50 protein-coding genes and 1 riboswitch (2 of these 51 running past the window's edge) are annotated in these 55,859 nt (G+C 69.8%); of the genes, 18 read left to right on the top strand and 32 right to left on the bottom strand.

All coding sequences use genetic code 11. From position 1 onward, the window contains the following. On the top strand, window positions 1-426 hold the 3' portion of the coding sequence (locus tag ACQZ13_RS02055) for a PLP-dependent aminotransferase family protein (RefSeq protein WP_431049634.1). 1,056 nt of this gene lie to the left of the window's left edge; the window shows 426 of its 1,482 coding nt (coding positions 1,057-1,482); its start codon lies off the left edge, out of view; its stop codon occupies window positions 424-426. A gap of 13 nt (window positions 427-439) precedes the next feature. On the opposite strand, the gene ACQZ13_RS02050 is transcribed toward ACQZ13_RS02055, so the two are convergent. Genes ACQZ13_RS02050 through ACQZ13_RS02040 form a run of 3 tightly spaced genes read right to left on the bottom strand, consistent with a single transcriptional unit; the run spans window position 440 to window position 3,314 of the window. Continuing rightward, entirely contained in the window at window positions 440-1,486 is a 1,047-nt protein-coding gene (locus ACQZ13_RS02050) for an alpha/beta hydrolase family protein (RefSeq protein ID WP_431049633.1), read from the bottom strand. After that, window positions 1,483-2,466 (bottom strand): DMT family transporter, encoded by a 984-nt coding sequence (locus ACQZ13_RS02045; protein ID WP_431049632.1) that lies wholly within the window; start codon window positions 2,464-2,466, stop codon window positions 1,483-1,485. The genes ACQZ13_RS02050 and ACQZ13_RS02045 overlap by 4 nt, the downstream gene beginning before the upstream one ends. Window positions 2,467-2,486: 20 nt before the next feature. Continuing rightward, window positions 2,487-3,314: an AraC family ligand binding domain-containing protein gene (locus tag ACQZ13_RS02040; protein ID WP_431049631.1), complete on the bottom strand. Its 828-nt coding sequence runs from the start codon at window positions 3,312-3,314 to the stop codon at window positions 2,487-2,489. A gap of 306 nt (window positions 3,315-3,620) precedes the next feature. Between ACQZ13_RS02040 and ACQZ13_RS02035 the strand changes: the two genes are divergently transcribed. Beyond that, on the top strand, window positions 3,621-4,808 hold the full coding sequence (locus ACQZ13_RS02035; RefSeq protein WP_431049629.1) for a glycosyl hydrolase family 28-related protein: 1,188 nt from the start codon (window positions 3,621-3,623) through the stop codon (window positions 4,806-4,808). 7 nt (window positions 4,809-4,815) lie between these two features. On the opposite strand, the gene ACQZ13_RS02030 is transcribed toward ACQZ13_RS02035, so the two are convergent. Together ACQZ13_RS02030 and ACQZ13_RS02025 are read right to left on the bottom strand one after the other, a co-directional pair. Next, window positions 4,816-5,868 carry an AraC family transcriptional regulator ligand-binding domain-containing protein gene (locus ACQZ13_RS02030; RefSeq protein ID WP_431049628.1) on the bottom strand — a complete coding sequence of 351 codons (1,053 nt, stop codon included), beginning with the start codon at window positions 5,866-5,868 and terminating at the stop codon, window positions 4,816-4,818. Next, window positions 5,865-6,779, bottom strand: coding sequence for a GGDEF domain-containing protein (locus ACQZ13_RS02025; protein WP_431049627.1), 915 nt, complete (start codon window positions 6,777-6,779; stop codon window positions 5,865-5,867). The genes ACQZ13_RS02030 and ACQZ13_RS02025 overlap by 4 nt, the downstream gene beginning before the upstream one ends. Before the next feature lie 83 nt (window positions 6,780-6,862). Here ACQZ13_RS02025 and ACQZ13_RS02020 point away from each other — a divergent pair, with 83 nt between their 5' ends. The 4 genes from ACQZ13_RS02020 (at window position 6,863) to ACQZ13_RS02005 (ending at window position 13,519) form a co-directional block, all read left to right on the top strand. Next, window positions 6,863-8,554 (top strand): hypothetical protein, encoded by a 1,692-nt coding sequence (locus tag ACQZ13_RS02020; RefSeq protein WP_431049626.1) that lies wholly within the window; start codon window positions 6,863-6,865, stop codon window positions 8,552-8,554. A 153-nt stretch (window positions 8,555-8,707) separates the two neighbouring features. Then, on the top strand, window positions 8,708-11,305 hold the full coding sequence (locus tag ACQZ13_RS02015) for a TonB-dependent receptor (RefSeq protein ID WP_431049625.1): 2,598 nt from the start codon (window positions 8,708-8,710) through the stop codon (window positions 11,303-11,305). Between the two features lie 37 nt (window positions 11,306-11,342). Continuing rightward, the gene (locus ACQZ13_RS02010; RefSeq protein ID WP_431049624.1) at window positions 11,343-12,944 is read left to right on the top strand and encodes a phytase; all 1,602 of its coding nucleotides are present in this window, start codon (window positions 11,343-11,345) and stop codon (window positions 12,942-12,944) included. A 113-nt stretch (window positions 12,945-13,057) separates the two neighbouring features. Continuing rightward, window positions 13,058-13,519, top strand: coding sequence for a GNAT family N-acetyltransferase (locus ACQZ13_RS02005; protein ID WP_431049623.1), 462 nt, complete (start codon window positions 13,058-13,060; stop codon window positions 13,517-13,519). A gap of 62 nt (window positions 13,520-13,581) precedes the next feature. Here ACQZ13_RS02005 and ACQZ13_RS02000 read toward each other — a convergent pair whose 3' ends face one another. Next, window positions 13,582-14,175: a diguanylate cyclase domain-containing protein gene (locus tag ACQZ13_RS02000; protein WP_431049622.1), complete on the bottom strand. Its 594-nt coding sequence runs from the start codon at window positions 14,173-14,175 to the stop codon at window positions 13,582-13,584. Between the two features lie 315 nt (window positions 14,176-14,490). Here ACQZ13_RS02000 and ACQZ13_RS01995 point away from each other — a divergent pair, with 315 nt between their 5' ends. From ACQZ13_RS01995 to ACQZ13_RS01985, 3 genes are all read left to right on the top strand, one after another. Then, window positions 14,491-15,045, top strand: coding sequence for an ECF-type sigma factor (locus ACQZ13_RS01995; RefSeq protein WP_431049621.1), 555 nt, complete (start codon window positions 14,491-14,493; stop codon window positions 15,043-15,045). 81 nt (window positions 15,046-15,126) lie between these two features. After that, entirely contained in the window at window positions 15,127-17,844 is a 2,718-nt protein-coding gene (locus ACQZ13_RS01990; protein ID WP_431049620.1) for a protein kinase domain-containing protein, read from the top strand. A 32-nt stretch (window positions 17,845-17,876) separates the two neighbouring features. After that, window positions 17,877-18,269, top strand: coding sequence for a hypothetical protein (locus ACQZ13_RS01985; protein ID WP_431049619.1), 393 nt, complete (start codon window positions 17,877-17,879; stop codon window positions 18,267-18,269). 15 nt (window positions 18,270-18,284) lie between these two features. On the opposite strand, the gene ACQZ13_RS01980 is transcribed toward ACQZ13_RS01985, so the two are convergent. Then, window positions 18,285-18,938, bottom strand: coding sequence for a hypothetical protein (locus ACQZ13_RS01980; protein ID WP_431049618.1), 654 nt, complete (start codon window positions 18,936-18,938; stop codon window positions 18,285-18,287). A gap of 63 nt (window positions 18,939-19,001) precedes the next feature. Between ACQZ13_RS01980 and ACQZ13_RS01975 the strand changes: the two genes are divergently transcribed. Continuing rightward, entirely contained in the window at window positions 19,002-19,526 is a 525-nt protein-coding gene (locus tag ACQZ13_RS01975; protein WP_431049617.1) for a hypothetical protein, read from the top strand. 165 nt (window positions 19,527-19,691) lie between these two features. After that, window positions 19,692-21,668, top strand: coding sequence for an RDD family protein (locus tag ACQZ13_RS01970; RefSeq protein ID WP_431049616.1), 1,977 nt, complete (start codon window positions 19,692-19,694; stop codon window positions 21,666-21,668). Window positions 21,669-21,689: 21 nt separating this feature from the next. Here ACQZ13_RS01970 and ACQZ13_RS01965 read toward each other — a convergent pair whose 3' ends face one another. From ACQZ13_RS01965 to glpD, 8 genes are all read right to left on the bottom strand, one after another. Then, entirely contained in the window at window positions 21,690-22,166 is a 477-nt protein-coding gene (locus ACQZ13_RS01965) for a TerB family tellurite resistance protein (protein ID WP_431049615.1), read from the bottom strand. A gap of 103 nt (window positions 22,167-22,269) precedes the next feature. Beyond that, a complete protein-coding gene (locus tag ACQZ13_RS01960; protein ID WP_431049614.1) occupies window positions 22,270-24,006 on the bottom strand; it encodes an ABC transporter substrate-binding protein in 1,737 nt (578 codons plus the stop codon). 122 nt (window positions 24,007-24,128) lie between these two features. Beyond that, complete coding sequence (locus tag ACQZ13_RS01955) at window positions 24,129-24,437, bottom strand: DUF2160 domain-containing protein (protein WP_088405758.1); 309 nt, start codon at window positions 24,435-24,437, stop codon at window positions 24,129-24,131. Between the two features lie 12 nt (window positions 24,438-24,449). Continuing rightward, window positions 24,450-25,262 (bottom strand): carbohydrate ABC transporter permease, encoded by an 813-nt coding sequence (locus tag ACQZ13_RS01950; protein WP_088405757.1) that lies wholly within the window; start codon window positions 25,260-25,262, stop codon window positions 24,450-24,452. Continuing rightward, a complete protein-coding gene (locus ACQZ13_RS01945) occupies window positions 25,255-26,139 on the bottom strand; it encodes a carbohydrate ABC transporter permease (RefSeq protein ID WP_088405756.1) in 885 nt (294 codons plus the stop codon). Before ACQZ13_RS01945 ends, ACQZ13_RS01950 begins: the two co-directional genes overlap by 8 nt. Continuing rightward, a complete protein-coding gene (locus tag ACQZ13_RS01940) occupies window positions 26,136-27,311 on the bottom strand; it encodes an ABC transporter ATP-binding protein (RefSeq protein WP_431049613.1) in 1,176 nt (391 codons plus the stop codon). The genes ACQZ13_RS01945 and ACQZ13_RS01940 overlap by 4 nt, the downstream gene beginning before the upstream one ends. After that, window positions 27,311-28,381 carry an ABC transporter ATP-binding protein gene (locus ACQZ13_RS01935; protein WP_431049612.1) on the bottom strand — a complete coding sequence of 357 codons (1,071 nt, stop codon included), beginning with the start codon at window positions 28,379-28,381 and terminating at the stop codon, window positions 27,311-27,313. The genes ACQZ13_RS01940 and ACQZ13_RS01935 overlap by 1 nt, the downstream gene beginning before the upstream one ends. Window positions 28,382-28,471: 90 nt before the next feature. Continuing rightward, on the bottom strand, window positions 28,472-30,142 hold the full coding sequence (gene glpD, locus ACQZ13_RS01930; protein ID WP_431049611.1) for a glycerol-3-phosphate dehydrogenase: 1,671 nt from the start codon (window positions 30,140-30,142) through the stop codon (window positions 28,472-28,474). A gap of 168 nt (window positions 30,143-30,310) precedes the next feature. Here glpD and ACQZ13_RS01925 point away from each other — a divergent pair, with 168 nt between their 5' ends. The 3 genes from ACQZ13_RS01925 to ACQZ13_RS01915 all read left to right on the top strand — a co-directional run bounded on the left by ACQZ13_RS01925 (window position 30,311) and on the right by ACQZ13_RS01915 (window position 33,031). After that, window positions 30,311-31,075 carry a DeoR/GlpR family DNA-binding transcription regulator gene (locus tag ACQZ13_RS01925; RefSeq protein ID WP_088405752.1) on the top strand — a complete coding sequence of 255 codons (765 nt, stop codon included), beginning with the start codon at window positions 30,311-30,313 and terminating at the stop codon, window positions 31,073-31,075. Between the two features lie 70 nt (window positions 31,076-31,145). Next, the gene (gene glpK, locus ACQZ13_RS01920) at window positions 31,146-32,639 is read left to right on the top strand and encodes a glycerol kinase GlpK (protein WP_431049610.1); all 1,494 of its coding nucleotides are present in this window, start codon (window positions 31,146-31,148) and stop codon (window positions 32,637-32,639) included. Window positions 32,640-32,770: 131 nt separating this feature from the next. Next, window positions 32,771-33,031: a hypothetical protein gene (locus ACQZ13_RS01915; protein WP_431049609.1), complete on the top strand. Its 261-nt coding sequence runs from the start codon at window positions 32,771-32,773 to the stop codon at window positions 33,029-33,031. Window positions 33,032-33,035: 4 nt separating this feature from the next. On the opposite strand, the gene ACQZ13_RS01910 is transcribed toward ACQZ13_RS01915, so the two are convergent. The 3 genes from ACQZ13_RS01910 to ACQZ13_RS01900 form a co-directional block, all read right to left on the bottom strand. Continuing rightward, window positions 33,036-33,614: a TMEM165/GDT1 family protein gene (locus tag ACQZ13_RS01910; RefSeq protein WP_431049608.1), complete on the bottom strand. Its 579-nt coding sequence runs from the start codon at window positions 33,612-33,614 to the stop codon at window positions 33,036-33,038. 78 nt (window positions 33,615-33,692) lie between these two features. Next, window positions 33,693-33,850, bottom strand: a riboswitch (yybP-ykoY riboswitch). Further along, window positions 33,830-35,242: a M16 family metallopeptidase gene (locus ACQZ13_RS01905; RefSeq protein WP_431049607.1), complete on the bottom strand. Its 1,413-nt coding sequence runs from the start codon at window positions 35,240-35,242 to the stop codon at window positions 33,830-33,832. (Overlaps the previous riboswitch by 21 nt.) After that, complete coding sequence (locus ACQZ13_RS01900) at window positions 35,239-36,627, bottom strand: M16 family metallopeptidase (protein WP_431049606.1); 1,389 nt, start codon at window positions 36,625-36,627, stop codon at window positions 35,239-35,241. Before ACQZ13_RS01900 ends, ACQZ13_RS01905 begins: the two co-directional genes overlap by 4 nt. Before the next feature lie 198 nt (window positions 36,628-36,825). Between ACQZ13_RS01900 and ACQZ13_RS01895 the strand changes: the two genes are divergently transcribed. Beyond that, window positions 36,826-37,209 carry a VOC family protein gene (locus ACQZ13_RS01895; protein ID WP_431053440.1) on the top strand — a complete coding sequence of 128 codons (384 nt, stop codon included), beginning with the start codon at window positions 36,826-36,828 and terminating at the stop codon, window positions 37,207-37,209. A gap of 41 nt (window positions 37,210-37,250) precedes the next feature. On the opposite strand, the gene ACQZ13_RS01890 is transcribed toward ACQZ13_RS01895, so the two are convergent. Then, window positions 37,251-38,558, bottom strand: coding sequence for an NAD(P)/FAD-dependent oxidoreductase (locus ACQZ13_RS01890; protein WP_431049605.1), 1,308 nt, complete (start codon window positions 38,556-38,558; stop codon window positions 37,251-37,253). Window positions 38,559-38,620: 62 nt separating this feature from the next. Here ACQZ13_RS01890 and ACQZ13_RS01885 point away from each other — a divergent pair, with 62 nt between their 5' ends. Continuing rightward, entirely contained in the window at window positions 38,621-39,313 is a 693-nt protein-coding gene (locus tag ACQZ13_RS01885) for a helix-turn-helix transcriptional regulator (RefSeq protein WP_431053438.1), read from the top strand. Window positions 39,314-39,320: 7 nt separating this feature from the next. Here ACQZ13_RS01885 and ACQZ13_RS01880 read toward each other — a convergent pair whose 3' ends face one another. Next, on the bottom strand, window positions 39,321-40,415 hold the full coding sequence (locus ACQZ13_RS01880; RefSeq protein ID WP_431049603.1) for an acyltransferase family protein: 1,095 nt from the start codon (window positions 40,413-40,415) through the stop codon (window positions 39,321-39,323). 168 nt (window positions 40,416-40,583) lie between these two features. Next, window positions 40,584-41,153, bottom strand: coding sequence for a CoxG family protein (locus tag ACQZ13_RS01875; RefSeq protein ID WP_431049602.1), 570 nt, complete (start codon window positions 41,151-41,153; stop codon window positions 40,584-40,586). Between the two features lie 103 nt (window positions 41,154-41,256). On the opposite strand from ACQZ13_RS01875, the gene ACQZ13_RS01870 reads away from it, so the two are divergent. Next, window positions 41,257-42,264 (top strand): XdhC family protein, encoded by a 1,008-nt coding sequence (locus ACQZ13_RS01870; RefSeq protein WP_431049601.1) that lies wholly within the window; start codon window positions 41,257-41,259, stop codon window positions 42,262-42,264. A gap of 33 nt (window positions 42,265-42,297) precedes the next feature. Here the strand turns inward: ACQZ13_RS01870 and ACQZ13_RS01865 are convergent, their stop codons facing one another. From ACQZ13_RS01865 to ACQZ13_RS01820, 10 genes are all read right to left on the bottom strand, one after another. Then, window positions 42,298-42,675 carry a type II toxin-antitoxin system VapC family toxin gene (locus tag ACQZ13_RS01865; protein ID WP_088405741.1) on the bottom strand — a complete coding sequence of 126 codons (378 nt, stop codon included), beginning with the start codon at window positions 42,673-42,675 and terminating at the stop codon, window positions 42,298-42,300. 425 nt (window positions 42,676-43,100) lie between these two features. Beyond that, complete coding sequence (locus tag ACQZ13_RS01860; protein ID WP_431049600.1) at window positions 43,101-43,718, bottom strand: DUF6515 family protein; 618 nt, start codon at window positions 43,716-43,718, stop codon at window positions 43,101-43,103. Window positions 43,719-43,919: 201 nt separating this feature from the next. Further along, the gene (locus ACQZ13_RS01855; protein ID WP_431049599.1) at window positions 43,920-44,771 is read right to left on the bottom strand and encodes a hypothetical protein; all 852 of its coding nucleotides are present in this window, start codon (window positions 44,769-44,771) and stop codon (window positions 43,920-43,922) included. After that, window positions 44,768-47,206 (bottom strand): penicillin acylase family protein, encoded by a 2,439-nt coding sequence (locus ACQZ13_RS01850; protein WP_431049598.1) that lies wholly within the window; start codon window positions 47,204-47,206, stop codon window positions 44,768-44,770. Before ACQZ13_RS01850 ends, ACQZ13_RS01855 begins: the two co-directional genes overlap by 4 nt. Then, the gene (locus ACQZ13_RS01845; RefSeq protein ID WP_431049597.1) at window positions 47,203-47,820 is read right to left on the bottom strand and encodes a response regulator; all 618 of its coding nucleotides are present in this window, start codon (window positions 47,818-47,820) and stop codon (window positions 47,203-47,205) included. The genes ACQZ13_RS01850 and ACQZ13_RS01845 overlap by 4 nt, the downstream gene beginning before the upstream one ends. 221 nt (window positions 47,821-48,041) lie before the next feature. Further along, window positions 48,042-49,565, bottom strand: a complete 1,524-nt coding sequence (locus ACQZ13_RS01840) for an ABC transporter substrate-binding protein (protein WP_431049596.1) — start codon at window positions 49,563-49,565, stop codon at window positions 48,042-48,044. A 9-nt stretch (window positions 49,566-49,574) separates the two neighbouring features. Then, complete coding sequence (locus ACQZ13_RS01835) at window positions 49,575-50,336, bottom strand: ABC transporter ATP-binding protein (protein WP_431049595.1); 762 nt, start codon at window positions 50,334-50,336, stop codon at window positions 49,575-49,577. Beyond that, complete coding sequence (locus tag ACQZ13_RS01830) at window positions 50,333-51,286, bottom strand: ABC transporter ATP-binding protein (protein WP_431049594.1); 954 nt, start codon at window positions 51,284-51,286, stop codon at window positions 50,333-50,335. Before ACQZ13_RS01830 ends, ACQZ13_RS01835 begins: the two co-directional genes overlap by 4 nt. Next, a complete protein-coding gene (locus tag ACQZ13_RS01825; RefSeq protein ID WP_431049593.1) occupies window positions 51,283-52,092 on the bottom strand; it encodes an ABC transporter permease in 810 nt (269 codons plus the stop codon). The genes ACQZ13_RS01830 and ACQZ13_RS01825 overlap by 4 nt, the downstream gene beginning before the upstream one ends. 24 nt (window positions 52,093-52,116) lie before the next feature. Then, window positions 52,117-53,094, bottom strand: coding sequence for an ABC transporter permease (locus ACQZ13_RS01820; protein WP_431049592.1), 978 nt, complete (start codon window positions 53,092-53,094; stop codon window positions 52,117-52,119). A 905-nt stretch (window positions 53,095-53,999) separates the two neighbouring features. Between ACQZ13_RS01820 and ACQZ13_RS01815 the strand changes: the two genes are divergently transcribed. Next, window positions 54,000-54,728, top strand: a complete 729-nt coding sequence (locus ACQZ13_RS01815) for a cistern family PEP-CTERM protein (RefSeq protein ID WP_431049591.1) — start codon at window positions 54,000-54,002, stop codon at window positions 54,726-54,728. Between the two features lie 65 nt (window positions 54,729-54,793). Here the strand turns inward: ACQZ13_RS01815 and ACQZ13_RS01810 are convergent, their stop codons facing one another. Beyond that, window positions 54,794-55,859, bottom strand: the end of a protein-coding gene (locus ACQZ13_RS01810) for a S8 family serine peptidase (protein ID WP_431049590.1). The gene runs 1,109 nt beyond the window's last position; the window shows 1,066 of its 2,175 coding nt (coding positions 1,110-2,175); the start codon falls outside the window, past its right edge; it ends in the stop codon at window positions 54,794-54,796.

Below are 55,859 nucleotides of genomic sequence, written 5' to 3'. Positions count from 1 at the left end.
CTGGAACTGGCGCTGGCGGACCTGCTGACGCAGGCCGGCGGCGGCGCCGCGCTGCGGCACCTGCGGGCGACGATCGCCGCGCGCGTGGACCAGGCCCGGCAGATGATCGCCGAGAGTTTCCCGAAGGGCACGCGCGTCTCGGACCCCGCCGGCGGATTCATCCTGTGGGTGGAACTGCCCGACGGACTGGACACCGCCCTGCTCTACGAGGCCTGCCTCGCGGAGCACATCATCATCGCGCCGGGGATGATGTTCTCGGCGAGCCCGCGTTTCCGGAACTGCGTGCGGTTGGGCGTCGGCGGGCAGTGGGGCGAGGAACACCCGCGCGCGCTGCGCCGCATCGGCGCGTTGGCGAAGGCGCTCCTGCTGGCGCCGTCCAACGCCCCGAACGCCTCCAGCCCCTCCGAAGACGAGCTCGCAGCCTGACGCACGCCACGACTCAACCCTGGAGCCACTCGTCCTTCGGGTCCAGGCCCTTGGGCGACTTCAGGCGTGTGAGCGCCTCCTCGTCCTCGAGCAGACGCCAACGCCACCAGTCCGTGCTGATGGACTTGATGAGCGATGCGTGATGCGCAGCGAGCTTCTCGGGCGCCCGTTCGCGATCGCGTCCGAGCAGCCGCTGGCCGAAACCCGCGCCACGCTCGCCGCCGCCCCCGAAGCTCATGTGATCGGCGCCTTCGAGCCACAGCTGCGCCTTCGCGCCGGCGGGCAACGTGTCATAGACGACGCGCCGGTAGCGGCCGTCGCGTTCCTGGCCGATCGGGTTGCCGTCGAGGCTGCCGGTCAGGCAGAGCATGGGTCGCGTGATGCCCTTGATGCCGCCCGGGAAGTGCCCGGCCGACGGGCTGAACGCGGCGAAGGCCTTGAAATGGGATTCGGACAGGTCGGGCGCGCTGCGCTCCCGGAAATCGCGTCCGGCGACCGCCAGGGTCGTCTGGGCGCCGAACGAGTGGCCTGACATGCCCAGCGCCTCGGGCCGCACGCGCGCCCACGGACCCTGACCTTCTTTCTGCAGCTTCAGCAGCTGGTCGACGGCGAACTGCACGTCGTGACCGCGCTCGATCAGCTGCTCGGCGCTCGCGGCGGCCTTCACCGCCTGGAGCCCGCCGCGCCAGATCGCACGGTCGCTGCCGGCGTGCTGCAGATGCAGCGTGGCGATGCCCGCCTCGGCCCAGGCCTGCGCCCATTCGGTGCCGCCGTCGAGACTGCCGCCCAGGCCGTGCGAGAACACCACCAGCGCGACCGGCCGGTCGCCCTCAGGCAGGCGCAGGCGCCAGGGGATGTCGCGCAGGCGGGACTGGTCGCGCCAGGCGCCCTGTTGGACGCCCTGGGCCGGAGCGGGTACGGCATCGGACGACGGCGCGCTCTGCGCACGCGCGGGCGACGCGGCAACGCCGAGGGCGGCACCGACGGTGCTCGCGGCGGTCAGGGCGGAAGCGCGCTTCAGGAGCGCGCGTCGGACGGGATCGTGAGGCAGAAAATTCATGCCGACGAGGCGGGCAGATGCCGTTCCCGCCCCGGCGGCACCGGTTTGAGGCGCAAGGCCCAGCACACGCCGCCGACCAGGAGCACGACCCCGGCCACGCCCATCAGCGGCGGCCACGCGCCGCGATGCACCTGCGCGTAGGCGAGCGCGGCCAGGGTTTCGAACACGATCAGCTGCCCCACCAGCGCGGTGGGCAGTCGCTGGCTGGCCTCGTTCCAGCACAGCGTGCCGAGCCAGGACGCGAACAGCCCGACCGCTGTCATCAATCCGACGTAGGGCCACAGCCGCGGCCCGGCGGGAAAGTCGAAGCCGGCCGGCAGCAGCGGCAGGCCCGCGCCGTCGGCGATCGCCAGGACGACGAAGGCCAGCACCGCCATCGGCAGCGTCACCAGCCCCTGCGCGGTGGCCCAGGCGCGCGGGCCGCGATCGGCGTGCGCGCGCAGCCAGTCGGCGTTGCGGATCGGGTACCAGGTCCAGCAGGCCAGCGCGATCAACGCCAGACCCGCGCCCTGCAGATAGCGCCCCAGCGCCTGCGGCGCGACGGCCGCCTGCTCGACCTGGTTGACGCAGGCGATGCCCAGCGCGATCAGCAGCAGCGCCGGGGCCAGGTCCCGCCAGCGGTAGTGCCCGTCGCGCGCGGCGTTGCGCCGGTTGGAGCAGACCGCGATGACGACGGGCAGCGTGCCGATGATCATGGTCGGCAGCGGTCCGCCGGCGCGCTGGATCGCGGCGGCGAGCGTCAGGTAGTACAGGAAGTTGCCGATGGCGCTGAGCTTGACGGCGGCGATCCAGTCATCGCGGGTGAGCCGCCTCAGTTCCCGCCAGTCGATCATCGCCAGCGGCAGCGCGAGCAGTCCGAACGCGAGATAACGGCCCGCCATCAGCATGGCGGCGGGATAGTCGGGCAGCAGCAGCGGGGTGACGAAGACCAGGCCCCACATCAGGCCGGCGGCGAGCGCAAAGAGAAGTCCGGACAGCATGCGCGCAGTGTCGCGCGCCGTCAGGGCCGGCGTCTTGTACCCAGTTGCTGCTGGTAGCGCGCCGGGGTGATGCCGTAGCGGCGCGAGAAACCGCGCGTCAGGTGGGCCTGGTCGGTGAGGCCGACCGCCGCCGCGACCTGCGCGGGCGCATGGCCGGCGGCGAGCTGGCGCTTGGCCTCGTTGAGCCGCAAGGCCATCAGGGCCTGCTGCGGCGTCGCATGGTGCTGCGTCTTGAAGCTGCGCAGGAAGTGGAACGGGCTCAGACCGGCGACGGCGGCCAGGCGCGCGGTGTCCAGTGATTCGTCGAGGTGGGCCCGCATGTGCTCGATCACCGGCGCGAAGCGCGGCGCCGCGCCGTCCGGGCGCACCGGCGCGCGATGCGCGTGGCGGCTCAGTCCCTGGACCAGTTCGAGCAACGCGCTGTCGAAGGCCAGCGGCTCCCGCGCGCGCCACAGCGCGGCGATCAGGCCGGCGGCGCGCGTGGCGGCCTCCGCGTCGTGCGCGACGGCGGCGTCGAAGCGCCAGGCCGGCCCGCCGTAGAGCTCCGCCAGCAGCGACTCGTCGAGGTAGACCATCCGATAACCCCAGGCATCGGACGTCGCGGCTTCGCCGGTATGGATGTCCTCGGGGTTCATGAGCATCAGCGTGGCGCGCGGGGCGAGGTGCTCGCCGCCGCGCCAGCGGAAACGTCCGACGCCGTCGGTGATCGCGCCCAGGCCGTAGGCCTCGTGCGTGTGCGGCTCGAAGCTATGGCGCAGGATGTGGGCGTGGTACAGCTCGACGCCCGCGCGGTGCGCGGGGCGGCGGTACTGGGCCTGATCCTCGGGATGTTCGAACGCCGTGGGCATGGGGTCGAGTCTAGAGCGTCGGCGCGCCGCGTCGTCTGAGGCATGAACCGGCGGCCTGCGACTGGGGCCGCCCTCGCCTGGATCAGGCAGGAGACGGCCACGTCGGAGCAGTCGCAGGCCATGTCGTGCGCGCGGCATGGGCGCTTCAATGACAGGCAGCGGCGCATTCTTTCCGCCGCGTTGAAAGGTCCCTTGATGCCCAGTCCCCGTCTTCCTGCGCCACTCGTCGCAGCACTGGCCGCGCTGCCCCTGTGGGCCAGTGCCGCACCGGAAGTTCCGCCACCCGGGCAGTGCAACGGAGAGGCGATGCCCACGCTCGAGACACCGCACAGGCTGCGTTGCGCGCTTGACTTCGGTATTCAGCCCGATCGGCCCCACGACGTCACGCGCGAGATCCAGATGGCGCTGAACCGACTTGATCCCGATCAGGTGCTTCTATTCCTGCCCGCGGGCCGCTACGCGATCAACGATGACCTCGATCTTCCGCCCGGCACCGGCCTGGTGGGAAGCCGAAACGGACAGAGCGTCCTCAAGGGCAGCGGCCCGTACTCCCCCGCCATCGGACAAGCCCCGGGATCAGGTGACGCCAACAGGATCGAAAGCCTGCACCTGCATAACGTGTTGATCCAGGTCGACCACGAACGTCCTTTCGTTATCCGACACAACGTGCTGCGCCACACCGCTTCGAGCAGGCCCCAGATGTACATCCCCAGCGGCGGCGCACACCTCATCGAGAGCAATGTGCTCTGGCGCGAACCCGGCAACAGCGGTGCCGGCATCCAGCTCGGATTGAGCCCTGAGGTCTGGTGGAGGCGCGGCGTTCCAGGGACGATCATCATCCGAGGCAATCTCATCGGCGCCGTCGACACGCGCGACGTCCGCAAATACCAGCATGAGCGCTCCGACGCGGAGGAGCTTGCGGAGAAGGTGCTCGGGGCAGACTGGGACGCGCGCGGGCTGGGGCACTACCGCGGCGCCATCGCGACGGCCGAGCCGATCCCCGCAACGATCGAAGGCAACTGGATGGCGCTCTCCCACGACATGAGGGAACATCCGTCGCTGGCGGACTTCCTCTCGCCCAGGCAGCTTCAACTGCAGCGCAACCTGTTCCTTGGAGAACATGGAACAGTGACGTTCCGGTCTCCTGTCGAGACGCAAGTCCGCGGAAACGTATTCAACGGGATATCCGTGAGCTTCGGTAGCTTTGATTCGGCGCCCACGAAGCTCACGCAAGTCGAGGACAACTGGTTCCGAGGATTTCCTGTGCGTGTCGTGAGCGCCGTCAACGGCGCCGGTGCGGAGCACACGACGCCCGACGATCTGGTATTCACGAAGAACCTGGTGACCGACCCCCCCGAGGATGCCCCCCTGTGCGGCTACGAGTTCCCCACGCCGCAAGTCGGGACCAGGAATTTCAGCGTCGAGCCGGGGAGATCCCTCTCGGCCTACCGAACCGCCACCTGGGGTGAGCCTTTGTCCGTCTGCTCGGAGTAGCGTCCGCTCAGAGCAACCCGGGCGTCATCCCCGTCCAGCGCTTGAAGGAGCGCCGGAAGTTGCTCTTGTCGGTGAAGCCCAGCGAGCGCGCCACGGCCTCGCCGCGCTGGCCGCGCAGCAGCATCAGGTAGAGCGCCGCGTGAGCGCGGACCTGATCCAGCTGCGCCTGGTGGTGCGTGCCCAGTTGGGCCAACTGCCGCTTCAGGGTGGCCGGACTGACGCCGAAGCGTTGCGCGCTGCGCTCCAGCGACGGATCGCCGCCGACCTCCGTCAGCAGGTGGTCGTACAGCGCGGCGAGCTGGCCGCGGGACGCAGCCTCGGGATCTGCGCCCTGCGCCAACGCGCCGGCGGCCATCGCCGGACGACCGGGCGTCGCAGTGGGCCAGGGCACGGTCGCCGCCGACAGCGGCAGCCGCATCGCGTCCACCTGGCAGCCGAAGCGCAGGTCGGCGCCGAGGTAGGTCGCGTGCTGCGAGAGCTCGCGCGGGCGCGTGCGGTTGAAGCTGAAGGACCACGGCAGCGATCGCCCGCCGCCCAGCCATTGCGCCATCGCGACGACGGCGCTCATCTGCATGTCCACGAGCATCGGCTGCAGGCTGGCCGGCGCACCGCAGGACTCCGTCCACACGAGCAGCAGTTCGTCCGACGTCTCGACCAGGCGCGGCGTCAGCAGCGGCGACAGGCGCGCCGGCCAATCGCACAGCACGCGCAGGGCCTGGCGCAGGTCGACGGCCTGCTGCAGCGCCTGGCTGGCCAGGCCGTAGTGGCCCGGCAGGCTCAGTGGCCCGACGACGAAACCGACATCGCGCGCCAGGGGTTGCAGCGCCGCCAGCATCGACAGCAGCTGACGCGGCGAGAGCATCTGCCCCGGCACGACGTCGCATCGGCCGAGCCACTCCTGCGGCTCGAACCCGCGGCTGCGCGCAAACTCGGCCAGCAGCGCGCCCTGGTAGGCCCAAGGGATGAAGGCGCGGTCCGCGCCGTGGTGCGGCGTGGCACCGGCCGGCAAGGCTTGACGCAGGACGAGCAGCGCGTCGTCGGCGGCCGCCGACGTGCTCACCGCAGGCGCTCCAGCAGACGAAGCACCTGCGCCTCGGCGTCCTCGTGCGGGTCCAGCGGGGCGCTCGCCATGCGGGCGGTCAGCCGCGCCCGCGTGCGGCCGTTGGCGCACGGATGCACGTGAGAGGACAGCGCCGCCAGCAGATCGCCCGGCAGCGCGGCATCGGCGTCAGGCAGCACGGCCACGAATCGGTCGGCCGCATAGCGGCACAGCAGATCGCCGCCGCGCAGCTGCAGCAGCAGCAACGGGCCCGTCGCCTGCAGCAGGCGGTCGGCTTCCGCCAGACCGTGCTGGCGCGCCAGCGCCGGCAGGTCCTGCCAGCCGAGCATCACCAGCATCGAGGTCGCGGCCGGCGTTCCCGGCGCCCGTGCCAGGTCTTGCTGCCGGCGGATCTGATCGAGCAGATAGGCGCCGTCACCCAGCTGCGTCAGGCTGTCGATCTGGGTGTGTTCGCGATAGCCGCGTTCGCGGCCGGCGCGCAGCGCGTTCAACGCGAGCTGCTCCTGACGCCAGAGATGCAGCCCGAAGGTCAGGCCGATCATGCCGACGACGTGGAAGCTCGACTCCATGCCCATCAGCAAGGTGAACGCGCGCGGGAACTTCCAGAACTCGTCCATCAGGTCGGCCCAGCCGCCCAGCAGCATGCCCGACAGGCCCAGGCACAGCCAGGTCGTGACGCGGCCGGCGGGCCGGCTCGCGCGCAGCTGCACCAGCCACAGCGCCAGCATCGCGACGATCGAGGTCTCGCTGACGATGTCGATCCAGCGCCAGAGGGTCGTCGGCTTGGCCACGGCCCAGTAGCCGAAGGCCCAGGTGACGCCGGCCATCGCCAGCAGCAGCGCATGGCCGAAATGACGCGAGCCCGCGACCGGCGCGAGCACCAGCGGCGGACGAGGCAGCACGACTTTCATGGCGCGCGATGCTAGGCGGCGACTGTGACAGCCGTTGTCACACAGCGCCGCGGGGTCGAAACGGCTCACGACTATCGCGACTCGTGAACAGCGCGCTTCCCCCGTCAGGGGGCGTCCGGAAATACCCGACCCGCGCCACTCATCGGTTCCCGTGGCTTGCCACATCTGCCGGAGGGCGCTTCATGTCCACCCGTTTCTTCCCGCTGACCCCGATCGCCGTCGCCCTGCTGTTGCCCCTTGGGGCGTCGGCGAATGCCGCGGTGCCGGCACCACCGCAGATGTGCGGCCACGAGGAGATGCCTGAGATCGATCCTCGCTACAGGATGGTGTGCGCGCTCGACCAGGGCATCACCGCCAACCTCGCCGCGGACCAGAGCGACAGGATCACGACCGTACTCGAACAACTGGCGCCGCGCGAGACCGGCCTGTTCTTCCCCAAGGGCACCTATCGGGTCGACAAGGATCTGCCGCTGCGAACGGGCAACGTCCTCGTCGGAAGCCCCGCGGGCGCGACGCGCTTCGTCAATTCGACAGGAACGGCGTCGGAGATCACGGAGGTCCTCCACAGCGCGAAGAACATCCGGGTCGAGCATCTGATCCTGGACAACATCACCGTCCGGACCTTCGACAGCTCCAACGCCGTCATCCGCAACAACAGGTTCGAGAACACGCGAACGCCCCATGCGCAGTTGCGCGTGAGCGGTGCCGCCGTCGTCGACGGCAACGTCTTCCTGCGCGGGCCCGGCAACCGCGGCACCGGCATCGTGTTGACCAACGCCCGCCAGGCGAAAGTGATCGGCAACTGGATCGGAGAAGATCCTTCCCAGACTCACGATCAGCGGCGCGCGACCTCGCCGGAGCGCTCGTCGGGGTATTTCAAGCTCGCGCTCGTGTCGTCCGAATCATCGGTCGACGTCCTGATCCGCAAGAACCGGATGACGGTGGCGCTCGACACGAAGTCTGCCGAGCCTCTCCGCCTCGCGTACCTGTCAGGCGCCGTCGGTCTCATACTGGACGACAACGTCTTCAAGGTCATCAACGGCCGCAACGATCAGCAGCAGCCTGCCGTGGAGCTACGCGCACCGCAGGACACCACGGTAGTCCGCAACACCTTCCTGGCGGTGCCCTTGCGTCTGCTGCCCAGCGACGGCGAGGCGGTGCGACCGCCGATCAAGCGCACGAACGTCATCGCCAACAGCTTCGTGGAAGCCACCGTCGACACCACGCAGATAACGACTGGATGGAGCGCCACCGCGACGACGCCCGACGACCTGGTCTTCACGAGCAACCGCTTTTCCGGCGGTGAGTCGGCCTGCATGCTGAACGCGCCTGAGCCGACGACCAGCGGCATGACCTACGGCGAGGCGGACAACCTCATGCAGGGTACCGGCGACGGGGCGAAGGCCTGCAATCTGCGCAACTTATCGCCTGAAGACGCGCGGGCCCGCGTACCGGAGCCTTTTCACCCTGCCGCAGCGCCGGTCGTCAATGCCGACGACCTGTCGCTCGCGAGGACCAACCGGGCGCACCGTCAGCCCCTCCCCACCCTGACGACCGTGCGACCAGGCCCGCCGCCATCGATCCAAGCGACGTCGCCGGAACCATCGACGCACCGCGTGAAGCCCGGCGGTCATCCGCTGCCGATCCAACCCGATGTCGGCCCCGCCGAAGACGCACCGCCCACCGCGCACCCGGCACAGGGGTGGCTGGCATGGCTGTCGGCCGAACTCCACGCCCTCCTGCACCGCATGACGGCGATGTTCAGCGGCCGCTGACGCCAGGCCGCCACACGGAGGTCGGATCGGCTCATGCGGGCGGCGTCGAGGAGCCGTCCGTGCCGGGGCGGCACGAGAATGCCGCGCTGTCACGGACCCGCCATCCGCGGTTCCTAACGTGCGTCGCCATCCGTGACTCACCGACCTCCGACCATGCGCACGCCGCCCCGCCCCACCCTGCTCGCCCTCTGCCTGTCCAGCCTCTTCGCCGCCGCGCCGGCGATGGCCCAGCAGACGTCCGATCCCAAGACCGACGCCAGGTCCGAAACGAAGGCCGAGCCCAAGAGCGAAGCCAGGGTTGAAGCGAAGAAGGACGGCAAGGCCGCGACGTCCGACGCCCGCCAGCTCGAGACCGTCGTCACCGTCGGTCAGGCTGCGGCGCTGCGTTCGGCGCTCGACAAGCAGGCGACCGCCACGGGCGTCGTCAACGTCGTGCACGCCGACGGCATCGGCCAGTTGCCCGACAACAACGCCGCCGAGGCGCTGGCCCGCATGCCGGGCGTGTCGGTCGAACGCGATCAGGGGGAAGGCCGCTTCATCCGCGTCCGCGGCCTGGGCCCGGACTACAACGCCGTCAACATCAACGGCGCGCTGACGCCGGCCTCCGAATCCGACCGCCGCGCGCCCGGCCTGGACCTGGTGCCGGCCGGCCTGATCCGCTCGCTCGAAGTGCAGAAGACGCTGACGCCGGACCAGGACGCCAATTCCCTGGGCGGCACGGTGACCGTGCGCACGCTCAGCGCCTTCGACCAGCCGGGCCGGCTCTTCACGATGGAGCTGGGCGGCAACTACGACGCCAACGCCTCCAGGACCAAGCCGCGCGGCTCGGTAGCCTTCGCCGACCGCTTCGCCGGCGGCACGCTGGGCGTGGCGGTGGCGCTGTCGGGCGACCAGCGCAGCTTCGCGAGCGACAACGTCGAGACCGGCGGCGACTGGGACGGCGACAAGCTCAACAGCTTCGAGCTGCGCCGCTACACGATCACCCGCGAGCGCGTCGGCGCCGCGCTGAATCTCGACTTCAAGCCGGACGACGCGTCGCTGTTCTACCTGCGCAGCTTCACCAGCAAGTTCACCGACCAGGAGAACCGCCAGTCGATCGCCGTGGAGTTCGAGGAGCCGCAAGCCCCCGGCGAGACCGGCGACGGCACTGTCAGCCGCGGCTTGAAGGCGCGCAGGGAGATCAACAAGTCCAGCGCGGTGGTGCTCGGCACCGAGCTGTCGCGCGGCGACTGGAAGTTCTGGGCCGAGGCCGGCGCCGGCCGCGCCAGCGAGAGCAAGCCCGACACGCTGGCCTCGTCCGCGTTCACGGCGGACTTCTCCGGCCTGGGCTACACCGACACCGTCAAGCCCATGCCGACGGCCGTCACCGGTCTGGACGACGCCTCGCTGTACGCCTTCAACAAGGCCAAGATCGAGAAGAGCCACGCCACCGACCGCGTGCGCCACCTGAAGGCCGATGTGCAGCGCGAGTTCGACCTCGGCGGCTGGGACCTCGACCTCAAGACCGGCCTGAAGGCGACGCGCCGCGACAAGGACAACGAGCAGGAAACCTACGCGCCCAGCGCCAAGGTGCTGAAGAAGGCGCCCTACAACCTGACCGACGCGCAACTCAGGCTGGGCAACTTCGTCGGCGGGGACACGGTCGACTATCCGTGGACCTCGTTCGGCCCCGGCATCGACCTCGGAAAGCTGCATGGCCTGTACGGCGGCGATGACCTGAACGCGTTCCGCGACGAAGTCGATTCGACCGTCAACGACTACGGCATGAAGGAACGCACCGACGCCGGCTACCTGCAGGCGACGCTGGAGAGCGGCGGCACGCAATGGCTGGTCGGCGTGCGCCACGAGCGCGTGCGCTTCACGGCGGACGGCACCGCGTGGAAGGACGGCGTGCTGAGCCCGGTGCATGAGGAGACGCGCTCGCGCCATTGGCTGCCCGCGGTGCTGCTGCGTCAGAAGCTGAACGAGGGCCTGGTGCTGCGCGCGGCGCTGACGCACTCGGTGGTGCGGCCGGCCTTCGGCCAGCTGAGCCCCGGCGTGACCGTCGACGGCGACGAGGCGACCATCGGCAACCCGCTGCTCAAGCCGCTGCGCGCGCGCAACCTGGACCTCGGGCTGGAACAGCGCGTGGGTCGCGACGGCGCGATGTCGGCCTACGTGTTCCACAAGAAGATCCGCGACTTCGCGTTCCAGACCGACCTGGCGGGCACGCCGGGCTGGGAGGACTTCAGCCACGTCGAAGCCTTCGCCAACGGCGGCGACGCGACGGTGCGCGGCGTGGAGCTCTCCTGGAGCCAGGCGCTGAGCACGCTGCCCGCGCCGTGGAACGGCCTGGTGATCGGCGCCAACGGCAGCTTCGTGAAGTCGCGCGCGACCATCGGCGGCTACGACGGCGGCCGGCTCATCAGCCGCCGTATCGCGCTGCCGAGCCAGTCCGATCGCAGCGTCAACCTGAGCCTGGGCTGGGAATCGCCGGCCTTCGGCGCGCGGATCGCGCTGAACCACAAGTCGCCGTATCTGCTCGAGGTCGGCGACGTGCTCGACGCCGCGCAGGACCGCAAGGTCGACACGCAGAACCAGATCGATGCGTCGCTGCGCGTGCAGCTCACGAAGCAGCTGCAGCTCCAGTTCGAGGCGCTGAACATCGGCAACGAGCGCTACTACGTGTACCAGGGCAGCAAGGCCTTCAACACCCAGTACGAGCAGTACGGACGCGCGTACAAGCTCAGCCTGAAGCTGGCGATGTTCTGAGGGTCTGCACGGAATGACGATGATGATGAAGTCAACGATGGCCGCTCTCGCGATGGCTGCGGCGATGGCAGGCGGAACCGCCGTCGCTGCGACGACCAAGCCGACGCTGGAACTCGGCAAGAGCGGACTGCGCCTGCTCGACGACAAGGCGCAGGTGATCGACGAGTTCGGCGTCCGGGCCAAGCGCTGGGACCGCCGCCAACTGGCCGACGGGACGACGGTGGCGCTGCTGCAGGACGCCGACTCCGGCGCCCTGCGCCTCGTCGAAGTCCGCGACCGGAAGCTGCGTGAGCGCGCGCACTGGGCCGGTCCGGCCTTCGACGTGGAAGCCGTCTGCCTGTACCTGGAGCCGCGGCAGCAGACGCTGCAGGCGTTCCTGCTGGGCAGCGACGGATTGGCCGAGCAGTGGTTGCTGTCCACGACAGGCAAGGACTCCGGCCGGGGCCAGGTATTGCGTCAACTCGCGACGGTGCCCGACGCCAAGGGCTGCACGGTGCGCGACGACGAGGCCACGCTGTACGTCGCCGAGGCCGGCGTCGGCCTGTGGGCCTTCGTCGCGGATCCCGAACGCGCCGGCCGCGAGCTGGTCGCGCCCGGACTGGCGCCGCAGGACATGGGACTCTGGCTGGAGGCGCGCGCGGCGCATCCGCGCCCGGCGATCCCGGTCGCGGTGCCCTCGGCGCAGACCGAGCCGGTGCGCGGCGGCGGCGATGCGGCGGACGATCCGGCCATCTGGGTCCACCCGACGCAGCCGACCCGCAGCCGCATCCTGGGCACCGACAAGAAGCGCGGCCTCGCGGTCTACGACCTGCAAGGCCGCGAGACGCAGTTCCTGCCGGTGGGCCGGGTCAACAACGTCGACCTGCGCCAGCGCGTGCGCTACGGCGACCGCGCCTGGGACCTCGCGGTGGCGACGCAGCGCGACCAGCGCAGCGTGCTGCTCTTCGGCATCGACGGCGCGGGCAAGGTGTCGACGCTCGCCGAGCTGCCGACGGGGCTGGACGAGGTCTACGGCATCTGCAGCGCGCGCAATCCGGCGGGCGGGCTGGACGTGTTCGTCAATGACAAGGACGGACGTCTGGTGCAGATGCGCGTGATGCGACGCGGGAACGTCTGGTCGTCGCAGCAGGTCGCGGCCATGAAGCTGGCGACGCAACCGGAAGGCTGCGTCGCGGACGAGCCGGGCCGGCAGCTCTTCGTCGGCGAGGAGAAGCGCGGCCTGTGGCGCGTGGCGCTCGACGCCGACGGTCGGCTCGGCGACGCGGCGGTCATCCTGCCGGTGGGCGAGCTGCTGCATGCGGACGTCGAAGGCATGGCGGTGCACCGCAGTCCGGCCGGCGCCTGGCTCATCGTGTCCTCGCAGGGGAACGACAGCTACGTCGTGCTCGACGCGGATGCGCCGCACGCGGTGAAGGGGCGCTTCCGGATCGGACTGAACCCGGCGCGCGGCATAGACGCGGCGTCGGAGACGGACGGGCTGGACGTGACCTCGGCCTCGCTGGGCGGCGAGTTCGGCCAGGGCCTGCTCGTCGTCCAGGACGGCCACAAGCGCTGGCCGATGGGGCGGCAGAACTTCAAGTTGGTGCCGTGGAGCGAGGTGGTGCGGGTGATCGAGGCGCCCGGCCCGACCACGCGTTAACCAGATCCTTCGCGAGGAACGCCACGCACGCGATCGACGGTTGATCATGCGGGCCCGAGGGCTGATGATCCGGGCCTTTCCAACCCGGGCTCCGGCCCTCAGCCTCGCCGCGCATGTCCTCCGACCTCGTCGTCCGTCCGATCGCCCCGTCCGACCTCGCCGCCTGGCGCCCGCTCTGGGACGGCTACAACGCCTTCTACGGGCGCGCCGGCGAGACCGCCCTGCCCGAGCCCGTCACGGCCGCGCTCTGGTCGCGCTTCTTCGACGAGCGCGAGCCCGTGCATGCCTTCGTCGCGGAACTCGACGGCCGCCTGGTCGGCCTGACGCATTACCTCTTCCATCGCAGCACCTCGCGGATCGAGGACACCTGCTACCTGCAAGACCTGTTCACCGCCGAGGACGTCCGTGGGCGCGGCGTGGGGCGAGCGTTGATCGCGGCGGTCACCGCCGCCGTCCAGGCGCGCGGCGGACATCGTCTCTACTGGCAGACCCACACGACGAATGCCGCCGGCCGCGCGCTGTACGACCGCGTCGCGGAACACAAGGGGTTCATCGTCTACGGCCAGGATCTCTGATCCCGATCGCGAACTGCGGGTTCGACGCGGACCTCGCTCCGGACCCGAGGCCCGGAACCGTCTCAGCGCATCCGGCGGCGCAGATCCAGGCGCGCGCTTTCGGCCAGGTCGGTGCCGCGGGCGCCGCCTTCCGGGAAGGACGCCATGCCCATCTGCAGGCGCACCTGCATCGTCACCGCGTCCACGCCGTAGGGGCCGTTGAGCGCCGTCGACAGGCGGTCCTGCACCAGGTGAGCCTCGGGGATGCCGGCGTCCAGCAGCAGCACCGCGAAGCTCGTCTCTCCCACCTGCAGGACCATGTCGGTCCCGCGCACCCGGCTGCGCAGACGACGGCCCACCGCCGTCATCAGCCCTTCCCGGGCCTCGATCGGGGCGGCGCGTTCTGAGGCGCCCTCGCCGTCATGGTCCGTGTCGGCATCCGCCGCGGTCTGCGCCGGCAGCACCACCGGCTCGGCTTCCAGCCACAGCACCGACAGGTGGCCGCCGTAACGGCGGCACTGCGTCAGCTGACGCGAAATCATGAGGCCGAACTCGGCCAGCGAATCCACCCGCGGCACCCACAGCGCCGGCGTCTGCCGCGCCGGCTTGACGAGCCCGGCCCGGACCTGCTCCACGGCGTCGGCGGGCGCTACGGCGGCGGCGGTGGACGGACTCATGCGCAACTGCTCCAGACGGACGAGGGGTCACGCCCGCGCGCCTGGACCGTGATCGGCCGCCCGCGGGGTGCGAATGATTCGAGGGTGAGGACACGACCCGCTGAAGCAGCCCGATCCATGCCGGCCTCCCTTGCCACATTGACCAAGCCGTGTCCTCATCTATCTAAAACGGATCCCCGACGCGCTTCCCGACATCCGCTAACAAAAATCTGCTCAGTGAAAACCCTAGAATTGACGCCTGGACGGCGCGGTTCGCGTCATCCGTCGCCCCGACTTCTGTAACAAGGTCATACGGGACCGCTAGAGTTCCGCTCCATGAAGGACATCACCGAACTGCTGCACGACGCCGGTCAAGGCGACCGGGCCGCCGCCGACCAGGTGGTGGCGCAGCTGTACGGCGACCTTCAGCGGCTGGCGCGCCAGCGCATCCGCCAGGCAGGAGACCTGACCCTGCTGGACACCACGGCGCTGGTGCACGAGGCCTGGCTGCGACTGGCCGGCTCGCAGGGGCAGAGCTTCCCCGACCGGCGCCACTTCCTGGCCTATGCGGCGCGGACCATGCGCCACGTGGTCATCGACCTGGTGCGCGCGCGCCAGGCCGAGCGCCGCGGCGGCAACCAGCCCGACCTCACGCTGAATACCGCCGTCGTCGAGGGCACGCCCCAGTCCGACGACCACATCCTGCGCGTGCACGAGGCGCTGGACGAGCTGGCGACCATCGATCCGCGCATGGCGCAGGTGGTCGAGATGCGCTACTTCGGCGGGCTGCTTGAGCAGGAAATCGCGGAAGCCCTCGGCGTCACCGAACGGACTGTCCAGCGCGACTGGCAGAAGGCGAGAATCCTGCTGTCGATGAGCCTCAAGGACTGACCCCCGACGGGTCGGATCCGACGGATTCGTCCTTCCCCGCCACCCGACGACCGACGCGCAACGTCTGACCCCGCCCGCCCGATGGACGCACTCGATAAACAGCGCTGGATCGCGCTGAGTCCGCTGCTCGACGAACTCCTGGACCTGGAGGGGCCGGACCGCGCCCGCCGTCTGGCGGAGATCCGGGCCGGCGACGTCGCCATGGCCGAGCATCTCGAAGCGCTGCTCGCGCGCGACGAGGCGCTGAACGGGGAAGCCTTCCTCGAACAGCCCGCGGCGGAAGCGCTGCAGGGACCGGTGCCGTCGGCACTGCCGCCGCTCGATTTCAGCGGCGAATCGCTGGGACCCTACGAGCTGGAGCGCGAACTCGGCCAGGGCGGCATGGGCGCGGTGTGGCTCGCGAGCCGGGCCGACGGCCGCTTCGAGGGCCAGGTCGCGGTCAAGTTCCTCAAGTCCGGGCTGTTCGGCAAGGGCGACAGCGGCCGCTTCGAGCGCGAGGGCCAGATCCTCGCGCGGCTCTCGCATCCCAACATCGCGCGGCTGCTCGACGCGGGCGTGCACAACGGGCACCAGCCCTACCTGGTGCTGGAGTACGTCGACGGCCTGCCGATCGACCGCTACTGCCAGATCAACGCGCTGGACGTCGAGTCGCGCATCCAGCTCTTCCTCGACGTGCTGGCGGCGGTCGCGCATGCGCATTCGCGGCTGATCCTGCACCGCGACCTCAAGCCCAGCAACATCCTGGTCACGCACGAGGGCCAGGTGAAGCTGCTGGACTTCGGCATCGCCAAGCTGCTCGACGACGCGACCCACTCGGGCGCGGCGACCGAGCTCACGCAACGCGCCGGCAGCGCCTTCACGCCGCAGTACGCGGCGCCGGAGCAGGTCCAGCAGGCCGACGTCACGACGGCGACCGACGTCTACGCGCTGGGCGTGCTGCTCTATCAGATGCTGGGCGGCCGCCACCCGACGGCCGACGACACGCAGACCCACCTGGACCGGCTGCGCGCGGTCGTGGAGCTGGTGCCCAAGCGGCTGTCGGACGTGGCGCGCGACCAGCTCGACCCCGTCATCGCGCGCCAGGCCAAGCTGCTGCGCGGCGACCTGGACACGATCGTCGGCAAGGCGCTGAAGAAGAAGCCCTCGGAGCGCTACGCCAACGCGGAGTCGATGGCCGTCGACCTGCGGCACTGGCTGGCGCACGAGCCGATCACGGCAAGACCCGACACCCGGTTCTACGTGCTGGGACGCTTCGTCCGGCGGCATCGCTGGAGCGTCGCGGCCAGCAGCGTCGCCGTGCTGGCGATGGTGTCCCTGACGGGGGTCAGCGTGCTGCAGGCTCGGCGCGCGGAGCGGGCGGAGCATCAGGCGCAGGAGCGGCGGCAACAGGCCGAAGACCTGCTCAGCTACATGCTGGGCGAGTTCGCCGACAAGCTGCGACCGGTCGGCCGGCTGGAGCTGCTCGACAGTGTGGGCAGCAAGGCGCTGAGCTATCTGGCACAGGATCAGGACGCCACGCCGATGGAGCGGCTGCAGCGGGCCAAGGCACTGACCGTGATCGGCGAGGTCCGCGTCTCCAAACGCAACCTGAGGGAAGCCTTGGAGCCGCTCGAAGCAGCCCGCAAGCTGCTGGAAGGCCCGCCGCCCTCGCCTGAGCTCACCGGCGAATGGCTCAAGGCCAAGGGAGCCGCCGCCTTCTGGGTGGGTCATGTCTTCTACTACACGCGCGACCTCGACAAGGCGACCGACGCCTGGCTCGCCTACCGCGACGCGGAGCAGGCCTGGGTCGATGCCCAGCCGGACAGCCTCGAGGCACTTATCGAGCTGTCCTACGCCTACAACAGCCTGGGCTCGGTGCGTCTCCTGAGTGTGGATCTCGAGGGCGCCTCTGCCTTTTTCCAGCGATCGATTGAACTCAAGCGCCGCGGCATCGCCGCTAACCCCAAGCCCGATGCGGCGGCTCGAATGGATCTGGCGGACAGCCTCAGTTGGCTGGGTACCTCCTACCTTCAGCAAGGCCTCAGCCAGGCGGCCGAGCGCTTGTTCGCGGAAGGCGCCTCGATCATCGCGACCGTTCGCGAAGGCGCGCCCCGCGACAATGCATGGGCCTATCGCGAAGCCATCATGCGGCGCTGGCACGCTGCTGCGCTTTCCGACATGGGGCGCCACGAGGCGGCAATGGCGCAATCCGCCACCTCGCTGGCCATTCTTCGCGAACTCCAGGCCAACGATCCGGCGAACTCGCAATGGCGGTTCAACGCCCTGGTGGGCGAGGTCACAGACCTGACCGTCCGTCTGCCTTCGCTCGCCCCGGCCGAGCAAGTGCGTCTCGCCCGCTCCCTGGAGGAACGTCTGGAGCGCTTCCAGCAGGAGGGCGCCGGGAACAAGGTGATGGATCCCTGGACGCGCCTGTCGATCGTGAGCGCGCGGGCGCTCCACAAGGAAGGGCAGGTGGCAGCGGCTCTCCGCGCCATCGATGACGCACGCCGCAAGCAGGCCTCGATCCTGGCCGCCAAGGCCACGGACCTGGCGTTCATCGCGGGATATGTCGATATCCGACGCATCCGCCTGATGCTGGAGCCCCACACGCGCTCCGGCGCTCCGTCGGCGGACACGCTCGCGGTCTGCAAAGAAATCAATGACGCCGTCGTGAAGATAGCCCCAGCGTTGCGGGTTCATCAGCAGATCACCCAGGCCTGGGTTGAGGCCCAATCCTGCGTGGGTCAGGGGGACAGGGACGACGTCAAACGCGCAGCGGTCTGGCTGCTGCGTGACCGTACCGGAAGCCCCGCTCCTTGATCCTCATGAGCTAAACCCCAAGGAGAGGAAAAATGTCCTACACCGTGTACGTCGAGGCGAACATCAGCGAAGACGGCAATTTCGCCGACTGCAAGTATTTCAGCGATCGCGAGGGAACCCATCAGATCCCCGGATCGGAGATCCACATTCCGACGGCGGCAGGTGCGTGCACCTTCGGTCAGGCGGACACCACCAGCCTGCTGCTGATCGGTGCGACCTTCAAGACCATCGGCTCCGCGCCGGGCATGAACGCCAGCAACTTCTCGCCGGCCAACGACGAGAACGAGGTGTCCCTGACGATGCCGACGGACAGCGTCATCACCAAGGGCGTGGTGCTGCTGTTCTCGACACCGGGTTCTGTGCAGAACCTCTACCCGAGCTCCGATCCGCAAGTGATCAACGACGCATCCGGCGTGCCGATGTGATAGTCGGGACGGCCATCACGGTCGTCCGAGCCCGGGAGCGAGGCTCGGGAGAGCCTCCTCCGCCATGACCCGTCCCAGCCGGGACGGGTTCACCCGATCCATCACGCGCGCGTCGAGCGCGTATTCCTGCTGCTGCGTGTAGGCCACCGCGCCGATCCGCGGCTGACTGCCGGCCGCCTGCGGCCCGAGCATCCCCAGCACCGGATAGACGCGTAGCCGCGCGATCACCAGCCCCTGCGCCGTGTCGGCGAAGAGGGCCGTCTCCAGCACACGCGTGCACCCGCGCCGCTGCACTTCCGCCAGCAGGCCCTGCAGGTTGCGCGGCACGTCGGTCGCCGACACCGGCAGCACCACGTTGATCACCGGCAGGCCGGCGGCCACCAGCGGCTCGCGCGCCGCGAGGTTGAAGGCGCTGTTGGCCTCGTCCCAGCGGCGGTTGGCGCCGGGCTGATCGGGATCGAAGTTGCGGCCCTGGCCGAACAGCAGCACGCACGGCGCCCCGCTGGACACGGCCGGAACCGACGCGCTAGGCACGGATGCCGATGCCGGCGCGACGCCGGGCGGCGCGGTCTGCCCTTGCGCCCGTGCGGACGACGCCGCCATGACCACGAGGCCGGCGGCGAGCAGCGCTGATTTCAGAAACGCCTTCCGGGTGTGCGGTCTCGACATGAGTCGGATTGTGCGTCGCCGGGATCGCCGCACAATGGTCGTTCCCCCTTGCTGGAGAGCACGATGCGCGAATGGACGAGCCTGGGCCCGCTGGGCGCGACGACGGTGGCGGTGGTGGCCGCGGTCGCGCTGTCCGGCTGCGCCACGCCGGTGAAGGACGAACGCATGCGCCCCGGCACCACGACCGCCGCCGAGGTGCAGCAGTACTACGGCCCGCCGACGCGCGTCTGGCCGGAAGCCGACGGCGGCCAGACGCTGGAGTACGCGACGCAGCCCTTCGGCCAGACCTGCTACATGGTCCGCGTGGATGCGCAGGGGCGACTGGTGCAGGTGACGGACGGCCTGTCCGCCGCCAACCGCGCGCGCATCGTGCCGGGCCTCACGCCCGAGCAGGTCACGCGGATCCTCGGTCAGGATCGGAAGCGCGTGTTCTTCAAGCTCAGCGGCGAGGACGTCTGGGACTGGAACATCCCGCCGGAGATGAACGGCTACCTGCTGCGCTTCAACGTCCACTTCAAGAACGGCGTGGTGGTGCGCACCTCGCAGAGCGTGGTCTATCCGGACCGGCGCTTCCTGTGGGACGACTGAGCCGGACCGCCGCCGCCGCGTCGGACGCACGCCCTCCTCCCAAAGGGGGATGCCTACCCGCTCCCCTGTGACGAAATCAATACAGCCCCGACGCTGTCTTGAAACCGACGTGTAGCGCCTGACACGCCCTCTTTACACTTCCGACTCAAGAGGGAGTGAAAGAGGATGTCGAACCAATCCGTCGGCCTGGCGCCCCGCGCCCTGGCCCTGTTCATCGACGGCGTCTTGATGGTCGCCGCGAGCACGCTGCTGATGTGGGCCGTGTACGGCGACCCGGTGTCGAAGTGGAATGACCTGCGCCCCGGCACCATCGCCATCAACTGGCTGCTGCCGCTGATCGTCTGCGTCGTGTTCTGGAGCTGGCAGGGCGCCACGCCCGGCAAGCTCGTCGCCGGCATCAAGGTCGTGGACGCCCGCAGCGGCGAACGCCCGTCGCCCGTGCAGGCCCTGATCCGCTGGATCGGCTACCTGCTCTCCGCCATCCCGCTGTTCGCCGGGTTCCTGTGGGCCCGCGTCGACGCCGAAGGCCGCACCTGGCATGACCGCCTGTCCCGCACCGCCGTCGAGCGCAGCCGCCCCGCCCCGGCCGACGGCGAAGGCCTCCTCATCGGCTACATCGCCAGCCACTGGCGCGGCGAGCAGAGCCTGGCCCAGAGCTTCTGGATCAACCACGTCCTCCTGACCTGGCCCCTGGCCGCCGGCGTGCAGGGCCTGGTCGCCTGGCTCGCCACCAAGAGCGACGGCCTGCAGGGCGTCGCGATCGCGCTGCTGATCGTCTGGCCGCTGCTGATCATGGTCGAGATCTGGAGCGCCGTCGGCACCTGGCGCGCGGTGCGCGGCTACGTCGACGCCGGCGGGTCCTACCTGATCTCCGGCCTCGCGCGGCTGTCGCTGCTGGGCTCGTTCCTGCAGATCGCGTTCTCGCTGGCCTTCGGCGTGTTCGGGGAACTGCCCGAGCTGTGGAAGCTCGCCCGCGGCATCGACCCGATCGGCAACGTGCGCCTGGTCGTCAGCGCCGACGGCCGCACGATGCAGCTGAACGGCCCCATCGGCGCCGGCGACGCCGGGCGGCTGAGCAGCCTGTTCGACGCGTCCCCCACCGTGCGCCTGCTGGAGGTCGCCTCCCCCGGCGGCCGCGTCACCGAGGCCGAGCGCATGGTCAAGCTGATCCGCGACCGCGGCGTCGGCACCCGCGCGATCGGCAACTGCGAAAGCGCCTGCACGCTGGTCTTCCTGGCCGGCAACAAGCGCCAGCTGATGCCGGGCGCGCAGCTCGGCTTCCACCGCGCCACCAGCGGCACCTTCAACCCGGCCTTCGACGAGATCGCCAACCAGGAACTCGCCCGGACCTACCGTCGCATGGCGCTGCCGGAGGAGTTCATCGAGAAGACGCTCAGCACGCCGTCGCGCACGATGTGGTACCCGCCGCCGGCCGAGCTGGTGCGTCATTCGCTGATCCAGCCGCCGCCCAAGACGCTGGACGTCGCGCTGCCCGACGGCGACAAGCCCGGCCAGTACGCGCCGCTGAGCGACTACGTCAACGCGCTGCGCGCCAGCGAGGCGTGGTTCAGCCTCGACCAGCGCTTCCCCGGCCTGATCGACGACGCGGCCGGACGCATGCGCGCGGCGCATGTGGCGCTGGCCGGCTCCGAGCACGCCGACGCCGGCGCGCAGATCGCCGCCCAGGGCGCGCTGGCGCCCAACGTGCGCGAGATGCTGCTCAGCGGGTCGCGCGACCTGCGCCGACGCTACCTGCAGGTCGTGCGTGCGCAGCTGACCGCCGCCCAGGCGCTGGGCGCCGAGACCTGCCAGTCCTGGCTGTCCGGCTCGCCGGTGCCGCGTCGGCTGCTGCCGGAAGAAGCGATGGCGCTGGAAGCCCGTTGGCTGACGGACGCCGCCAGCGAAGGCACGCCGACGCGTGTCCGGGCGCCGCAGCCGACCGCGCTGGAACTGGAAGTCGTGTCCCGCACCGTCGGCGCTACCGCCTCGGGCGCGTTCTCCAAGCTGTGGACCGACGGCAACGCCGGCCCGGCGCCCATCACCTGCGAACGCGCCAGCCAGGTGCTCAACCACATCCAGCGCAGCGCTTCGACCGCGCCGCGCGAACTGGCGGAGCGGGTGGTCTTCCAGAACGTGCGCTGAGCCCGGGACCGACGCCGCCGGTCAGTCTTCGTCGCCGAGACCGGCGGCCGCCTTCGCACGAATCCGCGCGTGATAGCAGGCGCCCTGCGGGATATGCAGCAGATCGGCGATGCGCAGCATCATGTGGCGCTCGATGTCGCCGAGCGACCCGTCGGCATAGGCCACGCCCCACATCAGTTCGATCAGGCGCAGCTTGGCGGCCATGTCCCAGCGCTCGTCGACCGGCGAGGTGAAGGCGAACAGATCGGATGCCGTGCGGGCCGTGCGTTCGGCTTGCGCGGTCAACGCGTCGGCCTCGTCGTCGGCCATCGCGAACAGCTCGGTCAGCGCCTTGCGCACTGCGGCGCGCTCGACGCTGGAGTACTCCGCGTCCGCACGCATCACCTCGACCAGCAGCACCGCTGCCGCCAGCGGCAGCGAAGGCGCGCCGCCCCGCGAGCCGCGGAACGCATCGTCCGGCGCCAGCGTGTCGAAGAGATCGATCAGCGACTTGAACATGCCTGAATGGTGGCATGTGGCGGGGCCCAGGGCTTATGCCGTGCTTAAGCCGCTGGCCCTCACCCCTGCCCTCTCCCGCAAGCGGGAGAGGGAGAAGGCGCGCTCACCGCACCTTGCCGTCCTTCCACGCATTCAGCAGCTTCTCGTAGGCGATGGTTTCGCCCTTGGGCTTCTCGTTGGCCAGCTTGGCCCACGGCGCGCCCTTGTCGGACAGCCACTTCTTCGGGTCTTCCTTCTTGTTGAGCTTGGGCGCGCACTTGGCCATGCCCGCGCGCTCCAGCCGCGCCATGACCGCGTCCATCTCGTCGGCCAGCGTGTCCATCGCGGCCTGCGGCGTCTTCTCGCCGGTCACCGCCTGCGCCACGTTCTTCCACCACAGCTGCGCCAGCTTCGGATAGTCCGGCACGTTCGTGCCCGTCGGCGTCCACGCCACCCGCGCCGGCGAGCGGTAGAACTCGATCAGGCCGCCGTACTTGTTGGCGTTCTTGGTGAAGTAGTCGCTGCGGATGTCGCTGTCGCGGATGAAGGTCAGGCCCTGGATGCTCTTCTTCAGGCTCACCGACTTCGCCGTCACGAACTGCGCATACAGCCACGCCGCCGCGGTCCGGTTGGCGTCATGCCCGCTGAAGAAGGTCCAGCTGCCCACGTCCTGGTAGCCGTTCTGCATCCCGTCCTTCCAGTACGGACCGTTCGGCCCCGGCGCCATGCGCCACTTCGGCGTGCCGTCCGCGTTCACCACCGGCAGGCCCGGCTTGACCATGTCCGCCGTGAAGGCCGTGTACCAGAAGATCTGCTGCGCGATCTGACCCTGCGCCGGCACCGGGCCCGATTCCCCGAAGGTCATCCCGGTCGCTTCCTTGGGCGCGTACTTCTTCATCCAGTCGACGTACTTGGTCAGCGCATAGACCGCGGCCGGCGAGTTGGTCGCGCCGCCGCGCGCCACCGAGGCGCCCACCGGCGTGCACTTGTCGTCGGCGACGCGGATGCCCCACTCGTCGACCGGCATGCCGTTCGGGATGCCCTTGTCGGCGGCGCCGGCCATCGACAGCCACGCGTCGGTGAAGCGCCAGCCCAGCGACGGGTCCTTCTTGCCGTAGTCCATGTGGCCGTAGATCGGCTTGCCGTCCAGCGTCTTCACGTCGTTGGAGAAGAACGCGGCGATGTCCTCGTACGCGCTCCAGTTCAGCGGCACGCCCAGGTCGTAGCCGTACTTGGCCTTGAACTTGTCCTGCAGGTCCTTGCGCGCGAACAGGTCGGCGCGGAACCAGTACAGGTTGGCGAACTGCTGGTCGGGCAGCTGGTAGAGCTTGCCGTCCGGCGCCGTCGTGAAACTGGTGCCGATGAAGTCCTTCAGGTCCAGCCCGGGATTGGTCCACTCCTTGCCCGCGCCGCTCATGTAGTCGGAAAGATTCATGATCTTCCCGTACCGGTAGTGCGTGCCGATCAGGTCGGAGTCGGAGATCCAGCCGTCGTAGATGCTCTTGCCCGACTGCATCGAGGTCTGCAGCTTCTCGACGACGTCGCCTTCCTGGATCAGGTCGTGCTTGACGGTGATGCCGGTGATCTCGGCGAAGGCCTTGGCCAGCACCTTGCTCTCGTACTCGTGCGTGGTCAGGGTCTCCGACACCACCGAGATCTCCTTCACGCCCTTGGCCTGGAGCTTCTTGGCCGCCTCGATGAACCACTTCATCTCGGCCGTCTGCTTGTCCTTGGACAGCGTCGACGGCTGGAATTCGCTGTCGATCCACTTCTTCGCCTCGGCCTCGCCGGCCCATGCGGCGTTCGCTCCCAACGCCAGCAATGCGGCCACGGCCAGCGCGGAATACTTGCTCTTGTTCACGCTTGTCTCCTGTGTCTGTCGAATCTCCCCCTGCTTGAGGACGAATCGCGGCTCCGGGGGAACGGGAAAGCCGAATTCCTTGAAGCTTCAACTACTTGGTCAACTGCTCGATCACGGCCGGTTCAACCCTTTCGCAGGATCAGTCCCAGCACCAGCATCGACGCGACGAAGCTGATCCACACGCTGGGCTCGGCCTCGAGCTGGAACCACTCGGCCATCTTCGCGCCCAGGCCGACAAAGGCCAGATTGATGTACGCAGCCGTCAGCAGGCCGATGAACAGCCGGTCGCCGCGCGTCGTGCGCATCGGCAGCCAACCCTTGCGCAGCGTCGTCGGCGACTTGATCTCCCACACCGTCATGCCGACCAGCATCAGCACCACGCAGCTGAAGAAGACGGCCACCGGCGTGGTCCACACCATCCAATCGAACATCGTGGACCTCCCTTAGACGCGGCCCATCGCGAAACCCTTCGCGATGTAGTGACGGACAAACCAGATGACGATCGCACCCGGCACGATGGTCAGCGTGCCGGCGGCGGCGAGCGTCGCCCAATCCATGCCGGAAGCGCTGACGGTACGCGTCATCGTCGCGACGATGGGCTTGGCGTTGACGCTGGTCAGCGTGCGCGCCAGCAGCAGCTCCACCCAGCTGAACATGAAGCAGAAGAACGCCGCCACGCCCACGCCCGCCTTGATCAGCGGCAGGAACACGGTGAGGAAGAAGCGCGGGAAGCTGTAGCCGTCGATGTAGGCGGTCTCGTCGATCTCGCGCGGGATGCCGCTCATGAAGCCTTCCAGGATCCACACCGCCAGCGGCACGTTGAACAGCAGATGCGCCAGCGCGACGGCGATGTGCGTGTCCATCAGCCCCAGCGTCGTGTAGAGCTGGAAGAAGGGCAGCAGGAACACCGCCGGCGGCGTCATGCGGTTGGTCAGCAGCCAGAAGAAGACGTGCTTGTCGCCCAGGAACGAATAGCGGCTGAACGCATACGCCGCCGGCAGCGCCACGGTGATCGAGATCACCGAGTTGATGCCGACGTAGATCAGGCTGTTGATGTAGCCGCTGTACCAGGACGGGTCGGTGAAGATGGTCTTGTAGCTGGCCAGCGAGAAGTGCTGCGGCCAGAGGCTGAAGCTGGAGAGGATTTCCTCGTTGGTTTTGAAGCTCATGTTGACCATCCAGTAGATGGGCAGCAGCGCGAAGAGCAGGTACGCGATCAGGAAGATCGTGCGCTTGCGGAATCGGCGTTCATCCATGGGCCACCTCGTTCTTGTCTTGGGTGCCGAGCGACTGCATCCAGTTGTAGAGGATGAAGCACAGCAGCAGGATGATGAGGAAGTAGATCAGCGAGAACGCCGCCGCCGGTCCGAGGTCGAACTGGCCGACCGCCTTCTGCGTCAGGTACTGGCTGAGGAAGGTGGTCGCGTTGCCGGGACCGCCGCCGGTGAGGACGAAGGGCTCGGTGTAGATCATGAAGCTGTCCATGAAGCGCAGCAGCACCGCGATCATCAGCACGCCCCGCATCTTCGGAAGCTGGATGTAGCGGAACACGGCGAACTTGCTGGCGCCGTCGATCCGCGCGGCCTGGTAGTAGGCATCGGGGATGGAGCGCAACCCGGCGAAGCACAGCAGCGCCACCAGCGGCGTCCAGTGCCAGACGTCCATGATCAGCACGGTGATCCATGCATCGGTCGCGTCGCCGGTGTAGTTGTAGTCGACGCCCAGCGCCTGCAGCGAGGCGCCCAGCAACCCGATGTCGGCGCGGCCGTAGATCTGCCAGATCGTGCCGACGACGTTCCAGGGAATCAGCAGCGACAGTGCGACGATGACCAGCACCAGCGACGCGCGCCAGCCCTGCGCCGGCATCGACAGCGCCAGGCAGATGCCCAGCGGGATCTCGACCAGCAGCACCGCGAGCGAGAACCCCAGCTGCCGCAGCAGCGCGCCGTGCAGCTCCTCGTCGCGCATCACCGCGGCGAACCACTCGGTGCCGACGAAGACGCGCCGCTCGGGCGAGATGATGTCCTGCACCGAGTAGTTCACCACCGTCATCAACGGCAGGATGGCCGAGAAGGCCACGCACAGGAACACGGGCAGGACGAGGAACCAGGCCTTCTGGTTGATCGGTTTCATGCGAGGCCCTCCGGAGCACCCGAGGTGATGGCCGCGAAACTCGCGCCCGTGGGCGCCGCGCCGGCGATCAGCCGTTCGTCCGCGCCGTAGAAGCAGGTGTGGGCATTGAGCACGCGCAGCGCCACCGTGGCGCCGGCCTCGGGCGGCTGCGCGTGGGCGGACAGGCGCGCCTTCAGCGTGTGCGGGCCCACCTTCGCGGTGAGCAGCCAGTAGGTGCCGATGTCCTGGACCTGGCCGACCACGCCGGTGATCGTGCCGGGCAGCGCCGGTACGCCGTCGCCGACGTCGTCGACCTCCACGTACTCGGGCCGGATGCCGACCATGAAAGGCTCGGCGCGCGAGAGCGAGGCACCCGTGATCGGATCGACAGAGCCGGCCACCGGCTGGCCTGCGACGCTCAGTCCGCCGCCGTCCTCCAGCGCCGCCGGAAGGAAGTTCATGCCCGGCGAACCGATGAAGTGGCCGACGAAGCGGTGGCTCGGGCGCTCGAACAACTCGCCCGCCGAGCCGACCTGCACCGCGCGGCCGCGCGTCATGACGACGATCTGGTCCGCAAAGGTCAGCGCCTCGACCTGGTCGTGGGTGACGTAGATCAGCGTGAGCTTGAGCTCGTTGTGGATCTGCTTGAGCTTGCGGCGCAGCTGCCACTTCAGATGCGGATCGATGACGGTCAGCGGCTCATCGAAGAGCACCGCCGACACGTCCTCGCGCACCAGCCCGCGGCCGAGCGAGATCTTCTGCTTCGCGTCGGCGGACAGGCCCGAGGCACGCTGGTTCAACTGGCCGTTGAGTTCGAGCATCTCGGCGATCCTGCCGACGCGTGCCTTGATCTTGTCGGCGGCCACGCCGCGGTTGCGCAGCGGGAAGGCGAGGTTCTCGGCCACCGTCATCGTGTCGTAGATGACGGGGAACTGGAACACCTGCGCGATGTTGCGCTGCTGCGGCGTCAGCGCGGTGACGTCGCGGCCGTCGAAGCGCACGCTGCCCTGCGAGGGCCGCAGCAGTCCCGAGACGATGTTCAGCAGCGTCGTCTTGCCGCAGCCCGAGGGGCCGAGCAGCGCATAGGCGCCGCCGTCCTCGAAGCTCATCTTGAGCGGCAGCAGCGCGTAGTCGCTGTCCTCCTTCGGATCGGGCCGGTACGCGTGGGCGAGGTCCAGGTCGATGCGGGCCATCAGCGGGCTCCCCGGCGCTCGGGGGCGCGTGTCAGCAGGCCGGCCGCGTCGAAGACGTGGACGTGGGCGGCGTTGAGGTACAGCGTCAGCGGAGCGCCGAGCTCGAAGTCGTGCACGCCGGTCAGTTGCGCGACGAGCTCGCCGATCTGGGTGCGCGCGTGGACGAAGGTGTCGGAGCCGGAGATCTCGGCCAGCTCGACCTCGCCCTGGATCGCGATGTCGCCGGGGCGCTGCGTGACGTGCAGCGCGCTGGCGCGCACGCCCACGGTCACGCCGCCCTGCCCCGGCAGCGCCAGGTCGAGCCCGGGCCGCAGCTGCAGCCGGTCGCCCATGCCCTGCGCGATGAGCAGGTTCATCGGCGGATCGCTGAAGGCGCGTGCGACGCGCAGCGACGCCGGGCGGTGGAAGACCTCCGCGGTCGGTCCGTACTGCAGCAGCTCGCCGGCGTCCATCACCGCGGTGTAGCCGCCGAGCTGGAGCGCCTCGGCCGGCTCGGTGGTGGCGTAGACCACCGTCGACTCCCCGGCGGCGAAGAGCTGGCCGAGTTCCTCGCGCAGTTCCTCGCGCAGCTTGTAGTCGAGGTTCACCAGCGGCTCGTCGAGCAGCATCAGCGGCGCCTGCTTGGCCAGCGCCCGCGCCAGCGCGACACGCTGCTGCTGGCCGCCGGACAGCTGCGCGGGCAGCTTGTCGAGGTGCATCTCGATGTGCAGCTTGTCGGCGAGCTCATCCACGCGCTTGCGGATGGCGTCGCGGTCGAGCTTGCCGCGCAGCTTCAGCGGCGAGGCGATGTTGTCGCGCACCGTCATCGACGGGTAGTTGATGAACTGCTGGTAGACCATCGCGACGTCGCGCTTGCGCACCGGCCAGCCGGTCACGTCCGTCCCGTCGACGGTCACGGTGCCGTCGCTGGGCTTGTCCAGGCCCGCCATCAGACGCATCAGCGTCGTCTTGCCGGCCTGCGTCGCGCCCAGCAGCACGGTGACCGCGTTCGGCACCAGCCGCAGGTCCAGCGGATACAGATGCTGCTGCGCGCCGACCTTGTGGCTCACGCCGCGAAGGCTCAGCTCCATGAAGTCGGCTCCATCGTTGTCTCTCTCTGCAAGTTCTGCATGTCGTTCTTGTCGGTCAGAGGTTCACCCGGCGCCCGTGCCGGGGCCAGGTCATGCCGCGGCGGCCGGCGGTTTCGCCCAGAGGTGCTCGCGGTCGGCGAACCACTGGACCACCGCCATCCGCTGCACCTCGGTGTAATGCAATCCCAGCTTGGAGCGGCGCCACAGCACGTCGTCCGCCGCGCGCGCCCATTCCTCGCGGACCAGGTATTCGAGTTCGGCCTGGTGCAGCCCCGGGGCAATCTCCGGGCCAAGGTCGTCCAGCCGCTCCGCGCCGCCGAGCACGCGTCCCAGACGCGCGCCGTAGGCCCGCGCGAGTCGGCGCGCCAGCGACGGCGGCAGCCACGGGTGACGCTGGCCGACGGCGGAGAGCAGGCGCTGGAAGTCGGTGTCGGGCCGCTGCGGCGCTCCGATCCATTCGCGCAGGTCGCCGCCGGGCAGGTGGGCGTGTTCGGTCCAGGCGCGGCGGCGATCACCGAGCAGATCGCCCAGCAGATCGGCTGCGTCCTCGGCCAGCTTGCGGAAGGTCGTGATCTTCCCGCCCCACACGCTCAGCAGCGGCGCGCCGCCGTCCGAGTGCGTCTCCAGCAGGTAGTCGCGCGTCACCGCGGACGGATCGCCGGAGGCGTCGTCCAGCAGAGGGCGCACGCCGGCGTAGGTCCACACCACATCCGAAGCGGCCACGGGCTCGCGGAAGTAGCGGCTGGCCTGCTCGCAGAGGTAGGCGATCTCGCCATCGTCGATGCGCGCCTTGCCGAAGCCGGCCAGCGCGTCGGGCGCCAGCTCCACGTCGGTCGTGCCGATCAGCGTGAAGTCGTCTTCGTACGGGATGGCGAAGATGATCCGCTTGTCCGGATTCTGGAAGATGTAGGCGTGATCGTGCTGGAAGCGCTTGTTCACGATGATGTGACTGCCCTTGACCAGACGCAGGCTCTTGGTGGCGAGCGCCTCGCCGCGCGCGGGTGCGGCGACTTCGCGCAGGAAGCCTTCGGCCCAGGGGCCGGCCGCGTTGACGAGCGCGCGCGCCTTCAGCGTGCGGTCGCCGTCGGCGCAGCGCAGCGTCGCGGTCCAGTGATCCGCGTGCCGCTTCGCGGCGGTGACGGTCGTGCGGGTGTGCAGCACCGCGCCGTGCTCGCGCGCGTCGAGCGCGTTCAGCAGCACCAGCCGCGCGTCGTCGACCCAGCCGTCCGAGTAGACGAAGCCCTTGGTGTACTCGGGCTTCAGCGGCTCGCCGTAGGGCGAGCGGCGCAGGTCCACGCCTTCGGAGCCCGGCAGCACTTCGCGGCGCGCCAGGTGGTCGTAGAGGAACAGGCCGACGCGGATCATCCAGGCCGGGCGCATCGCCGCGTCGTGCGGCATCACGAAGCGCAGCGGCCACATGATGTGCGGGGCGCTGCGGAGCAGGACCTCGCGCTCCTGCAGCGCCTTGCGCACCAGCGAGAACTCGTAGTACTCCAGGTAACGCAGCCCGCCGTGGATCAGCTTGGTCGAGGACGACGAGGTGTGCGCCGCGAAGTCCGAGGCTTCCGCGAGCACGACCTTCCAGCCGCGGCCCGCAAGGTCGCGTGCGATGCCGGCGCCGTTGATGCCGCCGCCGACGACGAGCACGTCGCACTCCCCGTCCGCGCCAGAGGAGCCGGACGCATCGCGCGCACCGACGGCGCCTGCATCGGAAGCGGCGCGGTCGCTGGAAGTCGGGTCGGGGAACGAAGCGGCGGTCAAGGTGTCTCCTTGGATCGAATTGGCCGGACAGTCAAACGGCCACCCTGCGATGGCCGTTGGAAAGTTCGCAATTCTGTTCTTCTTTTTTCTTTTTAGCGCGAATATGCGCGTTTCGACTGAGGGTTAACCCGGTCAATTGTTCGTTTCGGTTCCTTTAGCCTGCGCGCCATGAATCCGAACCCCCGTCAGAACGATCTGCTGCAGGAGGTGCGCGCCCATGGCTCGGTGAGCGTCGAGTCGCTCGCCGAGAAGTTCGGCGTGACGCTGCAGACGGTGCGCCGGGACGTGCAGCGCCTGGCCGAGGCCGGCCTGGTGCAGCGCTTCCACGGCGGCGTGCGCGTGCCATCGTCGACCACCGAGAACATCGCCTACCGCCAACGCCAGGCCATGCAGGCCGACGGCAAGGCGCGCATCGCGCGCGCCATCGCGGCGCGCATCCCGGCGGGCTGCTCGCTGATCCTGAACCTCGGCACCACGACGGAGGCGGTGGCGCACGCACTGCTGCGCCACAAGGGCCTGCGCGTGATCACGAACAACCTCAACGTCGCGATGATCCTGAGCGACAACCCGGACTGCGAGCTGGTGATGGTCGGCGGCTCGGTGCGGCACCGCGACCGCGGCATCGTCGGCGAGGCGGCGGTCGATTTCATCCGCCAGTTCAAGGTGGACATCGGGCTGATCGGCATCTCGGGCATCGAGTCCGACGGCAGCCTGCGCGACTTCGACTACCGCGAAGTGATGGTGGCGCGGACCATCGTCGAGCACTCGCGCGAGGTGTGGGTCGCGGCGGACGCGACCAAGTTCAACCGGCCCGCGATGGCCGAGGTCGCCCGATTGCCGCAGATCGACGCGCTGTTCACCGACGAGCCGCCGCCGGAGCCCTTCCCCGCGCTGATGGCGGACGCGGGCGTGGAGCTCGTGGTCGCGCCGTAGCATCGCGACGGGGTTCTCTCAGAAAAGCAGTTCAAGAAAAACGCCACGAGCACAACGAGCGAGACAAGCCATGACCTACCTGCTCGCCCTGGACCAGGGCACCTCGAGTTCGCGCGCGATCGTCTTCGACGCGCAGGGGCGCATCGTCGCGATGGCGCAGCGCGAGTTCCGCCAGATCTACCCGCAACCGGGCTGGGTCGAGCACGATGCCGATGAAATCTGGGAGACGCAGCTGTCGGTCGCGCGCGAAGTGCTGACCAAGGCGTCGTTGAAAGCCTCCGAGGTGAAGGCGATCGGCATCACCAACCAGCGCGAGACCACGCTGGTGTGGAACCGCAAGACCGGGCGGCCCATCCATCACGCGATCGTCTGGCAGGACCGCCGCGCCGAGCCGCAATGCGCCGCGTTGCGCGAGCAGGGCCACGGTCCGCGCATCCAGGAGAAGACGGGGCTGGTGGTCGACGCGTATTTCTCGGGGACCAAGCTGCAGTGGATCCTCGACCACGTCAGCGGCGCGCGCGACGCGGCGGATCGCGGCGAGCTCGCGTTCGGCACGATCGACAGCTGGCTGATCTGGAAGCTCACGAACGGCGAGGTGCACGTCACCGACGTCAGCAACGCGTCGCGGACGATGCTCTTCAACGTGCGCGATAACCAGTGGGACGAAGAACTGCTCACGCTGCTGCGCATTCCGAAGTCGCTGCTGCCCGAGGTGAAGCCGTCGGCGTCTGAATTCGGCCGCGTGGCGCCGGAGCATCTGGGCACGGCGCTGACGATAGGCGGCATCGGCGGCGACCAGCAGAGCGCGCTGTTCGGTCAGGCCTGCTTCGAAGCGGGCATGGCGAAGAACACCTACGGCACCGGCTGCTTCATGCTGATGCACACGGGGCCGCGCTTCCAGACCAGCGCGAACGGGCTGATCACGACGAGCGCGGCCCAGATCGACGCCACGCCGCAATACGCGCTGGAAGGCAGCGTCTTCATCGGCGGCGCGGTGGTGCAGTGGCTGCGCGACGGGCTGAACGCCATCAAGGGCAGCGGCGAAGTGCAGGGGCTCGCGGAGAGCGTGCCCGACGCCGGCGGCGTGATGTTCGTGCCGGCCTTCACCGGCCTCGGCGCGCCGTACTGGGACGCGGAAGCGCGCGGCGCGATCGTGGGTCTGACGCGCGGCTCGACCGTGGCGCACATCGCGCGCGCGGCGCTGGAAAGCATCGCGTTCCAGAGCGCGGCGCTGCTGCAGGCGATGAGCCGCGACGCCGTGGCGGCCGGCGGCGCGCCGGTGAGCGAGCTGCGCGTCGACGGCGGCGCGTGCGTGAACGACCTGCTGATGCAGTTCCAGGCGGACCTGCTCGGTATCCCGGTCGTGCGTCCGAAGGTGATCGAGACGACGGCGCTCGGCGCGGCGTACCTCGCCGGCCTCACGGCGGGCGTCTACGGCAACCTCGGCGACATCGGCCGCAACTGGCAGACGGAACGCACGTTCCGCCCCACCATGTCGCGCGACCGTGCCGAGACGCTGATGGCACAGTGGGAGCGCGCGGTGAGACAGGCCTCGGCGCGCTGACCGGAGCCCTCTTCGGAGGGCCCCATTCAGAGGGTCAGGTCATCACCCCTCAATGACAAGTTTGAGGAAGTGCCAAGCGGGATCGGTCTGCCTAGAGTTGCGAGCTTCTGTTCCATTGAAGGAGAAGCTTCATGTCCGCACTCGATACCCTGGTCAAGGTTGGCACCTACGAAGAAGGTCAGATGCTCAACATTCCCGACGCTGTCCGGGACGAACTCCGCTTGAATCCGGGAGACCGGGTGGAGTTCCTCAGGCTTGCGCCCCACGAGTACCTGATCTATTCGAAGGAGCACCCGCTCAGCCTGGCGGGAATGATCGGCAAGCCCAAACGCAAGGTGACGATCAAGGACATGAACCGGGCGATTCGTGCCCGGGGAGGTCATGTCCGTTGATTGATCAGAACCCTATCGATTCGCCGGCGCCGAGCAGCGTGAGCACTCCCAGCACCGCAAAGATGATCGCCGCGATCCCGTGAACCAGCCGCACCGGCATCTTGTGCGCGAGCTTGTCGCCCACGAACACCGCCGGCACGTTGGCGATCATCATCCCGAAGGTCGTGCCCGCGACCACCGGCCACAGGTCGTTGAAGCGTGCCGCCAGGGCCACCGTCGCGATCTGCGTCTTGTCGCCCATCTCCGCCAGGAAGAAGGCCACGATCGTCGTGCCCAGCACGCCCAGGCGGAACTTGCCGCCCGTCTCTTCTTCATCGATCTTGTCGGGGATCAGCGTCCACGCCGCCATCGCGAGGAAACCCACGCCCAGCACCCAGCGCAGCGTCTGCGGCGAGATCTGCGTCGTGATCCAGCTGCCGACAGCGCCGGCACACGCGTGATTCACCAGGGTCGCGATCAGGATGCCCAGCACGATCGGTCCCGGCTTGCGGAAGCGCGCCGCCAGGATGAAGGCCAGCAATTGGGTCTTGTCGCCGATTTCGGCGAGGGCCACGAGGCCGGTGGAGATGAGGAAGGCTTCCATGAAAGACTCAGCGGCCGAGACATACCAATGACCATGTCGCCGCCGGCCGCAAAGTCCGGGGACATGGTCAAAGGTCTCGCCAGGCTGGGAACCCGTGGGTTCCTGGCTACCTCGCGCCATGAGCCAAGGCTCAAGTCTGTTGACGCGGGTCTGCTGAATCGGCCTGCCGCGCTAGCGGCCCTTCAAAGGGCCGGGAGACAGGCGGGGTGCAGCGGCTACTCCCCAATGACAGCCCGCATTGTAGTCGCTGCCAACCCCGGCCACGCCCGCTGCGCCGGCTCCGGCGGGCCGGCGTCGCCCAGCAGCAGCAGGTGTGTGCGGGTATCGCGCCAGCTGGATGCCATCAGCAGCTGCAGCACCGGCGCGCTCACCGCGCGCACGCGCTGCGGCCATTGGACGCAGTCGTCGAGTTCGCCCGCAGCCAACGCCTGCGACAGCAAGGCATCCGGCGCCTCGGCAAGCTCGAACTCCCACTCGCCCTGAGCCAGCGCCTGCGCCAGCGCGAGGTCCTCCGGCGTCACCGCTTCCGCGGCGAGCAGCGGCAGTTGCTCGCGCAACAACGCGAGCTGCTCCGGCACCGCCGACGCCGGCAGCGTCACGCTCAGCCGCCAGCACAGCGCGCCGCTGAGCGACTCCATCTCGCTCTCCCACGGCCACGGCAGCCGCGCCGCGAGCCGTTGATGCATCAGCGTGCGTGCCAGTTCGCGCAGCGCGGGCGGCGTGCCGCGCGGCACCGGCGTCTGCACGATCAGACGACAGCCCTGCCCCTGCGGCAGCGGCAGGAACTGCGCGACCGCCGGCGTCGGTGCCGTTGCCGGCAACGCCACCGCGGGCGTCGGCCCGGCCGGCGGCAGCTTCGCCACGCGCCAACCGCCCATGAAGTCTTCGGCCAAGCCGCGTGCCGTCTGCAAGCTCAGATCGCCGGCGAACAGCAGCACCGCGCGCTCCGGCCGCCAGTACTGGCGGTGGAAGCCGAGCACGTCGTCGCGCTTCAGACGCTTCAGGCTGGCCGAGGTCTGCACCGGCTGCGCGCGGCCGCGGAACTGCCGCCGCGCCGCCCACGGCGCCAGCAGCAGCGCATCGGCGCGTCGCAGCACCAGCGCATCGATCGCGCGGCTGCGGATGTGCTCCAGCGCTTCAAAGGCGAGCAGCGGCCGCTGCGTCAGATCCGCCAGCAGGTTGACCGCGTCGTCGCATTGATCGGGCAAGGCCTCCAGCACGATCTCCGCCGTCGACGGCGTCAGCTCCAGCCGCAGCGGCAGGCCGAGCAGATCGCCCGCATAGGCGATGTCGGCGGATTCCATCTCCTCGCCGTCGCGCTTCGCGCCCTGCGCGAGCATGGACAGCGCGACTTCCGCCAGGCCGTCCTTGCCGGCCGGGTCGCGCAGCCAGCCGCCCTCCCCGATCAGGCGGACCGCCGTGCGCGGTGCACCGGGGCGCGGCAGCACGACGACACGCAAGCCGTTCGCGAGCTTCGTCTGTTCGAGCGGCAACGGCAGCGGCGCAGGCACGGGCGGCGCCTCGGGCGGACGGTCGAAACCGTCCTGCGCCAGCGCCGGCCAGGCCGTCGATCCCGAGACGATCGCGGCGCCTAGCATCAGTCCGCGGCGGTTCAGATCGACGCTCATGCGGCCACTCCCGCGGCGGCACCGATGTCAGCGAGCAGCGTCAGGACCGGCGCCTGCACCACCTGCTTGCGCCAGAACTGCTGCACGTCCGCGCCGCCGAGCTTCATCCACGCGGCCATGTCCTTCGCCGGCGCGCCGACGTCGCCCCGCACGGCCCACGCCGTACCGAGCGATCGCGCCAGCCGGTCGGCGGTCCAGTCGTCCGACAGCGTCTGGCGCCGCAGCAGCGCCTTGGCCTTGTTGAGTTCCTCGTCGGTCACCGGCTCGTCGGCCAGCCGCAGGACTTCCTGCTGCAGCGCCTGCGCCACCGGCGCGGCGGTCTGGCCGTGCGCCGCCAGCGCTTGCGCGACCAGCAGCCCCGCGTCGCGGTGCACATCCAGCCGGAGGCTGAGCTGATGCGCCAGCGCCTTCTCGTCGACCAGCGTGTCGGTCAGACGGCCGGAACGGCCCAGCCCCAGCAGCGCATGCGCGAGCTGCCACATCGGCGTCGACGGATCGTCGATGCGCGGCACCTGCCAGACCAGCGCGGCCGCCGGCAGCGGCGCACGCGCGAGCGACAGCTTCAGCGTCTGGCTCTGGGGCCGGCGCGACTCGCGCAGTTCCGCGAACAGTGCGGACGTCGAAGAAGCCGCTGACGGCAAGGGGGACGGCATCGGCGGTGCGGCGGCCGGCGACGAGGGCTGCGACGCCGTCGACACGGGACCTGGCGTCGACGCCGCCGTCGGGCCGGCCTGCGCCGGCATCGGCGGCCGGATCGAGCCGAAGTAATGCAGCACCCAGCGCGCCACCGCGGCCTCATCGAACGCGCCCGTGACGACGAGCAGCGCCCGGTCGCAGCCGAAGCGCCCGGCATGGAAGGCGCGCACGGCGTCGATGTCCAGGTCCTTCAGCTGCTCCGGATCGCCGAGCGCGCCGCGCTGGTACGGATGCGTCAGGTAACCGCTGCGCTGGACGGCGAGGTCCAGTCGCGCATACGGATTGAGCTGCGGCGCCGTCACCGCCTGGCGCAGCTGCTGTTTCGCGGTGGCCAGCGTGTCCGGCTCCAGCCGCGGATTGCTCATGCGTTCGGCCTCGGCCCACAGCACGCGTTCGAGCTGCTGCGCCGGCACGACGGTCTGCAACGCGGCGAAGTCCTCGTCGATCTCGAGGCCGCTGCGGCCGCCGGCCGAGGCGATCAGGCGGTTGAACTGGCCGGGTTCGAGGTACCGGCTGGCGCCGGCGACGAGCCGCAGCACCAGATGCGTCATGCCGCTGCGGCCGGTGGGATCGTCGCGACCGCCGCAGCGATACACCACGCGCACCGCCGCCTGCGTGCCCGCGACCGGGCGCGCCAGCCAGAGCAGGCCGTTGGGCAGCCGTTGCGGCTCGGGGGACGGGACACTCATGGGCGGCAATCCTAGCTGCCAATCCGCTGTCAGCAGCCGGTCCGCATCATGGACGCGACCTCGTCCTACAAGCCGGCCCACCCGAATCGGGGGGCCGACGTGGGACGACGAGGGGTCCGGCCCGCGCCGGCGCCCCGCACGCAGGGGACATCCGTCCCGTCGTCATCGTTCTTCCACGGAGAGCCCGCCATGAGCGCCTTGAACTTCGCCTACACGATCGTCTACGTCGAGGACGTGGGTGCGTCGCTGGACTTCTTCGAGCGCGCCTTCGGCCTGCGGCGACGTTTCCTGCACGAGTCCGGCGCCTACGGCGAGCTGGAGACCGGCGCCACGACGCTGTCCTTCGCCCGGCACGACATCGCGCGCGGCAACCTCGGCCAGGACTACCGGAAGGCGGAGGACGGATCGCCGCTGGGCATGGAGATCGGCCTGTCCACGCAGGACGTCCCCGCCGCCTACGCGCTGGCGCTGTCCGCCGGCGCGCAAGGCCTGACCCCGCCCATCACCAAGCCCTGGGGCCAGGTGGTGGCCTACGTCCGATGCCCGGATGGCACGCTGGTCGAGATCTGCACGCCCATCTGACCACCTCTGACGCCCCTCATCGGGGTGCCAGGGGCAGTGCTTCAGGCGTCGTCTCCGACGCCAGGGCGCGGCTCCACCACGATCCGAGCGTGGCGCTGGAAGGTGAAGTACGCCCAGGCCCAGTCCGCGAAGACGCGGACGCGGTTGCGGAAGCCGATCAGGAAGTACACGTGCACGAACAGCCAGAACAGCCACGCGGAGAAACCGCTGAACTGGATCGTCCCGAGGTCGGCGACCGCCGCCTTGCGGCCGATCGTCGCCAGGTTGCCGTAATCCATGTAGCGGAACGGCGCTTCCGAGCGTCCCCGCATCCGCGCCAGGATCTGCCGTGCCGCGTGCCGGCCGGCCTGCTTCGCGCCGGGGCTGACGCCGGGCACCGGCTTGCGGCTGCCGTCCTTCTCCAGGCTGGTCGCCGCGGCCATGTCGCCGACGACGTAGACCTCCGGATGGCCGGGGATGTTCATGTGCTCGTCGACGACCACGCGACCGGCGCGGTCCAGCGGCACGTGCAGCGTGCGCGCCAGCGGCGACGCCGCCACGCCCGCCGCCCATACCTTGGTGCGCGACGCGATGCGTTCCTTGCCGCCGTCGGCGGTCTGGAGGTCCACGCCCTCCTCGTCGATGCCGACGACGCGGCAGCCGGTCCGCACCACCACGCCGATGCGTTCCAGCTGCGCCTGGGCCTGTGCCGACTGCGCCGGCTTGAACGCCGCGAGGATCCGGTCCGAGCCTTCGACCAGCAGCACCTGCGCGCGGCTGGGATCGATGCGGCGGAACTCGTCGCGCAGGGTGTGGCGGGCGATCTCGGCCAGCGTGCCGGCCATCTCGACGCCGGTCGGGCCGCCGCCGATCACGACGAAGTTCAGCCAGGGTGCTCGGCTGTCGGCATCGGGCAGGGTCTCGGCGCGCTCGAAGGCGCTCAGCAGCCGCGCCCGCAGCTGGAAGGCGTCGGCCAGCGTCTTCAGCCCGGGCGCATGCGCCTGCCACTGGTCGTTGCCGAAGTAGCTGTGCGTCGCGCCGGCGGCGACGATCAGGTGGTCGTAACCCACGCGCTGGCCGTCGGCGAGCCGGATCTCCCGCGCGGCCTTGTCCACCGCCGTGACGTCGGCCATCAGCACGGTCAGGTTGCGCTGGTGACGCCGCATGTGCCGGATCGGCGACGCGATCGACGGCGCGGAGAGCCCCGCCGTCGCGACCTGGTACAGCAGCGGCTGGAACAGGTGGTGGTTGCTGCGATCGATCAGCGTGACGCGGACCGGCGCGCCATCGAGGACTTTCGTGGCCTCCAGGCCGCCGAAACCGCAACCGACGATCACGACATGGGGGAGCGCAACATGTGGGTCAGCCATGCGATACATCGTAGCGGGGATGACGACCTGGACAGGTCATGCCCATCGCTGACAATCGTCGGATGCGCCGCGCCGACCGACTGTTCCAGATCGTCCAACTCATCCGTGGACGCCGCCTCACGACGGCGGAGTTCCTCTCCCAGCGGCTGGAGGTCTCGATCCGCACCGTCTACCGCGACGTCGCCGCGCTGCAGCAGCAGGGCGTGCCGATCGACGGCGAGGCCGGCGTCGGTTACCGCATGCGGGTGGGCTTCGAATTGCCGCCGCTGATGTTCAGCGCCGAGGAAGCCCAGTCGCTGGTCGCCGCGGTGCGGCTGGCGCAGCCGCAGCTCGACGCGGTGCTGGGCCAGCGCGCGGAGGAGGCACTCGGCAAGATCTTCGCGGTGCTGCCGGGCTCGGCGCGCGCGGCGGCGGAGAGCCTCACCGTCTACGCGCCGCAGCGCGGCCTGGACGACGCCACCCGCGAGCGCCTCACCCACCTGCGCCAGGCGACCGAGTCCCGCACCAAGCTGCGCCTGCACTACCTCGACCTGAGCGACCAGACCAGCACCCGCCTGGTGCGGCCGCTGGCCTGCTTCTTCTGGGGTCCGGTGTGGACCTTCTCGGCGTGGTGCGAGCTGCGCGAGGACTTCCGCAGCTTCCGCGTCGACCGCGTGCAGCAGCTGGAGCTGACGGAAGAACGTTTCCGCGACGAGCCCGGCAAGACGCTCGCCGACCTGCAGCGGCGCGAGAACGCGCGCGAGAACTGGGCCTAGGCTCAGCTCAGCGCACCGCGACGCCCTGCGGCAGCGCCGCGGCGCGCGGTCGCCAGCGCAGCAGCGGCGCCTCGATCCAGCGATGGAAGGGCAAGGCGGCGAGATTGCTCAGCCCCCAGGCGACGACCAGCGCCAGCGGCGCGAGCGCATCCAGCATGGGCGCAGGGCTTTCGGCGCGATGCTCATAGATCGCGTTCACGAGCAGGCAGACGGGGAAGTGCACCAGGAAGAGCGCGTAGGCATGGCGTGCCATGGCCTGCACCGGCGCCTGCCCGTGCCGCTGGAACCACGCCGGCAGCGTGCCGCAGCGCCACAGCACGATGACGAGGGCCGTCAGCGCGGCGACGACCAGCCGTTCGCGGAACTGCAGCGCGAGCGCGGCGACCATCAGGCCGCCCAGCGCCAGCAGACCCGCGCGACGCGCGACGGGCGACCAGCCCTGGCACCAGAACAGCAGCACGCCCAGGCCGTAGGCGCCAAAGAAATAGATCGCGTAGGCGTCCAGGCCGGCCATGCGGTTGAACTTCAGCAGCGAGGCGGCGCACAGCGCGCCGACGACGGCCGGCGCCAGCCACTGGCGTGATGCTCGGGTCAACGGCAGGCAGCGCAGGCTCCACATCACGAGCAGCAGCAGCGCGAAGAGCTGGAAGTCGATCGCCACGTACCAGGCGCCGACGGTCAGCGCCTCGACCGACATCAGGTCGTGCAGCAGCAGCGCGTGGGCCAGGACCTGCGTCAGGTGGACCTGGGTGGGGACCAGTTCCGGCAGCAGCGGATGGACCAGCCACGACGACAGCAGTGTCAGGCCGACCGCCGCCATGAACGGCGGCACCAGGCGCCAGTAGCGCTGCGCCAGCAGGGCGGGTGCGGAGCGGCGCAGTTGCGGCTCCTGCGCGGACAGGGCGCGCGCGCTGAGGTAGCCGCCCAGGACCAGGAACACCTGCACGGCCATGCGGCCGTAGTCGTAGAGCCATCCCGACAGCAGCGGGAACAGGCCGTGCATCGCCTCGGCGATCGGTCCGTAGACCGACAGGTGATGCAGCACGATCAATTGCGCGGCGATCGCGCGCAGCGCGTCCAGCGGGAACAGGCGAGAAGCCATGGGGGTCGGCGGAATCGGTCGCCGACGGTCCCTGGGGGCCGCGTCCGGCGGAAAACGAAGCGGCCACCGCGAGGTGGCCGTTGGATTGCGCCGGATTCTATAAGCGAATCAACAAGTTACATCGATGCACAAGTTCGGTGACGATCGCGTGACGCCCGGACGTGGCGCTCAGCGCTCCGAAGGCGGCTTCGGATCGCGCGGTTTCGGCAGCGGATAGAGGGTCCCGTTGAAGATCGCGGCGAACCAGCCGATGTACCAGTCGACCAGCCGCTGGAACCAGGGCTTGGGCGGCCCGATGACCGGCTTGGGACGGTCGGAAGGATGGCGGCGTTCGACCGCCTCGGCGAAGGCGGCCAGCCGCGCCCGCAGCGCTTGCAGGCCCGCGACCTTCGAGGGCGTCTCGCGCTCGGCCTGGATCACGAGCGCGACGTGCAGCAGCGCCTGATCGTCGCCGAGCAGCTCCAGCCGGAGCTGCGCCTGCCCGGTGACGGCGCCGGTACGCGGTCCGCGTCCTTCGAAGCTCAGGCGCAGCCGCCGTGGCGCGTCGAGATCGAGCCGCAGCACGCGGCCTTCGAATCCCGGCAGGACCAGCGCGAACGCACCCGGGACGTCGCCGGCCTGGAGGCTGGCGCCCGTGGGCAGGCTGTCGGCAAGCAGGGTCAGGTCGTGCAGCGTCTTCCAGGCCAGCGCCTGGGGGACGGGCAGGACGAGGTCGTCGTTGAGGGCGAGCATGGGCATGAGAGGGATTGTGGGCCTGTCCGCGCGTTCACGCGACCGCGCGACCGCGCGGACATGTGCGCCGTCCGACGCAGGGTGGAACGAATTTCGCTATGGTGCGCGCATGGACAACATGGACCTGCAGGTGCTGCGCCAGGTGCAGCAATGGATCGATGCAGATCAACGCGTCGTGCTCGGCACCATCACGCGGACCTGGGGCTCGGCGCCGCGGCCGGTCGGATCGATCGTCGCGGTGCGGGCGGACGGGCTGATCGCCGGCTCGGTCTCGGGCGGCTGCATCGAGGACGACCTGGTGGCGAAGATCCGCGAGGGCGCGCTGACCCTGAAGACGCCGGAGCTGATCCGCTACGGCGTCGGCGCGGAGGCGGCGCAGCGCTTCGGACTGCCTTGCGGCGGCACGCTGGAGCTGATGCTGGAACCGGTGGGCGCGCACTCGGCGATCGCGCCGCTGCTGGAGCGGCTGTCGCGCGGGGAACGCGTGCTGCGCACGCTCGAACTGTCGACCGGTGCGGTCTCGCTGGCGGAGCCCGGCGCGCACTCGCGCGACGGCGCGGACCGCCTGGTGCTGAGCGACACGCAACTGGTGACGCACCACGGGCCGCAGTGGCGGCTGCTGATCATCGGTGCGGGGCAGATGAGCCAGTACCTGGCGCAGATGGCACTGGCGCTCGACTACCAGGTGCAGGTCTGCGATCCGCGCGACGACTACCCGTGGACGCTGATCGCCGCGCCGCTGACGCGCGAGATGCCGGACGACGTCGTGCAGCGCCTGAAGCCGGACGGTCACACGGCGATCGTGGCGCTGACGCACGATCCCAAGCTCGACGACCTGGCGCTGATGGAAGCGCTGCGCGGCCCGGCGTTCTACGTCGGCGCGATCGGCTCGCGGGTGAACCAGGCCAAGCGTCGCGCGCGGCTGAAGGAACACTTCGACCTGACCGATGCGCAGCTGGACCGGCTGCACGGCCCTGTGGGTCTGCACATCGGCGCCCGCACACCGCCCGAGATCGCACTCGCGATCCTGGCGCACATGACGGCCGAGCGGTACGGCGTGCAGGTCACCAGCAGCGCGGTGCCGACGGACGGAAGCGAGGCGGGTTGCGTGGTGTGACCACGCGTTGACCATCCCACGTCGTCTCTCTCTTCAGACCTGCAGGATCAGTTCGCCGTACTGAGGCAGTTGCCCATCTGCAGTGATCAGATGCGCAGCCTCGCTGATCGCTTGCGCAACGAGCAGGCGGTCGAACGGGTCATGGTGATGCAACGCCAAGATCATCGTCGTCGCCGCATGCTCGGCACTGACCGGCAATTCAACAAAGCCGCAGGTCTTGATCTTTCCGACCAGGTCATCAGGGTCCACATCGAGTCGACCAATTCGAGCCTTGATCGCAAGCTCCCAGATCGAGACCGCGGAGACGAATACGGCGTCCGCCGTATCGATGAGGTCTCGCGTCGCTGCAGTCAGTCGCTGGGAGCCTTCGACCACCCACAAGAAGATGTGTGTGTCGAGAAGCAAGGTCATACACGCCCTTCGAAGCTGGCGAGGACATGGTCGGGAAGAGGCGCATCGAAGTCTTCGGAAACGCGAATCTTCCCCTTCAGGATTCCATAGGGAACGACGCGCCGCTTCACGGGCAGAAGAGGACCTCCAGCCGAAGTCTGAGCGGCTATGGGTGGGCAAAGCGACGTGGGGAACGGGAACCGCTCCGCAGGCTGGGGAATCGTGTTCATCTTGAGCGCTGTCCAAAGAGAAGGAGGACGAATCAGTCTAGGACTCGTCCTCCGCCGGGCTCTTCAACCAGACGCTCAATCCGATGTCTGTTTGTCCTGCGTCAATGAACTCATCGATAACCGACGCGATGTGTGGCGCGCCGGTCTATCGAGTGATCGAATTTGATTTCGGATTGGCAGATCTGTGGCAAATGAGGAGGTGTTCCTCACCCGCGCTCACCGCATGCTGTACCCCCGCCCGTCCATGCATGCCTCCACCGCGCGGTTGAACACGCCGGCGTCGTTCATCGACGAGGGCTGCGTCGTCGCCCAGCGGTTGCATTCCTGGCGGTCGGCCTCGGTCTGCGCGGCCGACTGGCCGTTGCGCGGATAGATGATCGGATCGGGACGCGGCGGCGCGACCGGCGCAGGCGTGGCGGCATCGGCGCCCGGCGGCGGCGCGACGACCACGTAGCCCGGTCCCGGCTCGGCGGCCGTGTAGTACGCGCCGTTGGCGTAGTAGTACGGGTAGCCGCCAATGCGCAGCGACACGTAGGCGCTCGGCAGGATAGGCACCACGAAGCCCAGCGGCGGCGCGATCACGCGGAAGCTCGGGCCCCAGGGCTGGTACCAGACGCCGCCGTGGTACCAGTAGCGGTTGCCCACGAACACCGCGCCGCCCGGCAGCCCTCGCGCGACGTAGCCCGGCGCCGGGTAGTAGTGGTCGTGGTGGTAGCGGCTGTCCAGGCGCAGGCCGATGTCGACACGCGCTCCGCCGCCGCCGTGATGCTGCGCCGAGGCCAGCCCCGCCGTCAGCGCCAGCGCGACGGGAATCAACCAACGAAGCTTGTTCATGCTGCTGCTCATGATCTGCTCACGCCGTCCGACGGCGCCCAGGAAGTCCAGATGGCTTATTCAACGCCGCAGCGCTCGACCCCGTCTACGGGAGGGCGTTTCGCCGGGGTAAAGAACCATTGCTTCGACGGCTCCGCGCAAGCTTGCCAACGCATCGTCACGCCGACGTGACGTCGACGGCGACGGCGACGGCGACGTCAACTACGGTTGGGGCTTCGGCAGCGCGCGCAAGTAGTCGTAGAGCTGCTGCGCGATCGCGGTGCGCTCCGCGGCGGGCAGGCCTTCGGCCATCGGCGGCATCGCCGTGCCGGGACGCACCGAGGCGGGAGCGAGCACCCAGTGCACCCATCTCGCCCGGTCGTAGCCCTGCACCACGACATCGAGATCCAACGGCATCTTGTCGCCGCCGTAACCGCGGATGCGGTGGCAGCTCAGACAGTGCGCGCGGGCGAGCTCCGCGGCCTCGGCGTACCTGGTCGCCAGACCTGCCGGCAGCAGCGCGCGCGTCGACGACGGCCCCACGTCCACCGACACCACCTGGTAGGGCCACTGCATCCCGCCTTCGGCCTGCAGCGCCTTCGACGTCCTGTTGTCCCACACCAGGTAGAACGGGCCGAGCGGCACCGGCTTCCCGCCCTTCTGGTCGTTGTCCACCTGGAACGCGGCGCCGTCGGACCGCGCGTGGACCAGCCACGCACGATGCTGCGCGAAGCGCTCCACCGGGATGCGCGAGATGAAGCCGTCCAGCGCGCGGAAGGTCAGTTCCTGCCCCGGTGAACGCCATCCCGGGCCGAGCAGCGCCGTCAGCACGGCGTCGGCGGGATAGCCGACGTAGCGCACTTCGGGCATGCGTCCGTCGTGGATCAGATGAGGTTCGAGGACCGCGACCGTCACCGCCTGGACGATGCGCGGATCCAGTTGCCGGCCGAGCTCCGCTGGCTTCGGGAGCTCGACGGCGCGCGCCGGCATCGCGGCCCACGCGCCCGAGAGGGCGAGCGCCGCGACGATCACCCGCGCCCGCGTGAGCGCCGCGGCGGCACACCTCGCGTTCATGGCTTCAGGATCAGCGTCCCGCGCGAGTGCGCCTGCACGTCCGCCTCGTTCAGCCATTCGCGGCGGTACTGGCCCTTGGCCAGCAGCTCCGCCTGATCGCCGTAATGGGCATCCGGCCACACGCCGCTCTGGCCGACCGGATTGACGCCCAGCGCCTCCTGCGGCCTCGCGAAGTCGATCAGTCGCCGCGTCGACGGGCCGTAGACCACGCCCCACGGCGCGCTGCCGTTGCGCTGCGCGAAGTTGTTGGGCACCTCGTGCCCGCCGGGCACCGGGAACGGACCGACGTTGAACAGCTTGTCCAGCGGCTTCTGCTTGCCCAACGGATGTTCGTGCGTCAACGTGTGGACGCTGTCCCAGCGCCACTTGGCGCTGTCGGAGCCGAGCGTCGCGTACAGGTGCGCGACCGCCGCCTTCCAGGCCTTGCGCACGATGTCGGCCTGCGTCTCACGCTGCGGCGTCGAGCGGTCGTCCCACCAGGGCGACTCGCTGTCCGCCGTCAGCTTCGGCAGCGCGAAGTCCAGCGCTCGCGTGCGGCGCAGGTTCTCGAACTGGACGTCGCCGAGTTCATCCTTCATCGCCGCGCGCAACAGCTCCGCCGCGAATTGCTGGAACAGCACCGGCGCCACCGCGTCGGCCTTGTAGGCGCCGTTCCAGCGCACCAGCGCCTCGACCAGCGACTGCTCTTCCGCGGAGGCCGAGCCGCGCAGCAGCGGGATGAGCGGCCGCAGCACGCGCGGACCGTAGTCGGTCTGCACGTCCAGCTGCAGCGCCTGGCTGTTCTGGACGTCCCAGCGCTTGCCCTGGTTCAGCAGTCCGTCGAGGCGGATGCCCCGCTCGGACAGGTTGTAGTAGCCCGGCACCGGCGTGTCGCCCGCCGGCTGGAAGTTGGCCGACACGATGTAGCCGCGCGCCGGGTTCTCCTCGTGCGGATTCGCCGAGAACGGCAGGAAGCCCGGCTTGTCGGCCTCGTCCGTCGCGCCGTCGAGGAGGAAGGTCGGATTCACGCCCTCGGGCCGGATCGGCAGCTTGGCCGCGGCCCACCAGGCGATGTCGCCGGTCGCGTTGGCCCAGACCACGTTCAGCCCCGGCGCGTGGATCAGGCTGGCCGCCTGGCGCGCCTTGTCCAGCGTGTCCGCGCGGCCCAGCTGGTAGAAGCCGTCCATCACCGGGTTCTCGGTCTCCAGGAAGGCCCACCACATCGCCACCGGACGCTCGCCGCGGTCGCCGGGGATCGCATCGTTGACGATCGGCCCGTGCGGCGAGCGCCGCAGCGTCAGCACCTGGTCCGGCTGTCCCTTGACCTTGAGCACCTCCTGGCGCGAGGTCATCGCCACCCAGCGGTCCTTGATCCAGACCTCGTTCGGATTGGCCGGGTTGACCTTCTCGGCGATCAGGTCGACGTCGTCGTTCTGGAACATCGTCAGGCTCCAGCCGAAGCGCTGGTTGTGCCCGAGCAGCGCCATCGGATTGAGCGCGAGGTGATGGCCGTAGAGCTCGAACTGCGGCGTGCGCAGATGCGCCTCCCACCACACGGCCGGCGTCGAGTACGCGATGTGCGGATCCCCGGCGAGCAGCGGCTTGCCGCTGGCCGTTCGGCTGCCCGAGACGACCCAGGCGTTGCTGCCCTCGAACTGCGGCAGGCCGGCGAGTTCCGCGGCGCGGCCGCTGACCTCGGCCAGGCGCGCCAGCATCGGGGCGACATCGGCGAAGCGGCGGTCCGCGCCGCCCGGCACACCGGGCGATCGCGGCGCGTTCAGCGCCTGCTGCTCCAGCGCGCCCTTCGGATGCCAGTCGAGATCGAAGATGCGCAGGTACTCCGGCCCGAGCTGGTCGCGGATCGCCGTCATCGGCGGCTCGGTGCGGAACGCCGCCGCGAAGCTGTAAGCCAGGTAGCCGGCGATGCTGTAGGTATCGGCCGCCGTGAACGGGCGCTTGGGAATGCCCAGGATCTCGAATTCCAGCGGCGCCGGCCGGCTGGCCTGGTACTGGTTGACGCCGTCCAGGTAGGCGTAGAGCGCCCGCACCGCGCCGGGCTGCGCCGTGATCGCCGACGAGGCCGTGGCCAGCTCGTCGGCGCGCTGCCGGATGCCCAGCGTGCGGAACAGCCGGTCGGTCTCGACCAGCTTGGGGCCGAGGATCTCGGCCAGCTCGCCGCGCGACAGCCGGCGCAGCATCTCCATCTGGAACAGCCGGTCCTGCGCATGCAGGTAGCCGAGCGCGCGGTAGAGGTCGTCCTCGTTGCGCGCGTCGACGTGGGGCACGCCCCACTCGTCGTACCGGACGGTGACCGGGGCGCTGAGGCCGGAGAGCTGCAGCTCGCCCTCGCGCACCGGCAGCTTCTTGTGCACATGCCAGGCCGCCCCGGCGGCACCGATGGCCGCGAGCACGGCGAGCGTGATCGCGCCGCACTTGAGCCAGCGACCGACGCTCATGGGCCGACCGGTTTGCGCAGGTGGGACAGCGCCTCCACGCGCTTGATCAGTTCGCGGTCGTTCCAGGGCTTGTGGAACATGCCGTACAGCCCCTGGATCTGATGCAGGCGCGCATGCAGTTCCTCGTGGCCGGTGATGGCGATCATGGGCAGGTCCTCGGTGGCCATCGCGCCCTGCACCGCCTTGATCAGCTCGAAGCCGTCCATGTTGGGCATCTCGAGGTCGGTGATCAGCACGCCGAAGCGGGTCTGGCCCAGCAGCTCCATCGCCTCGACGCCGTCGCGCGCGGCGACGACCTCGTGGCCGGCGTCGCTGAACAGCTTCAGCAGCTTGGCGCGCACCACGGCCGAATCGTCGACCACCAGCAGCGGCAGGCGCTCCTGCGCTCCGTCCGAGGCGCCAGGCGCGGCCGGCACGGCCGGCGTTGCCACGGGCGAGGTCGCGGCGGGTCCCGGCGGCAGCGGACGCGGGGTCGGCGGCGGCGGCGGCGGCGCGCCGAAGTCCCGGTAGTCGCCGCGGCGCACCGTGATGATGATGATCAGGATGGCCAACGGGACCACGATCAGCAGCGGCAGCAGGAACGGCTGCAGGGTCTCAGGCAAATCAAACGGCATTCGGCACTCCGACTCCTCCCCAAACCGGGCACGCTACACGGTCAAGGGGCGTCACTGTAGAGGAAAAGCCCTCTCGCTGGATGGCCGGTGGATGACAGCCGACAAGCCGCCACCGCGTTCGCGGGGCCGATGCGCTCGCGCCACAGCCCATTGTCGTGCCGTCCCCGCATCCGGGGGCTTGCGTGACTTACGGCCCAGCTCCGTCCCGGTTCAGTCCCGGGTCAGGCCCAGCTCAAGACCGACAGGTCGTTCGCGAACAGCGGCGTGCGCGTCCACAGGCCTTTCAGCCCGGCGCGCGCGACCGTGATCCACTGCGGCTGGTACAGGAAGGCGGCGACGGCGTCCTCCGCCACCTTGCGCTGCGCCTCGCCGAACAGCTTCGCCCGCAGCGCGGGATCGGCGGCGTTCTGCATGCGCTCATACAGCGCGTTGAACGACTCGCTGCGATAGCCCCAGTAGTAGTCCGCCCGCGCGAAGTTGCCGAAGTCGTGCGGCTCGACATGGGAAATGATCGTCAGGTCATAGGCCCGGTTGGCGTAGACGCCCGACAGCCATTGCGCCCACTCGATCTGCTCGATCGTCACCGTGATGCCGACCACCGCCAGCTGCGACGCGATCAGCTCGCCGCCCTGGCGCGCGTAGGGCACCGGCGGCAGCTTCAGCGACAGGCGCAGACCGCTCACCTTGGCCTGCGCGAGCAGCGCCTTCGCCGCGGCCGGGTCGTAGGCGTTGATCGCCGTGCAGTCGACATAACCCGGCGTGTCCGGCGTGACGAAGCTGCCGATCGGCACGCCGTAGCCGTCCGCGCTCGCCTGGATCACGGCCTTGCGGTCGATCGCCATCGCGATGGCGCGCCGCACGCGGACGTCCTTCAGCGCCGGGCGCAGATGGTTCATCGCCAGGATGGTCTTGGCGCGCGACGACGCGGTGATCACCTGGAAGCGCTTGGGCTGGGCCTTGAACTGCGCCAGCGCGCGCGCCGCCGCCACGCGCGGGAAGACGTCGACGTCGCCCGCCAGCAGCGCGGCGACCTGCGCGGCCGGCTCGCTGATGAAGCGGAACTGCACGCGCGGGATCCGGATCGCCGCCGCGTCGCGGAACGTCGGCCAGGCGGCCAGCGTCAGGCTGGCACCGCGCTGCCATTGCGCGACGACATAGGGACCGGTGCCGACCGGCGCCGTCGAATCGCGCCGGCCCGGCTGCGGCTTGGTGATCACCGCCGTCGCCTGCCCGAGCAGCGCGGGCAGCTCCGGCTCCGGCTGCTTCAAGCCCAGGACCACCGTCAGCGGATCCGGCGTCGCGATGGACGCGATGTTGGCGAAGACGCGGCGGTCCTTGTTCTGCCCGTCCGGCGCCGCGGAGGCCTCGAACCTGGCTTTCACCGCGGCGGCGTCCAGCAGCGTGCCGTCGTGGAAGCGCACACCCGGTCGCAGCGTGAAGGTCCAGGTCTTCAGGTCCGGCGATGCGTTCCAGCGCAGCGCCAGCAGCGGCTGGGCACTGCCGTCCTCGGCCACCTTGGTCAGAGGCTCCAGGACGTTATAGAGCATGATCTCGCCGATCGCGGCGGCGGCGCCCGTGGTGGGATCCAGGCCCGGCGGTTCGAGCGTCATGCCGAGCACCAGCGGGCGGCCCGCGTTGCCCTGCGCGAACGCCGACAGCGGCGCGGCAAGGGTCGCGCCGGCGGCGCCGAGCGAGAGCAGATGGAAGCGGCGGCGGTCGAGGGCGGTCGTGGGCAGGAGGTCCATGGCCGCGGATCATGCCAAAGCGGCGAGCAGGTCCTGCGTGTACGGGTGTTGCGGTTCGCCCAGCACCTGGGCGGCGGGGCCGTGCTCGACGGCTTCGCCGCCGCGCAGCACCAGCGCGCGATCGCACAGGACCTCGACGGCCGGCAGGTCGTGGCTGACGATGACGAGGCTGATGCCGTCGCGCCGCTGCAGTTCGCGCAGCAGCGCCAGGATCTGCGCCTGCACCGAGACGTCGAGCGCCGACAGCGGCTCGTCCGCGACGATCAGGCGGGGCCGCGTCGACAGCGCCCGTGCGATCGCCAGCCGCTGGCGCTGGCCGCCGGAGAACTGGTGCGGGAAGCGCAGCGCGGCGTCGGCTTCAAGTCCGACAGCGGCCAGGACCTCCGTCACGCGCTCGCGGCGTTCGGCGTCGGCCATCGGCAAGGCCTGCAACGGCTCCATCACGCTGCGCCCGACGCGCCAGCGCGGATCCAGCGAGCCGTACGGATCCTGGAACACCATCTGCGCTTGAGGCCGCAATGCCCGCCGCTCTCGCGCCGGCATCGCATTCACGTCCCGACCGCCCCACAGCACGCGGCCGCGGTGCGGGCGCTCCAGCGCCATCACGAGCCGCGCCAGCGTGCTCTTGCCCGCGCCGGATTCGCCGATGATGCCGAGCGATTCGCCAGGCTGCAGCGTGAAGTCGATGTCGCGCAGGACCGTGCGTCCCCCGTAGCGTTGGACCAGGCCTTCGACCTGCAGCAAGGGCGTCTCCGGGAACGACGCGGTCATGACGTGACCTCCCAGCAGGCCAGCCGGCCATCGAAGCGGGGGGCCTCCGCAACGCAGCGCGCCGTCGCCAAGGGGCAACGCGGCGCGAAGGGGCACCCCTCGCCCAGCTGCGTCAGCGCCGGCACGTTCCCCTTGAGCGGATGCAGCGCCTGGTCACGTCCGGCGCCGAGCCGCGGCCGCGCGGCCCACAGGGCCTGCGTGTAAGGGTGGCGCGGGTGTTCGAGCAGCTCCGGTCCGGCGCCCTGCTCCATCACGCGCCCGCCGTACAGGATCGCCAGGCGATCGACGCGGCGAGCGGTCAGTGCCAGGTCGTGCGAGATCAGCAGGAGGCCCATGCCGCGTTCGGTCACCAGGTCGCGCAACAGGTCCAGCATCTGCACGCGCAGGCGCGCATCGAGCGCCGTGGTGGGCTCGTCGGCGATCAGCAGTTCGGGTTCCGCGGCGAGCGCCATGGCGATCAGCGCGCGTTGCCGCTGGCCGCCGGACAGCTGGTGCGGATAGGCGCGCGACTGTCGCTCGTCGAGGCCCACGCGCGCCAGCAGCGCCATCGCGCGCTCGCGGGCGGCGGTCCGGTCGGTCGCCAGTCGATGGAGGAGGATGGGCTCCGCCACCTGCGCCAGCACGCGCTGGAGCGGGTTCAGCGCCGTCAGCGGCTCCTGGAACACCATCGCGATGCGACGACCGCGCAGGCCGCACCAGCCGTCCTCGTCGAGCACGAGCAGCTCGCGACCGTCGAGCGCGATCCGGCCTTCGACGTCCGCGCCTTCGGGCAGCAGCCCCATCACGGCCAGGGCCGTCAGCGTCTTGCCGCTGCCGGATTCGCCGATCAGCGCGAGACTCTCGCCGCGCGCCAGCGACAGGTCGATGCCGCGCAGCGCGTGGAGGCGCTCGCCGCGGCGACTGGGCAGTCGCACGTGGAGGTCGCGGATGTCGAGCAGCGGCCCGCTCATCGCGGCTGCTCCTTCGGATCGAGTCGATCGCGCAGCCCGTCGCCGAGCAGGTTCAGACCGAGCACCGTCAGCGTGATCGCCACGCCCGGCGCCAGCGCGAGCTGCGGCGCCTCGAACATCAGCGTCTGCGCCTCGGCGAGCAGCCGGCCCCAGCTGGCCTGCGGCGGCTGGGTGCCCAGGCCGAGGTAGGACAGCCCGGCCTCGGCCAGGATCGCCAGCGCGAAGCTCGTCGTCCCCTGCACGATCAGCAGCGGCAGCAACTGGGGCAGGACGTGGCGCCAGGTGATCGCCCACGGCCCCTGGCCCGCGACGCGCGCGGCGAGCACGAAGTCGCGCGTCCACCAGCTCTTGGCGCTGCCGTTGACCAGGCGCGCAAACGAGGGCACGGCGTGCAGCCCGATCGCGGCCATCGCGACCGTCATGCCGGGACCGAGCGCCGCGGCCAGCAGGATGGCGAGCAGCAGCGCGGGGAAGGCGTAGCCGAGGTCGGCGCCGCGCAGGATGACGGCCTCGACCGCGCCGCGCCGCGCCGCCGCGACCAAGCCCAGCGCGGTGCCGGCGATCAACCCGATGCCCACGGCCACGATGCCGACCAGCCACGCGCTGCGCGCGCCGGCCATCAGGCGGCTGAAGACATCGCGCCCGAGCTGGTCGCAGCCCATCCAGTGGGCGGCGCTCGGCGAGGCCAGTCGTCGGGTCATGTCGATCTGCTCCGGCGGCCAGGGCGTCCAGACCAGCGACAGCAGCGCGGTCAGGAGCAGCAGCGCGGTGAGCACGATGCCCACGATGAATCCGGCGCGCTTCATGTCCGCGTCCTCATACCTCGGCCCTCATGCCTCGGTCCTCGTGCGCAGCCGCGGGTCTATCCATCCGTGGAGCAGGTCCACCGCGAAGTTGAGGAGCAGGACCAGCGCGGCGAGGCCCATCACGCCGTTGCGCACGACGATGAGGTCGCGGTTGGCGATGGCCTGCGCCATCAGCCGGCCGAGTCCGGGCAGGGTGAAGACGTTCTCGATGACGATGGTGCCGGCGAGCAGGTTGGCGAACTGCAGTCCGCCGAGGGTCAGCAGCGGGATCGCCGCATGGCGCAGGCCGTGGCGCCAGAGCGCGGCGCGGCGCGAGAGCCCCTTGGCGCGGGCGCTGCGCATGAAGTCCTCGCGGACGATGTCGAGCAGCGCGGAGCGCGCGACGCGGGCGAGGATGGCGGCCTGCACCAGCGCCAGCGAGGCGGCCGGCAGCAGCAGCGCGCGCAGGCCCGGCCACAGGCCGCCGCCGAGGTCCTCGCGCCAGCCGGGGAAGCCGCCGGCGTCGAACCACTGCAGCTTCACCGCGAAGCACAGCACCAGCAGCATGCCGAGCCAGAAGCTCGGCACCGCCAGGCCGAGCTGGGTGAGGCCCATGACGAGGTGGTCGCCGGCTCGGCCCTGATGGCTCGCGGCCCACCAGCCCGCGGCAAGCGCCAGCACGACGGTCAGCGCCATCGCCAGCAGCGCGAGCGGAAGCGTCAGCGCGAGGCGCTCCACGATGAGCTCGGCGACCGGTGCGCCGTAGGCATAGGACAGGCCGAGGTCTCCGCTCACGAGCCCCGCCAGCCAGTCGAGATAGCGATGCCACGCCGGCTGGTCCAGGCCGAGCTGGCGCGCGAGTGCGGCGACGGCTTCGGGCGGCGCTTCGGGACCCATGATCAGTTGGGCGGCGTTGCCGGGCAGCCATTCCAGCGCGCCGAAGATCAGCGCCGAGGCGGCCAGCAGCGTCAGCAGCAGCACGGCGAGGCGCTTGAGCAGGTAGTTCATCGCGGGCGGGATCATAGGGGTGGATCACGCGTGCGCCCGGCGGCCCTCTGCTCACCACGCACCGCACTGTCAAGCCGATTCGCATCGGCGCCACGTCGCGCGAACGTCCACCAGTTTTTGCGATTGTTGGCGGTCGACACCCCTCCGATGCTCTCGCCTCCGTCGAACAAACGGCTCGACGCGCACAAGAGCCACGCGACGCATTCCTACTCATCTGTGCGATTCCGGAGTCCTGGAGGCTCGCTATGATTCATCCCAACAGCTCCCCCACCTCTGTGCCCGGCGAAAGCGCGGGATTTCAAGTGGGGGACTTCTCTTTTCCCCTCGCGACCGACAAAGGTCCGCGCCCTCTCAAGCCCTTCACATCCTCCGAGGAGCAGATCACGCTGCTTCAAGGACGTGGTCTCGAAGTGCGACAAGAACAACAGGCCCACGACGTCCTTCGTCAGGTCGGGTACTACCGGCTCTCCGGATACGCTCACTCCCTGAAAGTCCATGGTCTTGCCGCCAGCGCCGATGTCTTTCACGATGGCGCATCGTTTGACCGACTCGCCTTTTCGGAACCCTCAGTTGCATGCGCTCGATGCTCCAGGTGATCGCACCGCGAGACCCTTGGCATCAAAGGATCAAATCCCTCATTGCTGCCTTCCCCACGGCGCAGGGACTGGCCTTGCGAGCTGCCGGCTTTCCTGCGGGCTGGGAATCGCTTCGACTCTGGACTGACTGACAAGAACGAGCGCTCAGTGCACTCGCCGGCATGCCGTACGGTGTCGCCATTTTTTACAATTTCTCTGCCGTCTTTATCAGAAGACAGAAAACATCCGCCATATCAAGGACTTGGCGCGTTGGCCCGGGTTATGCGTAGCCTCGGGCACAGGGAGAACAAGAAGCCACGTGCACTGCTCCGGAAGGGATCGGTCATGAAGCCAACAAGACTCCGTTGGGTCGCCGCCGCTGCGGCACTGACCCTGTGCAGCCAGGCGCAGGCCGCCGCCGTCCTCTTCAACAGCCTGAACAGCACGGCCACACTGGTGTTCGCCGGCTCGCAGGACGGCGCGACGCTGAACGCCACCGTCAAGTTCACGCTGACCTCCTGGACGGCGCAGACGGCGACGTTCTCCACCCTGGTCACCAACAGTTCGACCGGCCCCGGCCAGAACGTGCTGATGGCCTTCGGCATCACCGCGATCTCGCCGACGCTCACCGGCGCCAGCACCGGTTCCGCGTCCTGGGGCGCGGCGATCGACGTGAACTTCCCGTCCTTCCAGAACATCGACCTGTGCCTGCTCGCGGGCAACCAGTGCGCCGGCGGGTCGATCAACAACGGCCTCCGCATGGGAGCGTCGTCCGCCTTCAACCTGACGCTGACGACCGCCTCGCCCAGCAACTTCATGACGCAGGGCATCGGGTTCTCCAGCCCCTATGCCGTGAAGTTCCAGGGGGTGGGCACGGCCGGCCGGTCGATCGAGTTCGAAGGCTGCATCCAGGGCACCGGCGCCTGCGGCGGCGGCGGTGGCGGCGCGGGCGGCAACAACGGCAACGTGCCGGAACCCAACGGCCTGGCGCTGATCGCGGCCGCGGCATTGGCGGCCGGCCTGTCGCGCCGCCTTGTGGCGCGGTTCGCTCCGCGGCCGGCCCTCCCGCGCTGAACCCGTCGCCGACAGAAAGCCCGCTCTCGCGGGCTTCTTGTCGTTTCCGCCCGGCGACGCGGGCGCTACTTCGTGACCTGCGTCGTCGCCACGGAGGTGTTGCCGGCGGCGTCGCGCGCCACGACCTGGAAGGTGTGCGCGCCGTCCGCAGCCTTCTTGAAGTTCCAGGTGTAGCTCAGGCTCGCGCCGGTGGTCGTGGTCACCTCGGCGCCGTCGATGTAGAGCGTCTGGCGGATGCCGGCGGCGCCGCCGTTGTCGCTGGCGGCGGTGGTGATGCTCACGGTATTGCCGCTGAGCCGCACATTGTTCGCGGGCCTGGTGATGGCGATCGTCGGCGCCTGGGTGTCGACCGCGGCCGCGTTGGACACGGTCAGCGTCACCGGCGCGCTGCTGCCCGCATTGCCGGCGGCATCCACCGCGGTGGCCGAGATCGTGACGGCACCGTTGGGGACGCGGGTCGAGTCCCAGCTGAAGCCGAACGGCGCCGAGGTGTCCGACGCCACGACGCTACCGTTCACGCGCAGGTCCACGCGCACGACGCCCTGGTTGTCGGTGGCGGCGACGTCCACCGCCACCAGGCCGGAGACCAGCGCGCCCGGCAGCGGCGCGCCCACCGCGACGCCGGGCGGCTGCGTGTCCGGCGCCGGCGCGGCGAGCACCGCCTGGACGGCGCCGGCCACGTCGACGCGCCCCCAGCCATAGTACGGATCGCGCCCCGCCGACCCGAGGTCGACGGCGGTGCCGAACAGCGCGTTCTGGATCGCGATGTTGCTCAGCGCGGGTCGCGCCGACATCAGCAGCGCGACGGTGCCGGCCACGACGGGGCTGGCCAGCGAGGTGCCCCACCACGCGCCGTAGCCGCCGCCGCGCTGCGTGGTCCAGATGTTCTGGCCGGGCGCGGCCAGCGCGACGAAGGCACCGTAGCTGGACCAGCTGGTGCGGTTGTCGGTCTCGTCGGTGGCGGACACGGGGATCATGCTGGCGGTCGGGGCGATGCCCTCGTCGATGCCGTTGTTGCCGGCCGAGACGACGACCAGTCCGCCCTTGCTGCGCAGGTAGTCCGCCGCGCCCTGCACGGCGGCGCTGCCGGCCACGCCGCCGTAGCTGATGTTGGCCACGCGCGCGCCCTGG

This window comes from Roseateles sp. L2-2 (assembly GCF_050613215.1).
In the GTDB taxonomy this organism is placed as follows: Bacteria; Pseudomonadota; Gammaproteobacteria; order Burkholderiales; family Burkholderiaceae_C; genus Roseateles; species Roseateles noduli.
Note: the sequence above shows the minus strand (reverse complement) of the source record. Positions and strands in the feature narration are given on the sequence as shown.

Bases quoted from the DNA above. Each gene is read 5' to 3' on its own strand.
- ACQZ13_RS02050 (WP_431049633.1), bottom strand. From the start codon at position 1,486: ATGAATTTTCTGCCTCACGATCCCGTCCGACGCGCGCTCCTGAAGCGC.
- ACQZ13_RS02045 (WP_431049632.1), bottom strand. From the start codon at position 2,466: ATGCTGTCCGGACTTCTCTTTGCGCTCGCCGCCGGCCTGATGTGGGGC.
- ACQZ13_RS02040 (WP_431049631.1), bottom strand. From the start codon at position 3,314: ATGCCCACGGCGTTCGAACATCCCGAGGATCAGGCCCAGTACCGCCGC.
- ACQZ13_RS02035 (WP_431049629.1), top strand. From the start codon at position 3,621: ATGCCCACGCTCGAGACACCGCACAGGCTGCGTTGCGCGCTTGACTTC.
- ACQZ13_RS02025 (WP_431049627.1), bottom strand. From the start codon at position 6,779: ATGAAAGTCGTGCTGCCTCGTCCGCCGCTGGTGCTCGCGCCGGTCGCG.
- ACQZ13_RS02015 (WP_431049625.1), top strand. From the start codon at position 8,708: ATGCGCACGCCGCCCCGCCCCACCCTGCTCGCCCTCTGCCTGTCCAGC.
- ACQZ13_RS02010 (WP_431049624.1), top strand. From the start codon at position 11,343: ATGGCCGCTCTCGCGATGGCTGCGGCGATGGCAGGCGGAACCGCCGTC.
- ACQZ13_RS02005 (WP_431049623.1), top strand. From the start codon at position 13,058: ATGTCCTCCGACCTCGTCGTCCGTCCGATCGCCCCGTCCGACCTCGCC.
- ACQZ13_RS02000 (WP_431049622.1), bottom strand. From the start codon at position 14,175: ATGAGTCCGTCCACCGCCGCCGCCGTAGCGCCCGCCGACGCCGTGGAG.
- ACQZ13_RS01995 (WP_431049621.1), top strand. From the start codon at position 14,491: ATGAAGGACATCACCGAACTGCTGCACGACGCCGGTCAAGGCGACCGG.
- ACQZ13_RS01990 (WP_431049620.1), top strand. From the start codon at position 15,127: ATGGACGCACTCGATAAACAGCGCTGGATCGCGCTGAGTCCGCTGCTC.
- ACQZ13_RS01985 (WP_431049619.1), top strand. From the start codon at position 17,877: ATGTCCTACACCGTGTACGTCGAGGCGAACATCAGCGAAGACGGCAAT.
- ACQZ13_RS01980 (WP_431049618.1), bottom strand. From the start codon at position 18,938: ATGTCGAGACCGCACACCCGGAAGGCGTTTCTGAAATCAGCGCTGCTC.
- ACQZ13_RS01975 (WP_431049617.1), top strand. From the start codon at position 19,002: ATGCGCGAATGGACGAGCCTGGGCCCGCTGGGCGCGACGACGGTGGCG.
- ACQZ13_RS01970 (WP_431049616.1), top strand. From the start codon at position 19,692: ATGTCGAACCAATCCGTCGGCCTGGCGCCCCGCGCCCTGGCCCTGTTC.
- ACQZ13_RS01965 (WP_431049615.1), bottom strand. From the start codon at position 22,166: ATGTTCAAGTCGCTGATCGATCTCTTCGACACGCTGGCGCCGGACGAT.
- ACQZ13_RS01955 (WP_088405758.1), bottom strand. From the start codon at position 24,437: ATGTTCGATTGGATGGTGTGGACCACGCCGGTGGCCGTCTTCTTCAGC.
- ACQZ13_RS01950 (WP_088405757.1), bottom strand. From the start codon at position 25,262: ATGGATGAACGCCGATTCCGCAAGCGCACGATCTTCCTGATCGCGTAC.
- ACQZ13_RS01945 (WP_088405756.1), bottom strand. From the start codon at position 26,139: ATGAAACCGATCAACCAGAAGGCCTGGTTCCTCGTCCTGCCCGTGTTC.
- ACQZ13_RS01940 (WP_431049613.1), bottom strand. From the start codon at position 27,311: ATGGCCCGCATCGACCTGGACCTCGCCCACGCGTACCGGCCCGATCCG.
- ACQZ13_RS01935 (WP_431049612.1), bottom strand. From the start codon at position 28,381: ATGGAGCTGAGCCTTCGCGGCGTGAGCCACAAGGTCGGCGCGCAGCAG.
- ACQZ13_RS01925 (WP_088405752.1), top strand. From the start codon at position 30,311: ATGAATCCGAACCCCCGTCAGAACGATCTGCTGCAGGAGGTGCGCGCC.
- glpK (WP_431049610.1), top strand. From the start codon at position 31,146: ATGACCTACCTGCTCGCCCTGGACCAGGGCACCTCGAGTTCGCGCGCG.
- ACQZ13_RS01915 (WP_431049609.1), top strand. From the start codon at position 32,771: ATGTCCGCACTCGATACCCTGGTCAAGGTTGGCACCTACGAAGAAGGT.
- ACQZ13_RS01910 (WP_431049608.1), bottom strand. From the start codon at position 33,614: ATGGAAGCCTTCCTCATCTCCACCGGCCTCGTGGCCCTCGCCGAAATC.
- ACQZ13_RS01905 (WP_431049607.1), bottom strand. From the start codon at position 35,242: ATGAGCGTCGATCTGAACCGCCGCGGACTGATGCTAGGCGCCGCGATC.
- ACQZ13_RS01900 (WP_431049606.1), bottom strand. From the start codon at position 36,627: ATGAGTGTCCCGTCCCCCGAGCCGCAACGGCTGCCCAACGGCCTGCTC.
- ACQZ13_RS01890 (WP_431049605.1), bottom strand. From the start codon at position 38,558: ATGGCTGACCCACATGTTGCGCTCCCCCATGTCGTGATCGTCGGTTGC.
- ACQZ13_RS01885 (WP_431053438.1), top strand. From the start codon at position 38,621: ATGCGCCGCGCCGACCGACTGTTCCAGATCGTCCAACTCATCCGTGGA.
- ACQZ13_RS01880 (WP_431049603.1), bottom strand. From the start codon at position 40,415: ATGGCTTCTCGCCTGTTCCCGCTGGACGCGCTGCGCGCGATCGCCGCG.
- ACQZ13_RS01875 (WP_431049602.1), bottom strand. From the start codon at position 41,153: ATGCCCATGCTCGCCCTCAACGACGACCTCGTCCTGCCCGTCCCCCAG.
- ACQZ13_RS01870 (WP_431049601.1), top strand. From the start codon at position 41,257: ATGGACAACATGGACCTGCAGGTGCTGCGCCAGGTGCAGCAATGGATC.
- ACQZ13_RS01865 (WP_088405741.1), bottom strand. From the start codon at position 42,675: ATGACCTTGCTTCTCGACACACACATCTTCTTGTGGGTGGTCGAAGGC.
- ACQZ13_RS01860 (WP_431049600.1), bottom strand. From the start codon at position 43,718: ATGAACAAGCTTCGTTGGTTGATTCCCGTCGCGCTGGCGCTGACGGCG.
- ACQZ13_RS01855 (WP_431049599.1), bottom strand. From the start codon at position 44,771: ATGAACGCGAGGTGTGCCGCCGCGGCGCTCACGCGGGCGCGGGTGATC.
- ACQZ13_RS01850 (WP_431049598.1), bottom strand. From the start codon at position 47,206: ATGAGCGTCGGTCGCTGGCTCAAGTGCGGCGCGATCACGCTCGCCGTG.
- ACQZ13_RS01845 (WP_431049597.1), bottom strand. From the start codon at position 47,820: ATGCCGTTTGATTTGCCTGAGACCCTGCAGCCGTTCCTGCTGCCGCTG.
- ACQZ13_RS01840 (WP_431049596.1), bottom strand. From the start codon at position 49,565: ATGGACCTCCTGCCCACGACCGCCCTCGACCGCCGCCGCTTCCATCTG.
- ACQZ13_RS01835 (WP_431049595.1), bottom strand. From the start codon at position 50,336: ATGACCGCGTCGTTCCCGGAGACGCCCTTGCTGCAGGTCGAAGGCCTG.
- ACQZ13_RS01830 (WP_431049594.1), bottom strand. From the start codon at position 51,286: ATGAGCGGGCCGCTGCTCGACATCCGCGACCTCCACGTGCGACTGCCC.
- ACQZ13_RS01825 (WP_431049593.1), bottom strand. From the start codon at position 52,092: ATGAAGCGCGCCGGATTCATCGTGGGCATCGTGCTCACCGCGCTGCTG.
- ACQZ13_RS01820 (WP_431049592.1), bottom strand. From the start codon at position 53,094: ATGATCCCGCCCGCGATGAACTACCTGCTCAAGCGCCTCGCCGTGCTG.
- ACQZ13_RS01815 (WP_431049591.1), top strand. From the start codon at position 54,000: ATGAAGCCAACAAGACTCCGTTGGGTCGCCGCCGCTGCGGCACTGACC.